General features: G+C 68.4%; 60 protein-coding genes and 3 pseudogenes (1 of these 63 running past the window's edge). 34 read left to right on the plus strand and 29 right to left on the minus strand.

The window, feature by feature from the left end; translation table 11 throughout:
- The 4 genes from FNH04_RS00420 to FNH04_RS00435 all read right to left on the minus strand — a co-directional run.
- Positions 1–1360 (minus strand): SCO6881 family protein (locus FNH04_RS00420; protein WP_228030922.1); only part of this gene is annotated, 1360 nt, incomplete at its 3' end.
- 32 nt (positions 1361–1392) lie between these two features.
- Complete coding sequence (locus tag FNH04_RS00425) at positions 1393–2085, minus strand: hypothetical protein (protein WP_152779168.1); 693 nt, start codon at positions 2083–2085, stop codon at positions 1393–1395.
- On the minus strand, positions 2085–2393 hold the full coding sequence (locus tag FNH04_RS00430) for a DUF6112 family protein (RefSeq protein ID WP_152779169.1): 309 nt from the start codon (positions 2391–2393) through the stop codon (positions 2085–2087). The genes FNH04_RS00425 and FNH04_RS00430 overlap by 1 nt, the downstream gene beginning before the upstream one ends.
- Before the next feature lie 98 nt (positions 2394–2491).
- Positions 2492–3625, minus strand: coding sequence for a C40 family peptidase (locus FNH04_RS00435; RefSeq protein WP_322722187.1), 1134 nt, complete (start codon positions 3623–3625; stop codon positions 2492–2494).
- Between the two features lie 582 nt (positions 3626–4207).
- Here FNH04_RS00435 and FNH04_RS00440 point away from each other — a divergent pair.
- From FNH04_RS00440 to FNH04_RS00480, 9 genes are all read left to right on the plus strand, one after another.
- A complete protein-coding gene (locus FNH04_RS00440; RefSeq protein WP_152779170.1) occupies positions 4208–4969 on the plus strand; it encodes a DNA-methyltransferase in 762 nt (253 codons plus the stop codon).
- A gap of 121 nt (positions 4970–5090) precedes the next feature.
- Positions 5091–5681, plus strand: a complete 591-nt coding sequence (locus FNH04_RS00445; RefSeq protein WP_322722190.1) for a DUF4913 domain-containing protein — start codon at positions 5091–5093, stop codon at positions 5679–5681.
- Complete coding sequence (locus FNH04_RS00450; RefSeq protein ID WP_194236485.1) at positions 5678–6163, plus strand: hypothetical protein; 486 nt, start codon at positions 5678–5680, stop codon at positions 6161–6163. Before FNH04_RS00445 ends, FNH04_RS00450 begins: the two co-directional genes overlap by 4 nt.
- Positions 6163–6831, plus strand: coding sequence for a DUF3631 domain-containing protein (locus tag FNH04_RS00455; protein ID WP_152779171.1), 669 nt, complete (start codon positions 6163–6165; stop codon positions 6829–6831). The genes FNH04_RS00450 and FNH04_RS00455 overlap by 1 nt, the downstream gene beginning before the upstream one ends.
- Entirely contained in the window at positions 6828–7379 is a 552-nt protein-coding gene (locus tag FNH04_RS48820; protein ID WP_152779172.1) for a GNAT family N-acetyltransferase, read from the plus strand. Before FNH04_RS00455 ends, FNH04_RS48820 begins: the two co-directional genes overlap by 4 nt.
- Positions 7380–7535: 156 nt before the next feature.
- On the plus strand, positions 7536–7970 hold the full coding sequence (locus FNH04_RS00465) for a helix-turn-helix domain-containing protein (protein WP_152779173.1): 435 nt from the start codon (positions 7536–7538) through the stop codon (positions 7968–7970).
- Between the two features lie 12 nt (positions 7971–7982).
- The gene (locus FNH04_RS00470; protein WP_152779174.1) at positions 7983–8675 is read left to right on the plus strand and encodes a hypothetical protein; all 693 of its coding nucleotides are present in this window, start codon (positions 7983–7985) and stop codon (positions 8673–8675) included.
- A gap of 22 nt (positions 8676–8697) precedes the next feature.
- Positions 8698–9051, plus strand: coding sequence for a hypothetical protein (locus tag FNH04_RS00475; RefSeq protein WP_152779175.1), 354 nt, complete (start codon positions 8698–8700; stop codon positions 9049–9051).
- Between the two features lie 30 nt (positions 9052–9081).
- Positions 9082–9855 (plus strand): hypothetical protein, encoded by a 774-nt coding sequence (locus tag FNH04_RS00480; protein ID WP_194236486.1) that lies wholly within the window; start codon positions 9082–9084, stop codon positions 9853–9855.
- Positions 9856–10028: 173 nt separating this feature from the next.
- On the opposite strand, the gene FNH04_RS00485 is transcribed toward FNH04_RS00480, so the two are convergent.
- Positions 10029–10241: a hypothetical protein gene (locus FNH04_RS00485; protein WP_152779176.1), complete on the minus strand. Its 213-nt coding sequence runs from the start codon at positions 10239–10241 to the stop codon at positions 10029–10031.
- A 185-nt stretch (positions 10242–10426) separates the two neighbouring features.
- Between FNH04_RS00485 and FNH04_RS00490 the strand changes: the two genes are divergently transcribed.
- The 11 genes from FNH04_RS00490 (at position 10427) to FNH04_RS00540 (ending at position 18705) form a co-directional block, all read left to right on the plus strand.
- Positions 10427–10849: a hypothetical protein gene (locus tag FNH04_RS00490; protein ID WP_152779177.1), complete on the plus strand. Its 423-nt coding sequence runs from the start codon at positions 10427–10429 to the stop codon at positions 10847–10849.
- 21 nt (positions 10850–10870) lie between these two features.
- Entirely contained in the window at positions 10871–11266 is a 396-nt protein-coding gene (locus FNH04_RS00495; RefSeq protein ID WP_152779178.1) for a hypothetical protein, read from the plus strand.
- Positions 11267–11300: 34 nt separating this feature from the next.
- Positions 11301–12173 (plus strand): winged helix-turn-helix transcriptional regulator, encoded by an 873-nt coding sequence (locus FNH04_RS00500; RefSeq protein WP_194236487.1) that lies wholly within the window; start codon positions 11301–11303, stop codon positions 12171–12173.
- 81 nt (positions 12174–12254) lie between these two features.
- Complete coding sequence (locus tag FNH04_RS00505) at positions 12255–13067, plus strand: DUF317 domain-containing protein (RefSeq protein ID WP_322722194.1); 813 nt, start codon at positions 12255–12257, stop codon at positions 13065–13067.
- Positions 13068–13431: 364 nt separating this feature from the next.
- Positions 13432–14595 carry an MFS transporter gene (locus tag FNH04_RS00510; RefSeq protein ID WP_152779181.1) on the plus strand — a complete coding sequence of 388 codons (1164 nt, stop codon included), beginning with the start codon at positions 13432–13434 and terminating at the stop codon, positions 14593–14595.
- A complete protein-coding gene (locus FNH04_RS00515; RefSeq protein ID WP_228030923.1) occupies positions 14592–15305 on the plus strand; it encodes an HAD family hydrolase in 714 nt (237 codons plus the stop codon). The genes FNH04_RS00510 and FNH04_RS00515 overlap by 4 nt, the downstream gene beginning before the upstream one ends.
- A 29-nt stretch (positions 15306–15334) precedes the next feature.
- Complete coding sequence (locus FNH04_RS00520; protein WP_194236488.1) at positions 15335–16213, plus strand: DUF317 domain-containing protein; 879 nt, start codon at positions 15335–15337, stop codon at positions 16211–16213.
- Between the two features lie 282 nt (positions 16214–16495).
- Positions 16496–17014: a proline dehydrogenase gene (locus FNH04_RS00525; RefSeq protein ID WP_152779183.1), complete on the plus strand. Its 519-nt coding sequence runs from the start codon at positions 16496–16498 to the stop codon at positions 17012–17014.
- A gap of 316 nt (positions 17015–17330) precedes the next feature.
- Complete coding sequence (locus FNH04_RS49230; protein ID WP_386573460.1) at positions 17331–17552, plus strand: DUF317 domain-containing protein; 222 nt, start codon at positions 17331–17333, stop codon at positions 17550–17552.
- Positions 17553–17721: 169 nt separating this feature from the next.
- Positions 17722–17895 (plus strand): hypothetical protein, encoded by a 174-nt coding sequence (locus FNH04_RS47135; RefSeq protein ID WP_228030924.1) that lies wholly within the window; start codon positions 17722–17724, stop codon positions 17893–17895.
- Between the two features lie 60 nt (positions 17896–17955).
- The gene (locus FNH04_RS00540; protein ID WP_194236490.1) at positions 17956–18705 is read left to right on the plus strand and encodes a DUF317 domain-containing protein; all 750 of its coding nucleotides are present in this window, start codon (positions 17956–17958) and stop codon (positions 18703–18705) included.
- Between the two features lie 233 nt (positions 18706–18938).
- On the opposite strand, the gene FNH04_RS00545 is transcribed toward FNH04_RS00540, so the two are convergent.
- The 11 genes from FNH04_RS00545 to FNH04_RS00590 form a co-directional block, all read right to left on the minus strand.
- Positions 18939–19385 carry a hypothetical protein gene (locus tag FNH04_RS00545; protein WP_152779187.1) on the minus strand — a complete coding sequence of 149 codons (447 nt, stop codon included), beginning with the start codon at positions 19383–19385 and terminating at the stop codon, positions 18939–18941.
- 41 nt (positions 19386–19426) lie between these two features.
- On the minus strand, positions 19427–20917 hold the full coding sequence (locus FNH04_RS47140; RefSeq protein ID WP_228030925.1) for a restriction endonuclease fold toxin-2 domain-containing protein: 1491 nt from the start codon (positions 20915–20917) through the stop codon (positions 19427–19429).
- Positions 20918–21553: 636 nt separating this feature from the next.
- Positions 21554–22120 carry a hypothetical protein gene (locus tag FNH04_RS00555; RefSeq protein WP_152779188.1) on the minus strand — a complete coding sequence of 189 codons (567 nt, stop codon included), beginning with the start codon at positions 22118–22120 and terminating at the stop codon, positions 21554–21556.
- Complete coding sequence (locus tag FNH04_RS00560; protein ID WP_194236491.1) at positions 22084–22563, minus strand: hypothetical protein; 480 nt, start codon at positions 22561–22563, stop codon at positions 22084–22086. Before FNH04_RS00560 ends, FNH04_RS00555 begins: the two co-directional genes overlap by 37 nt.
- A gap of 41 nt (positions 22564–22604) precedes the next feature.
- The gene (locus tag FNH04_RS00565) at positions 22605–23528 is read right to left on the minus strand and encodes a hypothetical protein (protein ID WP_152779190.1); all 924 of its coding nucleotides are present in this window, start codon (positions 23526–23528) and stop codon (positions 22605–22607) included.
- Positions 23529–23942: 414 nt separating this feature from the next.
- Entirely contained in the window at positions 23943–24137 is a 195-nt protein-coding gene (locus FNH04_RS00570) for a hypothetical protein (RefSeq protein WP_152779191.1), read from the minus strand.
- 65 nt (positions 24138–24202) lie between these two features.
- A complete protein-coding gene (locus FNH04_RS00575) occupies positions 24203–24721 on the minus strand; it encodes a DUF3293 domain-containing protein (RefSeq protein ID WP_152779192.1) in 519 nt (172 codons plus the stop codon).
- A 300-nt stretch (positions 24722–25021) separates the two neighbouring features.
- Positions 25022–25417 carry a hypothetical protein gene (locus FNH04_RS00580; RefSeq protein ID WP_152779193.1) on the minus strand — a complete coding sequence of 132 codons (396 nt, stop codon included), beginning with the start codon at positions 25415–25417 and terminating at the stop codon, positions 25022–25024.
- A gap of 178 nt (positions 25418–25595) precedes the next feature.
- Positions 25596–26177, minus strand: coding sequence for a transposase family protein (locus tag FNH04_RS00585; RefSeq protein ID WP_322722200.1), 582 nt, complete (start codon positions 26175–26177; stop codon positions 25596–25598).
- Positions 26120–26422 (minus strand): hypothetical protein, encoded by a 303-nt coding sequence (locus tag FNH04_RS47145; RefSeq protein ID WP_228030926.1) that lies wholly within the window; start codon positions 26420–26422, stop codon positions 26120–26122. Before FNH04_RS47145 ends, FNH04_RS00585 begins: the two co-directional genes overlap by 58 nt.
- Before the next feature lie 72 nt (positions 26423–26494).
- Positions 26495–26950: a hypothetical protein gene (locus tag FNH04_RS00590; protein ID WP_152779194.1), complete on the minus strand. Its 456-nt coding sequence runs from the start codon at positions 26948–26950 to the stop codon at positions 26495–26497.
- Positions 26951–27312: 362 nt separating this feature from the next.
- On the opposite strand from FNH04_RS00590, the gene FNH04_RS00595 reads away from it, so the two are divergent.
- Both FNH04_RS00595 and FNH04_RS00605 read left to right on the plus strand, forming a co-directional pair.
- Complete coding sequence (locus FNH04_RS00595) at positions 27313–28791, plus strand: hypothetical protein (RefSeq protein ID WP_228030927.1); 1479 nt, start codon at positions 27313–27315, stop codon at positions 28789–28791.
- Between the two features lie 215 nt (positions 28792–29006).
- Positions 29007–29210, plus strand: coding sequence for a hypothetical protein (locus tag FNH04_RS00605; RefSeq protein WP_194236492.1), 204 nt, complete (start codon positions 29007–29009; stop codon positions 29208–29210).
- A 188-nt stretch (positions 29211–29398) separates the two neighbouring features.
- Here the strand turns inward: FNH04_RS00605 and FNH04_RS00610 are convergent, their stop codons facing one another.
- From FNH04_RS00610 to FNH04_RS00640, 7 genes and pseudogenes are all read right to left on the minus strand, one after another.
- Positions 29399–31126 carry a relaxase/mobilization nuclease domain-containing protein gene (locus tag FNH04_RS00610; protein WP_152779196.1) on the minus strand — a complete coding sequence of 576 codons (1728 nt, stop codon included), beginning with the start codon at positions 31124–31126 and terminating at the stop codon, positions 29399–29401.
- Positions 31123–31731: a plasmid mobilization protein gene (locus FNH04_RS49235; RefSeq protein WP_152779197.1), complete on the minus strand. Its 609-nt coding sequence runs from the start codon at positions 31729–31731 to the stop codon at positions 31123–31125. The genes FNH04_RS00610 and FNH04_RS49235 overlap by 4 nt, the downstream gene beginning before the upstream one ends.
- A 32-nt stretch (positions 31732–31763) precedes the next feature.
- The gene (locus tag FNH04_RS00620; RefSeq protein ID WP_322722203.1) at positions 31764–31985 is read right to left on the minus strand and encodes a hypothetical protein; all 222 of its coding nucleotides are present in this window, start codon (positions 31983–31985) and stop codon (positions 31764–31766) included.
- A 983-nt stretch (positions 31986–32968) separates the two neighbouring features.
- Positions 32969–33404 (minus strand): annotated as a pseudogene (locus FNH04_RS49240) (DUF2637 domain-containing protein); the annotation flags it as partial.
- On the minus strand, positions 33404–34198 hold the full coding sequence (locus tag FNH04_RS00630) for a WhiB family transcriptional regulator (protein WP_152779198.1): 795 nt from the start codon (positions 34196–34198) through the stop codon (positions 33404–33406). The pseudogene FNH04_RS49240 and the gene FNH04_RS00630, both read right to left, overlap by 1 nt.
- Positions 34199–34280: 82 nt before the next feature.
- Complete coding sequence (locus FNH04_RS00635) at positions 34281–34718, minus strand: ATP-binding protein (RefSeq protein WP_322722206.1); 438 nt, start codon at positions 34716–34718, stop codon at positions 34281–34283.
- Positions 34719–34978: 260 nt separating this feature from the next.
- Positions 34979–36040, minus strand: a complete 1062-nt coding sequence (locus FNH04_RS00640) for a hypothetical protein (RefSeq protein WP_152779199.1) — start codon at positions 36038–36040, stop codon at positions 34979–34981.
- 873 nt (positions 36041–36913) lie between these two features.
- Between FNH04_RS00640 and FNH04_RS00645 the strand changes: the two genes are divergently transcribed.
- The gene (locus FNH04_RS00645) at positions 36914–37786 is read left to right on the plus strand and encodes a helix-turn-helix domain-containing protein (RefSeq protein WP_228030929.1); all 873 of its coding nucleotides are present in this window, start codon (positions 36914–36916) and stop codon (positions 37784–37786) included.
- A gap of 41 nt (positions 37787–37827) precedes the next feature.
- Here the strand turns inward: FNH04_RS00645 and FNH04_RS00650 are convergent, their stop codons facing one another.
- From FNH04_RS00650 to FNH04_RS47155, 3 genes are read right to left on the minus strand one after another with little or no spacing between them, the layout of a single operon-like run.
- Positions 37828–39024: an amidohydrolase family protein gene (locus FNH04_RS00650; RefSeq protein ID WP_152779201.1), complete on the minus strand. Its 1197-nt coding sequence runs from the start codon at positions 39022–39024 to the stop codon at positions 37828–37830.
- 26 nt (positions 39025–39050) lie between these two features.
- Complete coding sequence (locus FNH04_RS00655) at positions 39051–40166, minus strand: MAB_1171c family putative transporter (protein ID WP_152779202.1); 1116 nt, start codon at positions 40164–40166, stop codon at positions 39051–39053.
- A gap of 3 nt (positions 40167–40169) precedes the next feature.
- Positions 40170–40523, minus strand: a complete 354-nt coding sequence (locus FNH04_RS47155) for a hypothetical protein (RefSeq protein ID WP_228030930.1) — start codon at positions 40521–40523, stop codon at positions 40170–40172.
- An 875-nt stretch (positions 40524–41398) separates the two neighbouring features.
- Between FNH04_RS47155 and FNH04_RS00665 the strand changes: the two genes are divergently transcribed.
- Together FNH04_RS00665 and FNH04_RS49245 are read left to right on the plus strand one after the other, a co-directional pair.
- Positions 41399–41839: a pyridoxamine 5'-phosphate oxidase family protein gene (locus tag FNH04_RS00665; RefSeq protein ID WP_152779203.1), complete on the plus strand. Its 441-nt coding sequence runs from the start codon at positions 41399–41401 to the stop codon at positions 41837–41839.
- A gap of 409 nt (positions 41840–42248) precedes the next feature.
- Positions 42249–42810, plus strand: a pseudogene (locus tag FNH04_RS49245) (hypothetical protein).
- 224 nt (positions 42811–43034) lie between these two features.
- On the opposite strand, the gene ltrA reads toward FNH04_RS49245, so the two are convergent.
- From ltrA to FNH04_RS00685, 3 genes and pseudogenes are all read right to left on the minus strand, one after another.
- Entirely contained in the window at positions 43035–44486 is a 1452-nt protein-coding gene (ltrA, locus tag FNH04_RS00675) for a group II intron reverse transcriptase/maturase (protein WP_228030933.1), read from the minus strand.
- Between the two features lie 501 nt (positions 44487–44987).
- Positions 44988–45436 (minus strand): annotated as a pseudogene (locus FNH04_RS49250) (transposase).
- 253 nt (positions 45437–45689) lie between these two features.
- Complete coding sequence (locus FNH04_RS00685) at positions 45690–47483, minus strand: helix-turn-helix domain-containing protein (RefSeq protein ID WP_152779204.1); 1794 nt, start codon at positions 47481–47483, stop codon at positions 45690–45692.
- 215 nt (positions 47484–47698) lie between these two features.
- Between FNH04_RS00685 and FNH04_RS00690 the strand changes: the two genes are divergently transcribed.
- The 9 genes in view from FNH04_RS00690 to FNH04_RS00730 are tightly spaced (at most 52 nt apart) and all read left to right on the plus strand, a layout consistent with a single transcriptional unit that may run on beyond the window.
- Positions 47699–48190, plus strand: coding sequence for a general stress protein (locus tag FNH04_RS00690; RefSeq protein WP_152779205.1), 492 nt, complete (start codon positions 47699–47701; stop codon positions 48188–48190).
- 52 nt (positions 48191–48242) lie between these two features.
- Positions 48243–50159: a molecular chaperone DnaK gene (gene dnaK / locus FNH04_RS00695; protein WP_152779206.1), complete on the plus strand. Its 1917-nt coding sequence runs from the start codon at positions 48243–48245 to the stop codon at positions 50157–50159.
- A 9-nt stretch (positions 50160–50168) separates the two neighbouring features.
- Positions 50169–50786: a nucleotide exchange factor GrpE gene (gene grpE, locus FNH04_RS00700; RefSeq protein WP_152779207.1), complete on the plus strand. Its 618-nt coding sequence runs from the start codon at positions 50169–50171 to the stop codon at positions 50784–50786.
- A gap of 6 nt (positions 50787–50792) precedes the next feature.
- A complete protein-coding gene (locus FNH04_RS00705; RefSeq protein ID WP_152779208.1) occupies positions 50793–51746 on the plus strand; it encodes a DnaJ C-terminal domain-containing protein in 954 nt (317 codons plus the stop codon).
- A complete protein-coding gene (locus FNH04_RS00710) occupies positions 51743–52150 on the plus strand; it encodes a chaperone modulator CbpM (RefSeq protein ID WP_152779209.1) in 408 nt (135 codons plus the stop codon). Before FNH04_RS00705 ends, FNH04_RS00710 begins: the two co-directional genes overlap by 4 nt.
- The gene (gene clpB, locus FNH04_RS00715) at positions 52141–54780 is read left to right on the plus strand and encodes an ATP-dependent chaperone ClpB (RefSeq protein ID WP_152779210.1); all 2640 of its coding nucleotides are present in this window, start codon (positions 52141–52143) and stop codon (positions 54778–54780) included. Before FNH04_RS00710 ends, clpB begins: the two co-directional genes overlap by 10 nt.
- On the plus strand, positions 54777–55235 hold the full coding sequence (gene trxA / locus FNH04_RS00720; RefSeq protein ID WP_322722217.1) for a thioredoxin: 459 nt from the start codon (positions 54777–54779) through the stop codon (positions 55233–55235). Before clpB ends, trxA begins: the two co-directional genes overlap by 4 nt.
- A gap of 5 nt (positions 55236–55240) precedes the next feature.
- Positions 55241–55504 (plus strand): UBP-type zinc finger domain-containing protein, encoded by a 264-nt coding sequence (locus FNH04_RS00725; RefSeq protein ID WP_152779211.1) that lies wholly within the window; start codon positions 55241–55243, stop codon positions 55502–55504.
- Positions 55504–55958: the beginning of an FAD-dependent oxidoreductase gene (locus FNH04_RS00730; protein ID WP_228030935.1), read on the plus strand. 1360 nt of this gene lie beyond the right edge of the window; 455 of the gene's 1815 nt are visible here — the first part of the coding sequence; the start codon lies at positions 55504–55506; its stop codon lies off the right edge, out of view. Before FNH04_RS00725 ends, FNH04_RS00730 begins: the two co-directional genes overlap by 1 nt.

Here is a 55958-nt window from a genome sequence, read left to right on the forward strand (position 1 = left end):
GTCCGGTGCTGGTGGGCTGCTGGATGACGGTGCCGCCCTGCGGCGGGGGCACGGTCGGGGCGGGCCCGGGGCTGATGGCCCAGGTGCCGGCGGCGGCCGAGCCCTGGCCGGCAGTCTGCTCGGCGGGGTCAGTGGTGTCCGGCCTGGTGATCAACGGCTGTCCGCCATCTACGCCTTCCTGACTTCCCGAACCTGTGCCGGGATAGCGGAAGCTGGTTGGTGGCTGCGCCGTGGTCGTCGGCGTCTGCGCGGCCTTTTCCTCCTGTTCGCCGTCGGAGCCGGTGCTGGTTGGATCAGTGGAGATCACACCGTTGGTGCCTTGGCCCGGAACCGAGGCCGGGCCCTGCGGGGAAGCCGCGCCTGCTCCGGCGGCCGCGCCACCCGTGCCTCCGGTGGCGGCCATGGCAGCAGCCTTGCGGGAAGTGTTCTGCGCATGCCGGGCTGCGAGCTGCATACCCGCGCCGCCAGCGCGGTGCAAGGTCTCGGCATCGCTGCCCTCCGCGGCCCAGTGCACGAACTTGAAGCACGCGTAGGGGCAGAGCAGGACCAGGATCATGATGACGATGCCTGCCATGACGTCCGAGAGGGCGGCGAGCCCGTCGGAGGACTCGGTCTTGCCCATGGCGGAGACGCCGAGCATAAAGACGATGGTCATCAGCAGCTTGCTGACCACGAGCGTGGCGGTGGCCTCGATCCAGCCGCGCCGCCAGCGGCGGGCGACCTCCCAGCCTCCGCCGGCGCCGGCGAACACGGCCAAGGTGACCATGACCAGGATGCCGACTTTGCGGACCATCATGACGCACCAGTAGAGGAAAGCGCCGATGGCCGATCCGATGGCGGCGAAGGTCGGTACCAGCCAGCCCAGTCCGGACGTCGAACCGATTTGGCTGACCCTGACCATGCGCCGTACGGCGTCCGAGATCGAGGAGTTGGCAGCCTTGAACAGTCCCGCGCTGAGCGCGTCGACGACCTCGATGGCGACGGTGGTCAGCGCGATCGCGGAGAAAGCGAACAGGACACCGATCATGGTGCCGGTGAACGCCTGGGCCAGGGCCTGACCGTCGCGTTTGAAGGCCGCGCGGACGAGCTGGAGGCAGAACGTGCCCACGATCACCACCAGGCCGATGGGCAGAACCAGCTCATAGTTGTCGCGGAACCATCCGGCGTTCAGGTCGACGCGGGTGGTGGTATCGACCGCCTCGGCGGCCAAGTCGGCTGCAGCGGCGGCCAGTTCGCCGGTGGACTTGGCGATCCAGTTGCCGATGCCTTCCGTGATGGCCGCGCCAGGGTCGCTGACGAAGTCGATGGTGTCGGCGGTGTCGCAGATGGTGCTGGCAACGGGGAAGTCGCAAAACCCCATAGTGAGTTCCCTCCCTTCTGCTGGGTGCGGGGTTACGGGTAGACGCGCGGGGCGATGGCGGCCAGGGCGCAGTCGGTCTTCGGACGGCACTGGACAGCCAGGGTGACGGAGCGGGATTCAGCCCCTCCGCCGCCCTTGTGCCAGGCGATCTTCTGCTTGCCAATGACGGTGACGACGTAGATGTACGCCTCGGTGATCGCGGCAGGGTCCTGGGCCAGCGCGGATTTGAACGCCTGCGGGTAGTGCCCCGCGGCGACGGTGGCGGTGGCGTACTGCTTCTGGTCTCGCATCCGCGACCACAGGACCGGGTCGGGGATCTGGGCGCTGACCGAGGGGAAGTCGTTGTACTTCTCCTCGTGCGTCATCCACGTCTTCAGCCCGGCGAGCTGCTCCTGCTGGGTGGGGGTGTTGCGGGTGTCGTACGTCCACAGCACCTTGGCCGCCGCCTTGGCGAAGACGACCGGGTCGCTGGTCGACGGCGGGGACGCCACCGCGTTGTCCTTCACGGCGCTCTCGCTGGGCGAGGGGTCGACCGCGGGCAGGGACGGGCTGACCGATGCCGCGGTGCTGGCCGTGGTGGGCTGACTGCTGCGGCCGGTGACGTAGGCGACGATGCCGGCGATCGCGGTCAGGACAGCAACGACGACAGTGGCGACGGCAACGCGCCAGCCGGTCGACCGGCTGGTCGTGCGGCGGTGCCTGGGGCCGGTCGGGAACCGTTCCATCAGTGGACCTGCGACCCCAGGTTGGAGAAGAACATCACGATCCCGTTGGCGGCGCCGAGGCCGAGGGCGGCACCGGCGGAGACGACGGCGCCCTGCTTGCCCTTGCTCTCCGCGGAGTGGCCGCCGGTGAAGTGGCCCCAGGCCCAGACGCCGAGGGAGACAGCAAGGGCTCCGACCACGGCGATGATGGCGAAGAGGTTGATCGAGGAGATGACGTTCTTCAGGACGGACAGGCCTGGTAGGCCGCCGCCCCTAGGCGAGATTCCTGGGTCGAAGGCCAGGTACTGCACGGTGTCGAGCAGGTGCAAAGGGGGACTCCTTGCGGGCACGCCGAGTCGGCGTGCGGGAAGACGAGAGGAACGAGGGGACGAGGATTTGACCTCGTTGAACAGGCCTTTGGACGGCGTCAGTTAACGATGCGGCGGGCAGCGAGGACCCGTGGCTTCCAATCCGCGAGGGGGACCACGCGGACGACATCGCCGGTGTGCGGCGCGTGCAGTACGAGTCCGCGCCCGATGTACATCCCGACGTGTTCCGGGGCGCTGGCGCTTCCCTCAGTGAACAGCAGATCGCCGGGCTTGAGGGCGTTGACCGAGACCTTCTTACCCTCGTTGACCTGCGTGTATGTGGTGCGGGACAGCTTGACCTTGGCGGAGGCGTAGCTCTGCTGCATCAGCGAGGAGCAGTCGCAGCGCTTCATCGGGTCGGGGCCGTCGGCATCGGTGCAGTCGCCGCCCCACTGATAGGGGGTATTCAGTTGGGTCAGGCCCCAGCGGATGGCGAGTTGGACCTTCTTCGGCGCGCCTTTGGGGATCTCGTAGCCCTGGGGCAGGGCGCCGGCGGGGATGGTGCCGAAGTCGGTGGTGTCGTCGTCGCAACCGGTCTGCAGAGAGACGGCGTTGGATTCATCATCGTCGTTAGTCGTCTCGAACGCGCTTCCCTGAGGCAGGACCTTGGCGATCGCCTTCTGTAGGGCGCGGGCGATGTTCTCCCACTTGGCGTACGCGCCGGGGTAGCCGCTCTTCTGGACGGCCTGGGCTGCCTGGGTGATCGTCATCTGCTGCCAGCCATCCACCTTCAGCAACGCCTTGTAGAACTTCCGGGACGCGTACACCGGATCGCGGACCTGTTCGGCCGTGCCCCACCCCTGGGAAGGCCGTTGCTGGAACAGGCCGAGCGAGTCGCGGTCGCCGTAGGCGAGGTTGCGCAGGCGGGATTCCTGCAGCGCGGTGGCGAGGGCGACGATCTGGCCGCGAGTGGGGACCTTCATGGCGATGCCTGCCGCGACGATCGTCTTGGCATTGGGTATCTGCTCGTCTGGGAGGTCCAGGCCGACGACCGCGATGTCAGCGTCTGCCTTCTTGCCGTTGAGGATATTCGCGACGGCGTCGGCGACGGCGTCCGCATCGACGGAGGTGCTGGCGGTCGAGCACGCTTCCTGTTGGGCGGCGCCGCTGGTGGCGGCCGCGACGGCGGCGGTACCGGCGAGCAGCAGGGGACTGAGGACCACAGCGCCCACCGTTGTGGCGGCGACCTTCACTGCCGCCTGCCGACAGCGGAGTTATCCACGGATGCGGGGTGGGGAGCCGGGTTTCGGCATGGGTGAGCCATGTCAGTGCTCCAGAGAGGTTGAGTGAAGCCGCCCGGGGTGCCCTCGTGAAAGGTCCGGTGCTGGTTCGGCGAGTTGGCATCCACACTTGCAGGGGCGGGGATCGTTTGTGGTACGGCATTGCAGAGTTGCAGCTCTGCAGGACCGGACGGTTCTTCATTTCGACGGCTCCTGACTGCATGAAGGAATTCCGTCTTCTTCCCGGGGATCAGTGCGGCTTGACGAAGAATGACGCTGCGACCTGCATCGACGTCGTTCCGTCGGGGTGTGGGGAGGACTGTAGGCCAAGACCCTGCCGTTACGTTCCGAATAAATGATCAAGGCTTGATTTCGGGGTTTCCGAGGCCGGAACATCATTCGGAACCCGACGGCTGGGTTTTGTTGTACGGTCCTGCTCCCTCGGTCGAGCACAACAGCCCGCAAACCCCTTTTCGAAGCGCACTGTCGCGTTGCGAAGCGCCGAATGGGGAGCCAATCGACCGAAGTGAATCCCCCGCCATTGGAAGGCTTTTTATGCCCTTTTCCCTGCATCAGGGTGATGCGCTGACGGTGCTCGCCTCACTTCCCGATGACTGCGTGGACGCCGTCATCACCGATCCGCCGTACAACAGCGGCGGACGGACGGCGACGGAGCGCACCTCGCGTACGGCGCGGCAGAAGTACACGAGTGCTGCAGCCGAGCACCAGCTCGCCGACTTCCCCGGCGAGAACATGGACCAGCGGTCGTTCACGTTCTGGCTCACGCAGATCCTTACCGAGGCGTACCGGCTGACGAAGACCTCGGGTGCGCTCGTACTGTTCACCGACTGGCGTCAGGCCCCGGCGATGAGCGACGCGCTACAGGCGGCCGGCTGGCTGTGGCGCGGGACGATGGCCTGGCACAAGCCGGCCACCCGCCCGCAGAAGGGCAGGTTCAAGCAGGAGTGCGAGTTCATCCACTGGGCGTCTAAGGGCCCGGTGGACGCCACCCGAAACCCCGTCTACCTTCCGGGCCTCTACAGCGCTTCGCAGCCGCGCAAGGACCGCCAGCACATCACGCAGAAGCCAGTGTCGGTAATGCGGGAGCTCGTCAAGATCGCGCCACCGGGCGGCACGATCCTCGACTTCTGCATGGGCTCTGGCTCCACCGGCGTCGCTGCACTGATGGAGGGCTACGACTTCATCGGCGTCGAGAAGACAGCGCACTACACCCAGATCGCCTCCGACCGGCTCACCGAGGTGCTCGCCAAGAGCACCAGCCAGGACGACTACGTGCTGGCCGGCCCCGAAGAGTGACCCGGTGGCTGCCCGTTCCACGTCCGCCGCCGCGCCACGACCTGCACCGGAGTGCGGCACGCCGCCCCCCTCGTCCCCTCGGTACTCCCCCTGTTCGCCCTGTGCACCGTCTGGAGTCCGCGTGCCTGAAGCCGCCGACCATCCCTTCGAGATACCCGAGCCGACCCGCGTCCCCGACCACGATCTGGCCGACCTGTCCGCGAGCGTGCGCAGGCTGCTCGACCAGTCCAGTGCACAGGCTGACCTGCTGGACCGTCTGAGCGTCGATCCCGCGCTGCCCCGGCTCCCCATGCCGCCCGGGCTCGGATCCCAGGGGGCCGAGTCACCGTTCATCCTGGCGATGGAGGGAGAGGCGTATGAGGCCGAACTCGATGCCCTCACCGACTGGGTGGACGATCTCCTGCTGCCGGTCTACGGCCGCGAGGTCACCTCCAGTGCCCCCTGGTGTCCGTGGTGGGACCAGCACCCCGAGGCCGTGGCCCGGCTGCACGCTCTGTGGCTGGCCTGGCAGCAGCACATCGATCCGGAGGCGGGGCCAGCAGGACCTGCCGTGTGGCACCGTGACCACCTCGACCACACGCTGGCCCAGCTCCGCAGCACCAGCGGGCCGTTCGCCGCCTGCACCACGGATCCCGAGCGGCCCTCGCACCGGCTGCTGCACGGCCCGAAGCCGGCCTCCGAGCCGGCGCCGCGGGCCGGTGGCGAGGAGTGACCTCGCCGAAGGCCCGGTTCGCGTTCGCCGCCAATCCACGGGCGCTCGAGGACCTCCGCCAGGCGCCCGCGCACATCCAGGATCTCGTCCTGCTGCACCTGCAGGACCTCGTCCACGGCGAGCAGCGCGGACCCCTGCTGCACCACTGGTTCGGCCAGGACCTCTCCGACTGCCGCAAACTCTACGTCGATCCCCAGGCCGCCTGGCGCATCGTCTACCAGGAACGGCGAGCGCCGACGAACTCCGCGCACCGACGGGAGATCTTCCTCATCGCGGTCGGCCCGCGGCTGCATAACGAGGTCTACAACACTGCCGTACACCGGCTCGGCCGCGAACGCACCGCCCAGGCCCCGCTCGCCCAGGCCGCCCTCGCTCGGTCGCCCCGCTTCCTCGCGCGGACCTCACAGTCGGCATCTGCCGCAGCCGCACGCCCGGCTGCCCCGCTCCCCCTAGACTCCTTCTCCCGAAAGGCACCCCGCTAGTGACGACCCCACTGCGCCTCGCCGACCCGGACGACGTGTGCGGCGAGGACCGGCTGCTGCGCCTGGCCGTGACCGCCCTCGTCAAGGAGCAACGGCGTCTCGACGACGCGTACTGCACCGCTGTGACCGAGTTCGTGGCCGCCAGCAGTCTCGGAGAGGAACAGCGCGAGCACTCGGTCATGCTCATCCAGCTCATCGGCGAGCAGCGCGAGAGCGTCCAAAAGGTCACGGGCGATCTGGTGGACCACTACTGTGACGTCCGGCTCTGGAGCCCGCGCCGCTCAGAAGCCGAGGGGGAGCACCGGCCTGCGGTATGGGAAGCACCGGCGGCCTCATTCCTCGATCCGGACGGCATCGTCGCCTCCTGCCGGGACGTGTTCACCGCTCACGGCGACCCGAGCGCCCTGTCGACCGCAGTGTTGGTCCGCGCGCTGCGCGCGACCACCGGCCCGGCGTGGGGAACATGGCAGCGCGACGACCTGACCGCCCGCGGGCTGTCCAACCTGCTGGCGCCGTATGGGCTCCGGCCGGGCAATGTCCGGCTGCCCGACGGCTCCCGCCGCAAGGGGTACCGCCGCAGCGCCTTCACTGAGGCCCTGCGACCTCACTGCCCGGACCTCTCGGCCGGCCCCATGCCCGCCACCCGCAATCCGAGGGCCGCAGCGTGAGCCACTCGTCTGCCCTCGCCTTGGACACTCTGCGGCTGCACAGCACCCTGTACACCGGACAGTGGATGCGCACGGACATCGCGGGCCGGACGGGCGTGACGACCCGTCTGGCTGGCGTCGAGGACTGGCTACTGATCGACGGCTTCCACCGCCGCTGTTCCCCTGAAGCCCTGCTCCATCGCTGGGGCCGCGGCACCGTTCGGCAGCGGGACTGGATGCGGCTGTGCCTCTCCGCCGTCTCCTTCCTCACCGAGCTGCCTGCCGACGGCGAAGCGGTCGCGCTCACGTCGATCGGCCCGGTCTCCGACGCCCCCGATGTCGTTGACATCGGCATCCAGGTCTCCGATGCCTGGCAGCGGCAGGGGCTGGGGACTGCTCTGGTCTGTCAGGGCGCCCGCCTCGCCCGGTCGTCCGGAGCACGTCTCCTGACTGCACAGGTCCAGGCCTCCAACCAACCGATGCTGAAGGTCCTGCGCTCCCTGGACGCCGACTTCACTGCTCCAGAGCACGGCCAGGTCACCGCCCGCATCGATCTGAGCAGCGTGTGAGCCCCAGCTGCTCCCCCTCCCCGTTCCATCGAGCGTCACCGCGGCCACGCACTTGAACCAGGAAGACCCACTGTGCCCACCTCCCTTCCAACGCCGTCTTCGCCCCAGCTCGCCGACCCCGCGAAGCCTGCCGAAAACCACAACGCTCCCGCCTCGATGAATGCCGCCGACCAGACCCAGCCCAGCGCACCGTGGCTGAGCGCCGAAGAAGTCGCCGCGGCACGGATCCAGTTCGAGCGTGAGATCCGGGGATGGAGCACCAACCGGCTGTCCGACGAGATGAACGCCGCTGGCTACGTCATGAACCCGTCGGCAGTGTGGCGGATCGAGAAGGGCACCCCACGACGGCGTATCCACCTGGAGGAGGCCATCGGCTTCGCAGCGGTCTTCGGCCTCCCGCTCGAGGAGCTCTACAAGCTGGGCGGCTCGGGGGCGTACGAGCGGGCTGCCGAGCTCACCGACGCCGTCCAGACCCGCCGCCGGGCAGCCGACGAAGCAGCCAAACTCCTCGACGTCGCAGAAAGACAGCTCACGGCTTACCTCAACGCCCATCCCGAGGTTGGCAACCCATGCGCCGGGCAGGGGGCATAGGGGGCCGCCACCGTGACGGCACGTGGGAGCACCTCAAAGACGCTCGCTGCTCTTGCTGAGCGTATTCGATACGCCACCGGCACCGACTGGGACCAGCTGTGGGACCGCGCGGACCCAGGCGACCCGGCGATCAGCAGCGTCGTCGACGCCTATCGCAACCTGTTTCGTGCCGAGCAAGCCGTCACGTTCCACCGCGAATCGCTCAATGGGCTGTCCAGTGGTCGCTACGAGATCGACCAGGCTTTCGTACCCCGACTCCAGCGTGCCCTCCGGGCTTTGGTTGAGGCGGTGGAGGAGCGTCTCCGGTGCCGGGATGAACTGCTCAACGTTCTGGAACCGCTGGAACATGCGGCCGACCAGCAACGCCAGGCACAGAACGTCGCGGCTTCTGCGGCGGACCTCCCCGCCTTGATCGCCATCGCGCACGGTGGCGCCACTCTGCGCGAGAACCTGCTCAGCCACCGCATCTCGGTCGTCACATCCTCCGGCAGGCGGATCCCGTGGTCCGCCTACCAGCGGTTGGAGGCCGCCGGATTCGTCACCCGCGACACCTCCCATCCGCTGCACGCCGGCCAGCCGGTCTCCCTCACCCCCTCTGGCCGTACCGCCCTGACCCAGGCCCGCGCCGACACCGTCATTGCTGCCCCAGCACCAGCCCACCGCACTGGCGCCTTCCCCTCTGCAGTACCGCCGCATCGCCGCTGACCTTCACGAAAGCACCCTGCCCATGACTGCACCTTCGACCGATCGGTTCAGCCCTGCCCTCGCCCACCTCACCCAGCGCATCCAGGACACCTTCGGCTCGAGCCCCGAGGACCCCACCCTCCTCGAGGACGACCCCATGACGGCATTGATCGGCCGCAAGTACGCCGACGTGCTCGACTCGGTCGCCGAGGTTGAGGCCTCCCGTGCTCACCTCCGCGACCTCGTGGCCCGGTTCACCGGCGATGACCCAAAGGAGATACGGCACATCGCCTGCGTCGCCGACCGCCTCGCGGGCGAGACTTCACGGCGCAACTATCACCTGCAGACCGCCCAGGCTGCCGCCACGGACCGTGCTGCCGTCAAGGGACACCGGTGACGTACACCGCCTGCTACCGCGGGGAAGCCGATGCTCGGATATGACGTCAACTTCCGGATCGACGGGTACCGCGCGGCCGACTCCACCGTGGAGGAAGCGTTCTGGATACACATCGCGCTGGACGAGGACTGCCTGCATCCGCTCGCCGAGCACCATGATCCGGACGGTGGTCACAGCTACTTTCTCCTGCACAACAGTGCCGCAACGTGGGGCCACCCTGGCGACCCGCAGCTCGTCCCACTGCACCTGATCCGCGACATCGACAGCCGGACCTTCCGTTTTGAGGCTGTCGAACTGCCGCTGCCGTCGATGGCCCAGTCCTGGCTGATCGCCCGCGGCTGTCCGAAGGGGGCCATTAGTCTCCCACCGGGGATGGGCAGCACGTCGGCTGACGCTCTGACGCGCGAGCTGGAGGAGCAGCTCATGGACGGCGGAGACCATTACGCCCTGCTGGCTCACTACACCAACGACACCGTCGCCCGGCCGGAGACGACCGTCCTGTTGCGGTCCCTCGACGAGCGGGACCCGCAGCCGTTCCGGATCTTCGTTGAAGAGGCGGACCTGGAGACGCGGACCCACACACTGCGCGAAGGCGCCTTCGCGACGTACGCCGACGCCCTCGACTGGCTGGGCAGCCGGGAAACACCGCTGCCCGCGCCGCACGCCGACGCGTCGCGCGGTTCCTTCGTCCCCCGTGCAAAGACCGCGCGGCCCACCAGCAGCCATATGCCAGCCGGCCCGTCGGCGCGACCTCACATCCCGCCACCTGGTCCGCCGTCTGGAGCGGCCGGACCACGCCGATAGCCCAGAGAAATCGCCACCTCGCCCGACCAGAAGTGGAGCCATGTGCTGCTTCTTGCCCTTCCGCACACGGGAGTTGACCGATGACCGATGACCAGCTGTCCCTGCTCACTCACCGCATCGAGCAGAGCTTCGGCCACACGATCAACGAAATGCGACAGGAGGTCTCAACCGCCTCACATCCAGGCGACGTTCGAGACCTGATCGTGCACTGGTACGACCACGTCGCCCATGCAACGGAGGTGGTAAAGCACCATCGGGCCGCGCACCTGGCGCACGTCGCCGCCGATGATGCCGCGGGAATACGGACCACCGCCGATGCCCTCGCCGGCGCCATCAGGTCGCGTGACGCCCGTGCTCAGACCCTGACCTATCTGATCAAGCGGCACGCCTCGGCTCCCCACGCTCCCGATTTCGAGCCCGCTCGGCGAGCCGCTGAGGCCGCATCCCGCAGCACCTTCCCAGTGCTCAGGCCCCTGCCGGAGCACGCTACTCCGCCGCGTGCCGCCCTCTCCCCTACCCGCGGCCGGAGCCGCTAGAGAGTCCGGTGCCCGCCTCCCTGAAACCCACCAGCATGGACAGGGCCATCCAAGACGCCTTCGGTCAGCCCCTCGACGCTCTGCACGCCCAAGCCACCCACGACACCACCCGTCCCGCGCTCCGCCAGGCACTGGAGATGCGGTCCTTCCTGGCGGTCGTCGAGGAGCAGTACGACCAAGTCCGCGCACGGATCCACCAGACCACTGCGCCCGGCACCGCACCGAACCCCGAAGACCTCGCCTTCGCCATCCAGTGGCTGTTGGCCATCCATCACGCACACACCACCTACACCGGCGCAATCACATCCTTGCTGCGCACCATGCCGCCCCATCAGGCCACGCCCGTCCTCAGCCCACGCGGCCTGGACAAACCTCCGCGCAGTGCACGCACCACCGAGCCGCTGCCTGCGCTCTCCGCCCTTGAGGCCCCCTCCCCGCGCACCGCCCATATCCGCTAGTCACGAGGCAGGAAGTACGGCTTGGAAGTCCACACCAGCGAGTTGCAGAAACGGATCGAAGCCGCGCACGGCCACACGCTCGCCGAGCTGAAACAGCAGGCAGAAGCCGCGCCGCAGGACGCGGGGATGCTCGGAGCCCTGCTCACCGTCCACGACGACCTCAGGTTCGCTGAGTACACCGTTGGGTTCCAGCTGCAGCGGCTGCGCCAGCTCGTAGATCCGGAGCGCCAGGGCGGCGACTTCGACGTCAGCCACATGGCCGACTGCATCCAGCGCCTCGCCCAGGCCCACAGCGCGCGCAAGGCCCACACCGCCGCGCTGACGGCACTGCTTGATGCGACACGACCCACGTCCGCCACCACCCCGGCCGCCGCCGGACCGACCTCTCCCGCAGCCGAGTCCGGCCGATCGCGTTGACCCGTCCCCCCGTACGAACAAGGGAAGTTTCTCCATGGCAGTTGCCGCGTCCGTACCCGCCTCCGAAGCCACCGAAATCGGGCACGTCCATGAAGCGGTGGGCGTGCTCGCCCCCCGTTGGAGCGTGTGGGTCCTGCAGACTCTTCAGCACCACGGCACGCCGATGCGTTTCGCCGAGATCCAGCAGAAGCTGCCGATCGTCTACCCCACCTCGCTCACCCAGCGCCTTCAGCGGCTCACGGACGACGGGCTCCTCACACTGGAACCTCAAGAAGCCGGTCGCACCGTGTACGCCCTCACCGAGCAGTCCTCCCAGCTCACCCCCGTCTACGCGGCACTCGCTGACTGGGCGCGGGTGAACCTCGAAGACGTGGGGCCGACCGCGCACGCGCAGCAGGCTGAAGACGCACTCACCCTGCTATCCGGCAAGTACACCACCGACGTGTTGTGGGCCCTGCGGAAGCACGGCGAGCTGCGCTCGGGAGAGCTGTGGCGCCTCATTTGCCCCGAAGTCTCACAGATGAACATCTCGCACCGGCTGCGTCAGCTCCGCGAGGACGGCCTGGTGGCCCGCACAGGTGAGGGCACCCGGTCGCCGTACCACCTGACCCCGGCAGCTGCCGGGCTCGGATCCGTCTACGAGGCGATATCCGCCTGGTCAACCGGACGGGCGATCGCCACGGGCAGCACCCGTGCCGTGTGGGGCTCGCCCACCACCAACCATCAGGCCACCGGTTCGGTCGCGGCAGCGGCGATCGCGGCCAGCCCGCGAGTGAGTGCCTCGGTCACAGTGGCACGGGTAGAGCCGACGTGGCGACGCGCCGACCTCTTCTCACACGCCGCCCCCATACAGCCGCGTTCCGCCGACACCCTGGCTGGACCCCACCACAGCGGGCGCACACGATGAGCACCGAGCGTTCCGGCATGGAGCTGGGTACGACGACCATCACCGAGGCGCTCGGCCTCACGCCGACGCAGCTGCGGAGGCGTGTTGACCGCTGACCAGCCGACAGCACTCGACTCTCACACGCTCGTACACGTCTCACCTGGTTACCTCGCCGGTCCCAGGGACCCGGGCGAAGCGACCTTGGTCGCCTGGCCGTTCCTCGCAACGGGCGACTGGATCAGGCACTGTCCTCCCCGCGGCTACATCCTCACCAGCAGCCCGTGCCAGAGGATCAGGGCCGGCTTCCTCCCCGACGGGACCGGCCGGGGAATGTGGAGGACCGCTGCGTACGACGATCCCTTCGCTGCCTCGTACTGGACTGCCGTGCTCGACTACGGCATCCCGGAGGAGATCCTCGGCGCCTTCCACCAGGTTTTGGCCAACAGCTACAACGACGGCGACAGCTTCCTCTCCGGTGACACGTCCACCGCCCCCGGGTATCTGCCGTTGCTGAACAGCGGCTGGAACCACGACGTGAGCACCAGCGGGAAGCAGACCTTCACCGCGCCGGACCACATTGCCCAGCTCACCCATAGCTGCGGAGCTAGCCCGAGCCCTGACTACTTCTCCTGGCGGATCAACTCCGGGCGACACGACGGCCACTGGGAGGCAGCCTTCACCTGCCGCACGCCGCCCCGACTGATCGGCGCCTTCACTGCCGCGATGGTCAGCAGCGAACCCTTGACGCGCACGATCGGGCAACTGCCGCCCGCCCACCTCCCGTACGTAACCCTCGCCCCGATCGCCACCGACACCGACCACGCCAGCGCCCGGAGGGGCCGTTCCACGCGGACCGCGTCCTGCCTGCCCGCGCTACCTGTGCCCACCGTCACGCCACCTCACCGACACCGGTGAGCAGCGGCCGCGACCGCAATGCGCGCCCCGGACCGGCCGTCACAGGCGCTATTCCGCCGCATTTACGCGCCGCGCGCAGCCGACGCCCTGGCCAGGACCCGTCGTGGCGGCCGCCGTCAGCCAGCTGAGCAGGCGCGGCGTCATGCAAGAACGTGCCGACCTGCCCATCGTGCCCTGTCCCCTCCCTGCTTTCTCGCTCACGGAGTCACGTGCTCATCCCATTCTCCGAATCCCCGATGTCCCGTATCAGACACAATTCGTGTTCTTCCATCGTTCTGGCTCACGCGCAGGAGCCGTACCGCAACATCGACATCCAGGTCCTCCAGACTCCGCATGCGGACGTGGCTGACACGGGCCTTGTCACATGAGAGGCACCGTCGCGACCGACGCGATACGCAGCCGTCGCCTGTTGATGGGCTATTTCGCCGGGCTCGGCGTGGTGATGGCCGTCTGGGGCGCCAGGATGCCAGCCGTCCAGCAGGCTGCGGAACTGAGCACTGCAGCTCTCGCGCTGGTGCTGCTCGCCGCCGCCATCGGCATGGTGCTTGGGCTTCAGGTCGGCGGACGTCTCGCCCAACCCTCCCGACACCCCATACTGCTGACCAGCGGCACCGTCGGCCTCGCTGTCGCTCTCGCAGCTCTGGGTCTGTGCCGCAGCCAGGGCATCCTCCTCGTCGGGGCGCTCGTCTTCGGCGCCGCACACGGTGTCCTGGACGTGGCTGCCAACTCGGCGGCCGTACGCTGCCAAGACGCCTACGGGCGCCCGATCATGGCCGCCTTCCACGCCGCCTACAGCCTCGGTGCCCTGGCTGGCGCCTCTCTCGCCGCCGCTACCGCCCATACCTCGCACACCTCGCTGTTCGCCATAGTCGGCGCCGTAGCCGTGGGCGGAGCCCTAGCCGCAGCTCCGGGGTCCCGGTGTCTGGGAGTGCGCACCCTCGCCCCCCGCCACACCCCTTCCTTGCACCACGTCGACGATCAAAGCGGCTTGCCCCGGCCAAGGTTGTGGTTGCTGGGCGCGCTGGCGGCCTCGTGCCTGCTCGGAGAGGGAGCCGCCGCTGACTGGGCAGCAGTCCACCTGCACAGCCTCGATGCCTCGGCGGCGACGAGCGCGGCGGCGTTCGCCCTCTACAGCGCGGCCATGGCCGGCGGGCGGCTCGCCGGCGACCGACTCACCGCTCGCTTCGGCGCCGCAGCCGTCGTGCGCACCGGCGCTGTCCTGGCCGCGACCGGCCTCACCATGGGCCTAGTCCTCCCCGGCGTTGAGCCAGCGCTGCTCGGTTGGGCTGCGTTCGGACTGGGCTTGTCCGTCACCGTCCCGTCCCTGATCACGGCCGCAGGAACTGGCGGTCCGCGAGCAGTCGCCACCGTCGCGGTCACCGGCTACCTCGGCCTGCTCGCGGGTCCCGCCCTGGTCGGCGCCCTCGCCAGCATCACCACCCTGCCCACCTCGCTGCTGCTGCCCGCCCTCCTCGCAGCCGCCGTCGCCGCCCTGTCCCACCAAGCCTTGGAGAACTCCACCCCTTGACCGTCAAAGCCCTTCACTCAACCGGCCTGGAAGCAGCGATCGTTGACTACAACGGCGTACTGGGCCTGCAACCTACGACAGACATGTGGGCCCGCCTCGCTAACCTCGCCGGGTGGCCCGACGGACACCTCGACTCCTTCCAGCACGCCTTCTGGCAGGCCCGCGAGGCGTACGACGCCGGGGCACTGAGCGATCTGGCCTTCTGGGCGCAGGTTCTCGGCAGCCATCCCGGCCCCCGGCTGTTGCGTGAGCTGCGCGCGGTCGACACCGCCATGTGGACCCGGATCGACGCCCGCGTGCTGGCCATCCTGTACCGCGCCCACCGAACGGGCCTGCCAATGGTGCTGCTGTCCAACGCGCCCCACGCCTTGAGCAACGTCCTCGACGCCACCAACTGGCGGCGCAAGCTGATGACCGAGGCGCTCTACTCGGCCCGTCTCGGCCTGTGCAAGCCCGATCCCGCCATCTATGAACACGCCCTGGCAGCCACCGGCTCCACCGATCCCACACGCGTCCTGTTCATCGACGACCGCGCGGACAACTGCCACGCTGCCGCCCGCCTGGGCCTACGCACGTTGCACTACATCGGCCAACCCGCCGACCTGGAACAGCACCTGCTGCCGACTCGCCCGGCCAGCGTCTCCCGTCCGGCACCACCGTCTCCGCCGCGTGCCGCGGTGCCCCTCGCCGGCTCGCGCAGCCGCCGATGAACGGTCCGTTCGATCGCTCCCGGACCGCCATGCCCGCTCGTCCCCCGTCAGACGCCGAGCTCCCTGACGGGGACATCCTCGTATCCCCCCGCTACCTCGCTTGCTCCACGGCCATCGGCGACCCCGCGCTCCAGCCCATGCTCGACCTGGGCTGGGAACTCCGCCACGACGACCTTGGAAATGCCTACGTCTCCTCCCCGGACCAGCGCATCCGCGTCGGATACATGCCCGAAGGCGAGGACAACGCCCTCTGGCGGATCACCGCGTACCAGGATGTCTTCGCCTCTCCACGCTGGGCCTGCACCTTCAGCGACATGGCCCCGACAGAGTTCGTAACCGCCGTCACCACGGTCCTGGCGAAGGTGCACACCGACGGCCCCGAGCACTACTTGCGTAACTACCCGTGGCAGACCTACAAATCCGTCGCCCCTTTGGTCTCCGCAAACTGGTCCCGACAAGCGGCGCTCCAGCAGGTCTCTTTCACCGCGCCCGACAACCTCGCTGGCCTCGTCTACGACCGGCGAGCACTCGGCCACGAGCGCGAACTGACCACGAACGACACCCGTTGGTACCTCTGGGGCGGACCGAAGGGGTACTACCGCTGGTACGGCACCTTCTCCACCCACACCCCCGCCCACATCGTCACCGCGGCCACCACCGCCGTGGTCGATCCCACCCCCGTCGCCCGCTGGAACGCCGAGGTCTACGGACCACTGCGGGCACACGCGGAGATCACCCCGATCGCACCGCGGCCCGCACCAACCCCGACCCCCCTCGACATACATCGCGCCCACGTCGCGCACGCCCGCACCATCCCGAACGCCGCCAGCACGCTGCGCTGGTCCACAACCAGCCCACCGCGCCGAAGATCACCCGCGCCGCCCGAGCAGCGGATCCGAACACGCTGACCGGCCGTTCCTCTCGCTGGGACCGCTGCTTCGCGGTCAGGCCGCTGACGAACAACGCCCCGCTAATCCAGCGGGGCGTTGTCGTCTGTCGCCGGACTGACGCCAGCCCGCGTCCGGAGGGGTTGAGAAATCTGTGCACGAACCAGTTCCCCGGCCGGTGCACCGAAACCCTCACGGCCCGGGCCTGGCCACCGGCGTGGGAGACCACCGTCCCATGCACCACAAGAAAGGGAACGAAGCCCCGGCGCATCGGATGATTGAGAAAAGCGGAAGACTTGGCACATGGACGCAGGACTCGCCGCGCTGCTGGGCGCCGCTGTCGGCTCCGTCGCCACTCTTGGTGCCGCGATCGTGAGCGGCCGGGCACAGGCACGGGCACAGCATGATCACTGGCGCCGTCAGCACCGCCGCGACGCATACGCCAACTACCTCAGTGCTCTCCATGATCGCGACATCGCTATGGACGCAATCCTCGACGCATTACGTTCGGACGACCCCGACCTACCTGACGTCGACGAGAAGATGCGCCGCTTCGTCACCCTGGCCCGCGAGGTCCACCGCGCCGCCGAAGTCGTCATCCTCGAAGGGCCGGATTCCATCGCGCAAGTCGCCTCGCGAGTCACCCACGCCTCCAGCAACCTCTCCCGAGTTATGCGGCGGATGGCCGAGAACGCTCACGCGGGAGACACCACCCGCAAAGCCGAGGACACCGCACTTGCCGCTGAACGCGAGCACATCCTCTACCGAGCAGTCAAGGACTTCCGCCTCGCAGCCCGCAGTGTCATCGGCAATACGAAGTGACACAACCAACCCTGACCGGCATGGCCACGGGAAGGCTGAGGCAAGCCTCGACCTCATCGACGGCTGCCACGGCTGCCTTGCCGACACCGGACTCACGCGCACACACCGCCCGACGAACCTCGAAGAGATCAGTAGCCAACTCGCAGTTCGCCTACAGCAGACTCCAACAGCCTCTCTCCCAGTGGAAGTCACGGCCCACTCCAAGTCAAAGTCGACCCCTTCCGAGAAACCCCACGTCGCAAAGGGAGTCGCCGATGAACACGGCCCCGTCCCAAACGGGCTTCACCACCACCATCGAGGAGCTGCGGATCCTCGAGTGACTGATCAGAGGCGGCCAATTCCGGAGGACGGTCGCGTCTATGTGGGCTGGTTTCCCACCGGACGTCCGGACGCGGACCGCGAGGCTTGGGTGATCGCGGTGAGCGGCACCGCATCACAGGCCAGCTGGTCTACCTCCTTCACGTCCGAGACGCCGACCGAACTCATCGTTTCCTTCATCGGCACGCTCATCGCCACGCCCAGCCGCCCCGCCGCATAACTGGGCTCATAGCCCTCAGCAGTCGTTCCACCAGGAAGGGGAGACGATGTCCGCTACTCCAACCAGTCGGGTCGAAACCGTCCAGGATCTCATCGAGCTGCTCTCGAGCTGCGCCCCAAACGCAGCACCTCGTCTGGCTACGTGCCCGAACTTCCCGTTCGCACACTTCATGGGTGGTATCACCCAGGGTGTGGACGAAGACGGCCACCTCGCCGTCTTCCTCGGCGAATCCGGACAGCAGGGCTATCTGCCTCATAACGTCGCCGTCTCGCTGGGGTGGGCACCTTCGCCCACCCCGCCCACGCGGCGCCGACGCACCGTACGGGCGACACGGCTGCGCTAGGCGACGCTCTCCGCACCGCGTCGCATGGCCCGAAGGAGGCCCTACCTGTCCCCCGCACCCATGGACCGCTCGCCGGACTCCCCCTCATTCGGCGAGTCCGGCGGCGAGCACGCACCAAGACCTGTCCGGTACCGGGTCTCCCCGCGATACCTCGCCGGGAACGACGGCGAACTGGCCGAACAGGTACGCAGGACACTGATCGGCAACCAGTGGACCTGCTGGACCACACGCCACCAAGAACTACATCTCTTCGACGCGGAACAGCTCCGCCTGGCGGAACATCTCCCGCTCACACCGCAGCTCCTTCTGGACGACGACCCCGTCGTGTGGCAGTTCTCCGCACGCGTCCACCGTGAGGCGCTGCCCTCGTGGAACACCTACTTCACGGCGAACACGCCACACGAGCTGGTCACGGCATTCGCTACCGCGCTCGCCACAGAGCCCGACGTCACCACCCCTACCGGGTGCTACGAAGCACGATCAGCCCTGGGTCCGCTCAGCCGTGCCGGATGGGCTCCCGATCCGACGGATCCCGCACGCACGTACTACGCGCCACAGCTCCTGGCGTGCGTCACCTTCCGCCGGCTCCCACCCGAGATCGAGGACAGCAACCCACTGCCCTCAGCCCCCGGCTGGCTGGCCTGGGCAGAACCCCCGGACGGAGCTCTGCGACAGTGGGCGGCAGCCTTCAGCCCGTCCACCCCTGCCTCCCTGGTCACCCGGTTCTGTTCCGCGCTTGCCGACCCCACGCCCGTATGCCGTGTCAGGCTGCCGCCCGGGACAAGCGAGCACTTGACGGTCTCGCTGTAACAGGGCCGCATCTCCGCACCGTTTAGGGGCCGCGCCACGAAGGGCTTGCTCAGCGGAGCCACCCTTGCCCCGCACGTCAGCGGATCGCCGGGTCACGGATCTGCCGTGGCCCGGCCTCGGGTTGTCCGTCCTTGGTTACGCGGTAGGTCGACCAGGGTGCCGCCCCGGTCGGCCTGTGTCGAAGCGACAGCAGGCAGAGGCCAGGACCTGCCGCTCCTTCGTGCGCCATTCGATCAGTCGAGGTCGCCCGTCTCTACGAGATGGTCCATGAACGCGGCGGCGATCCGGGGGCGTGTCGCGTCCGGAACGGGAGCATCGGGCAATTCGGCCTCCAGGCCCCACTCCGTGTTGAACATGACAGGCGCGCCTTGTGGCACCACGTCGGTCCTGAGCCACACGGCGAACCTGGCTGCCGAGCCGATGGTGCAGTCCTTGACGGACACGCCTTCGGGCGACAGGAGGGCCATGCCCTCCAGTTGTTCGTCGTCCAGAGTGATGCCGAAGTGCATCGAGGAGCCGCTGACCGGCCCGTCGGAGCCGTCGTCGACACGGATGAATTCGTCCGGGTTCCGCTCTCGCAGCTTGGCTTCCAGCCCCTCATACGTCAGGGCCCAGCTCTGCCCGTCCGGCGGGGTGAAGACGTACATGGTGCGGAGTTCTGCGATCTCTTCCGGTTCCATCGTGGCGTGGTGCTTCCTGTGCGCTGGAATGGGGGCGGCGGTCAGGGAACGTAGCGGGCGTGGCCTTTGACGCCGTAGGCGGCCATCATGATGCGCCAGTACTGGACTGATTCCTGGTTGTTCGTGACGGTTTCGACGCCTCGCATCTCGGTGTTCCGCGGGTCGTTGAGTGCGGCAGCGTACTTCTTGAGCTCGTCGCGGTCCGACCGGTAGAGGAAGTCCTTCTTCCCCGACTCGTGGTTCTCACGGAGCTCTTCGAGGGAGCGGTAGCAGCGCTGGTCCGGCTTGTTGACGTACTTCGCCTCGATCGCCATGCCGTCGCTGTCGCGGAATCCATCCACCATCAGGGTGCTGTTCGCACTGTGCCCGGGCGGGATGGGGACTTCGTACTCGGGATAGCCGGCCACGCGCTTCTGGTAGGCCACCTCGGCCGGCCTGCCGCCCGAGACGTCGCCCTGACGCAGGGAGTTCAACCAGGTCTGGAAGTTCTTCTGCTCGCCAGGTGCGAGAGGGGGAAAGCGGGGGTCGGGTGGTGCGGCCGGAGGTATCGGCTGGACACGCGGGCCCTTGGCTGGCCGGTAGGCGACCGGTACCAGGGTCGGAACGCGGATGAGAGGGGCCAGGAACGGAGGCAGGCCGGGTATGAGGCTGCCGTTGTCCGGCTGCGGCATCTTCACCTTGGATTTGGAGCTGTCCAGCGCGTGCGGGATCTTGCCGAGCGCGGCGATCCGCATGTCGCCCGCGATGAGCTCGTGCAGACCGCCGTCGTGGCCGTCCCCTCCGAATCTCGGCTGCTCCCAGGGCAGGAGGAACTCGCCGGTGATCGGATTCGCGTCCATGGGCAGCCGCCGTTTGGCTGTTTCGACGTGATCGGCGTAGGCGTCGCAGGCGTTGGCGATCATCTTGCAGGCGGTGGGCAGGTTCGCCATCAGGGTCTCGTCCTCGCCCACCTCGCCGGGCGGCGGATTCTTGCCGACGAACCTCCTGAAGAACCCCTCGACAGCGCCGGCGGTCTCACCGACCTGGCCAAGGTTGGCGGTCTTCCAGGCAGTGTCAGAATCCCAGTAGGCGTCTTCGAGGATCTTGGCCGCGCTCCGCCAGGTCTTGGCCACGGCACGGAGCTTGTCCGGCTGCCCGAGGAAGCGCTCGTTGAAGAGGTACTGGTCAAGACCGCTGGTCTCGCCGACGACCTCGGGAAGGTCTTCCGCGTTGTGGCTGGCACGCGGTGTGCAGTCAGGACCTGATGGCTGTGAACCGATTCCCGGACCTTGCGGACTCTCCCCAAGGAGCTCTGCCGCGATCTTGCTTTCCTGCTTCAGGAATTCTTCGGACGACTTCAGCAGCGCGCCCGCGCCACTTGCCATCACCTGATGGGCGAAGCCGGCCTTGTCGAAGACCGTTGCCACAGCTTCCTTGTACACAGTGGCGAAGGCCCGCCCCGCCGCGCCGTCACCTGCCATGCCACCGTTCTCACTGAGCTCCGTGAAGAGCAGACTCAACATGTCGAAGATCAGGTCACGCAGCCGCACCATGGACCAGGACGCGTTGACGAAGTTCGCGGTCTGATGCTGAAGATCCAACGTTCCTCCCCCATGGAGCCCTGACACACGCTCAGGGAACCGTACACGGTTGCGAATGGACATCATGAGGAGGCTGATGAGTCCCGCGGCACGTGATTCGCTTAATTGTCAAGAGCTGTGGACCTGTGACTGGTGATAAGCGCTTGTCCGGCGGAGCAGCACGCCCCAGGGACGGAGCCGTGAGGATCTCGAACCACTGCGGCAGGCCAGCCGCTAGCCTCCCGGTGTGATCTCCGCATTTCGCGGCACGGCCGAGGTCGCGTCCGGGCTGCTGTCTTCGCCGATGCTGGCCGAACGCTGGGAGCAGCCGAGCGCGCTGGCTCAGTTCCAGGTCAGCGGTCTCGCCGGGCATCTTGCCCGAGCGGTCTTCACCGTCGAGCGTTGGCTGGCCGAGCTGCCACCGGCGTGCGGGACATCGATGCTGTCGCCTATTTCCTGTCTGGCACTGGTCCGGCGCCGCAGTTTGAGGATGCGGTGCCACGCCGGATCCGTGAGCTGGGCGAGCAGGAGGCGGCCGGTGGGCCTGCCGCCCTGGCCGAGGAGAGGCCCGCGCCGCAGCCCGCTGCACCACCATGGGACTCGGCCACGTCATCGGCCGGTGACCCCCTCGGCGATGTACTCCTCGATGCGCCTGCGCACCGGCGACTCGTCTCCGTACCGGTCGCCAAGGGCGCGGAGGAACCTCAGTCCCTCCTCGCCGTCCGGTTCGAAGTCGGCAAACGCCTCGACGTCTTCGTAGTCCCCGAGGTCCCCCTCGAGACCGACCTCGGGAATGTCGTCGAGACCGCCGATCAGGGCGTGGACGACGTTGGCCGCGAACGGGGAGGCGCCCACCTGCTCGACAGCGAAACCAACCAGGTCTCCCCTCGACAGCGTGAGGTCCCTGTCCCAGTTCTCCTCGGAGAAGTCTTCCCAGTACGCGTTGAGGCCCGGCCGTATCTCCCCGACGGTTCGGCTTCCCTGGCCGCTCGAGATGCCGCCGCCATCGAAGTCGTAGGACACTCCGAGGAAGCCACGGTTCAGCCGGACCTCCTCGTCGCCCACGGGGATGACCACCCAGTCGCCGTCGACCGTGGCGGCAAGGTGCGGAATGCTGTTGATGTCGAGGAGCAGCGGTGTCAGGTCGTCGTGTCTGCGGATGAAGTCCTCGTCCACTCGTGGTCGTCCCAGTCCTCTCCGTAGAGGTCCTCCCAGGTGTTGTTCCCGGGGCTGGAGGTGAAGCGGACGGCGTCCGCCACGGTGTGCGGGGCGGAGGTGGTGATGTCCACGGCAGCGGTGGGCGGGAAGGTGAGCAGGTCCGGGACCGCGGCGAGGGCGAGGGCCAGCGGATCGCTCCCCGGCTCCGGGGTGCCGAGCACGGTCACCGCATCCTCGGCAGCCCCCTGGTCCCTCAGCAGTTGAAGCACCCCGTCACGCAGACACAGCGCGTACTCCGCCTCCTCGCCCTCGACGGGTGACACCGAGACCGTCAGGAACGACTCGAGCGGCATGGTGGAGACCGCGTGCCGCCAGCCCTTCCCGAACAGGGCGGGCCCGTCGTAGGTGGCCACGAGCCTGTAGGCGTCGTCGTCCTCCCCCAGGACCTGCGGCGGTTGCACGGGGAGGATCCCTGGCCGGGGACCGGCGTAGTGCCGGATGATCAGTTCGCGGGGGTCCGGTCTGGCACTCGCGTAGAAGGCGAGGGCGTGCCCTCGTACGAGCAACCGGTCGTTCCAGCGCAGTTCCGCGGGATCCCGGTCGTACACGGTTGCCAGAAGGAACTGCCGTGCCCGGCGGGCGTTGAGGTGCTGCACGGGTGGCCAGGACACGTTCGCGTCCACCCGCAGCGGCGGGAGAGCATCCCCGTCCCCGCTTCCATGCCGTCCTCGTGCTCGAAGCAGTGGTCCGACTCGTCGATGTCCCCCTGGTCCTCATGGTCCTCCTGCGACCGGTCAAGAACGGTCTGCACCGGGTGGGGGTTGGGGAACACCGACACCAGCGAAGCCGATCTGAAGCGGGCGCTGAAGAGCTTGGTGCTTGGCCGCTCGAAGCGGTCCACGGGGCGGGCCAGCAGGCGGCCGTCCGCCGTCCGGTAGAAGGCCACGTTGACGTCCTTCTCCAGCCATTCGTCGAGTTCGTAGGTCGAGCCCAGGTCACCTTCCGGGGTGATCTCAGCTGTCTCGAACAGGGCCTCAGCCTCGCTCCAGTCGACCGGCTCCAGGCCCTCCACGGCCGCGGCCGCCGCACGGATCCGCTCGTTCTGTTGTTCGAAGACCGAGTCGGGGATGGTGACACCGACGGCGTAGCAGCCGTCACCGACGACTCGCCAGGCTGATGTGAGTTCGTAGGAGGCGTCCAGGAGCACGTCCTCGGCGGCGTTGCAGACGAGGGCGTCGAGCTCCGAGTCCTCCACCGGCTCCGATGCCTCCCCTGGACCCCTGCCGGAAGGCAGCGGCACGCGGAACACCTGAATGGTGTCCCCGTTGCCGGGCTGCTCCGACATCACCACGATCGAGTAGGTGCCGGAGTTCCGGTCGCGCTCGACGCGGGCGTATGGGGAGCTGATGATGTCTTCGAGGTGCATGGGGTCTTCTTTCTTGTCGGGCGTCCTCGGGCGGGGCGGACCGGGGCGGACGGCGCTCCTCTTCCGCACCCGCAGATAGGGCTGGACGCGCCTTCGCACCGGATCGGCCGAGGCGGGCCTTCCCCGCGGCCAGCGGCCCCCGCAGTCGGGGCAGGCATACAGTGACGGCTCCGGATCCACCTCGTGGACGATGACGTGCAGGACCCGGTTCGGCTCCAGTGACGCGGCACAGTGCGGACATCGCGGGGGTGGGGCCATGACGGCGCTCCTCAGGTTCTCTGGCCGGCGGCGGAGGACGTGGACGGCCCAGGTGCGGGCACGACGGTGGCGGAATAGGGCTCGAGGCGGCCTCCAGTACGCTGTTCCCACGCCCGTCGGCGATCGTCGAGGTGCTCCACGCGATAGGCGAGCCTGCTACTCCGCTGAGCGACCTCCCCGGGGGGTCACCCGGCCGATGTGGCATTGCCGCAGCCACCTGACGGGGTCGAAGCGCTGGTTCGTGCCGGTGAGGGCGTCGGCCAGGTCGAAGGCAAGGATGCGCCGGGCGCGCTCGTCGACGTCGCTGTCGGCAATGGCGGCGGCGAGTGTTTCGTAGTCTCCACGGTTCATGGGCGTGGCTCCTTCAGGGGTGCGAGGTCGTCGTACTGGCGTGTGCGCCTGATCGTTGGGGTTGCTTACGCGGCAGGCGGCCGGGAGAACCGGTGGGACGGTGGCATGAGGACGGCGGCGTGCCAGGCGGTGATGACCGTGTCGTGGGCCGCGTCGACGCAGGCCAGCAGTCGCCACGAGGCCGGTGACCAGGCGAACACGGCGTCCTGGCCGAACCGTCGGCCCAGAGTGCAGGCTTGGGCGTCGTCCATTCCGACGACGGCTGCGCTGATTTCCGCGTGGGTACCGGCCGGGTCACCTCCGACGGCCGGCCACCACTGCAGGCGGCGAAGACCGATGCTGTGCAGCAACTCGTGCTGCGCCCGGAGGTTGGCCTGTGTCGAGGCCTTGCGTCCGCGGGGATTGAAGGCGGTGACAATGTGGATCGTGCCCGCACCGTCGAGCGGGTATGGCAGTCTCGACACGCCGCCGTCGAAGGGACCCGCGGTGACGCGGACGCTGTGCGCGGGGAAGGCGATGTCCACGACGGCGCGCAGATAGTGCGGCCACTGGGCGGGCTTGGCGGAACGATAAACGGCAGGCACAGGAGTCTCCTTCGGAAGGGGACCCCCTTACCTGCCGGCAGGGAGATCTGTTCGCCCGCTGACGCGGGAAGGTGGCAAACCAGCAGGTGACGCCACCTGCTGGCGGGATGTTGCCACACGGCTGCGTTGAAAGTCCAGTGGTTGTCCAAGCAGGTACACAGAGCGCGAAGCCGAGTGCTGGCGCCCAGGACCAGGGGCACCAGATGGGCGCCGGTGATCGCCCGCCAGCGGGCCTGGGCGGACTCGACGAGCTTGAACACCATCGCTGCCCCAACCCGCCACCCGCCCTATCGTCCGGGGCTACAAGTAGATGCCCTTGAATGTCCCGTCGAAGCCCAGGGACTGGACGACCGACTCGGCACTGGAGTGATACTCAACCGCCGGTCCCCTCTTGGTCTCCTCAAACCAGGCTGGCGTGAGTTCAGGTTCGCGCCACTCATGTCCGCAACGGCAGCGGACATGCACGACACGCTGCGACAAGAGGATCAGCCAGTCCTCGCGGGCACCACAGTCTTGGCAGATCACCGTGATGCCTGTAATCACCAACGGATCCCGATGGGGGAACGCTTGGCCGACGATCTCGTCCGGCGAAGGAACACGGAGACTCTCGGGAACCCACATACTCTCGGCGGCCTCAGCAGCCGACTGTTCCTTCTCGGCCTCACCGCCGCCGCTGTGCCGGTTCACAGCGCTCACCCCATATCTCTCTGCAGATGAACGCCATAATCCGAGCCGAACCATCCGCAGGTCTACTCTCGAACCGCTTTGCATAGAGAAGTTTTCATCCTGACTTCGCAGGTCACGGGGCTGGTGTGCGCCTGCGGTGATGTACTCGCGCCGGTCAGGGGTGTGATCTTCTTCGGGAGATCGTCTGTCACCGGTGGATTTCGGTGTTCGCGAGGACGAGCAGGGCCCGCAGGAGGGTGGTGGTGTGCCAGGCGTTCATGCGGATCTTGGTCAGGAAGCGCCAGGGCTTCAGGTTCGCGAATCCGTGCTCGACGGCAGCGCGTTCGCGGTTGAGCAGGCGGTTCGCTTCCTTCTCCGCAGCGGTGAGGCGGTGGTTGCGGGTGGCCTTGCGGCCGGTGATGACCACCGGGTCATCGGGCTCGTCGTCCAGGCCGACGAAGCCGAGGTTGGCCAGGGCTCCGAGCCCTGCCTCACGCACATGGCTGGTGATCTTGTTGTGGCGGGCCGCGGTGATCTCGCTGGAGCGGCCGGGCTTGGCCGCGGAGATCCAGATCAGGTTGCCCTTCTCGTCGGTCAGCGCGAGAAACAGCAGGCCATGGGCTTTGTGCTTGCCGGAGAAGTTCTTCCGGTTGTCCGTCCCGGTGCGACGGCGCGTACGGACGAGGGTGCCGTCCAGCAGGACCACGACTCCGCCGCTGCGGGCGATCTTCTTCAGCGCCCGGTCCAGTCGCGGGGCGCGGGCGGACAGCAGGGTGAGGACTTCCAGCACCCAGCGGCGCAGGAGGCGGAGACGTGGTTGCCGCCGGCCATGTCGGCCAGGCGCTGGTCGTGGCGGAGTACGTCGAGCACGACAACCGCCTGGGCGCCCGGGGTGAGCTTGCGCCACCGGGTGCCCAGCTGGTTGCGTCGGCGGCGTATCAGGCCGGCGACGAGATCGATGGTCCGCTTCGACAGCGGGAGGCGGACCTGGTAGACAAATTCCTGAGGGCCTTCGGCGGGCTGGTTTTTCGTCACAGATTCACCAACTCCCGCTGGGAGCCGTCTTGTTACGGTCGGAATCGGCCAGCCCGCCACTGCCCTGACCGGTCAGCGCGTCAGATAGCGTCCCGCCCCGGTCCGCGAGATCCAGCCCCGGTCGGCGAGCTTGCGCAGCTGCCCGCGGACCGGCTCCACCTTCGCCGGTGTCGTGTCCCTGCCCAGTGCGACCGCGACGTCCTTGGCCATCACCGGACCGTCCGAACTGACCACGATCTCCATGATCCGCCGGTACTCCGGGGTGAGGACCTCCACCCCCATGCCCTCGACACGGTCCGGCACCAGCCGCATCCCACCCGCACCCGGACCAGCCACCACCGGCTCCGGCTCGATGATGCCGGACGGCTGCCGCCCGCCGTCGGTCGCCTCGGCCCACTGCCCGAAGACGACCTCGGCGGCCTCCAGCCGAGCCACCTCCACCTCGATCCCCGCCAGTTCCTTGCGCAGCAGTTCAGCCCGCTCGGCCAGGTGCATCCGCCGCTCGACCGTCCACGTCAGCACGTCCACGATGCAGATCCCTCCCGCGCAGAAGCTACGCGGCAAGCCGAGGCCCGCACCCGGGAAGCGCAGAAGACGCCCCTGACGGACGATCACGTGCTACCGATCTCCGCTCTGACCAGCACGAGCACCCCATCGAGACGGCACGCCAGCCCCGCTGACCAGCAGGAATCAGGGTGACAGGGCCTCAGTGGGCCACCCCGACCTCGCGTGACGACTGACAGGTCGCGAGACCTCCGAGGCGCGCGCATACTGGGGGTACGGAAGGACGTTGTCGCGGGGTGGGCCGTAGGCGACCGGGGGCTTTGTCACAAATCGCGAAGGACAGGTTCTCCATGTCCTGGAATCACAATGTGCCCAGTGCCGGTCAGGTGAAGGCCGCGGCAGGCACCAGCCCGACGAGCTGGTACACGGCCAACGACGACGTGCAGCACATCGCTTATGTGGGTACCGATCAGGCGATCCACGAGGCCTTCTTCCGGTTCGCGCCGGGAGGGTTCCGCTGGGAGCACAACATCCCCAGCACCGGACAGATCAACGCCGCGAGCCGCACGAGCCCCACGAGTTGGTACACGGCCAACGACGACGTGCAGCACATCGCCTATGTAGGCACGGATCAGCAGATCCACGAGGCCTTCTTCCGGTTCGCGCCGGGAGGGTTCCGCTGGGAGCACAACATCCCCAGCGCCGGACACGTGAAGGTGGCGGCAGGCACCAGCCCGACCAGCTGGGTCACTCCAGCGGACAACGTGCAGCACATCGCCTACGTCGGTGCCGACCAGCAGATCCACGAGGCCTTCTTCCGGTTCACGCCGGGAGGGTTCCGCTGGGAGCACAACATCCCCAGCGCCGGACACGTGAAGGTGGCGGCAGGCACGAGCCCCACGAGCTGGTACACGGCCAACGACGACGTGCAGCACATCGCTTATGTGGGTACCGATCAGCAGATCCACGAGGCCTTCTTTCGGTTCGCGCCGGGAGGGTTCCGCTGGGAGCACAACATCCCCAGCGCCGGACAGGAAAAGGCCGCGGCAGGCACCAGCCCGACCAGCTGGGTCACGCGTTCCGACAACGTGCAGCACATCGCGTACATCGGCCTGGACCAGCAGATCCACGAGGCCTTCTTTCAGTTCGCGCCGGGAGGGTTCCGCTGGGAGCACAACATCCCCAGCGCCGAACACGTGAAGGTGGCGGCGGGCACCAGCCCCACCAGCTGGGTCACGCGTTCCGACAACGTGCAGCACATCGCCTACGTCGGTACCGACCACCAGATCCAGGAAGCCTTCTTCAGACTGCCGGGCGAGGACCTCAGCCTCGACTACTTCACGTTCGCGGGTGACATCTCGGCGGCGAATCGTGAGAAGTTGATAGACCGACACAAATTCGCGCTGTCGCGCGTCTCAGGGTGCAACAACCTGTCGCCGGAAGAGCGACGGCGTCTGCGCCAGACGTACAACCGGCCCATCTACCACACGACCCTCAACAACCCGAATGCGAACGGGAGTGCGCGCGTCGGCGGCTCGCAGCTGAACGTCAACTTCGGGGTTCTCTTCCCGCAGGGCGACGAGGAAATCTCCCAAACGCTCATCCACGAGATGATGCACTGCGCGGGCTTCACTCACCCCACACGGCGCGACCCTCCCCCGGGAAGCAGCTGCGCCGAACCCAACCCCGTCGTCTTCGACTGCCCCAACGACAATGGCATGTACTACGGCACGCCTCCCCTTCGGGCGGAGTTCTGCATCGCTGGCGATCAAAGTGACGTGATCTCCAGGCTGGAGAGCAAGGCCGGCGAGGAGAGTTGCGTGATCGATGAGGACGGTGTGGCCACGATTCACACCACGATCTGACGTCGTGAGCACGGGTCTTGGACAAGGTCGCTTCCATGGCCGTCAGACGGTTACCCCTCGTCAGACAGCACAGAACACGTTCGTACCCATGGGCGGCCCCTGCCCGGCTCCTGGATCTCGGATCGTGTCTGTATGGGGCACATCGAACCCAGCCTCGTCCTGATCGGGATATCGGCGGGCCGGACCTCGGTCTCGGGCGCCCGGCCACCGCGATAGTGGGCGAGGGTGGAGAAAGCCAGCCGTCCGCTGCGGAGAAGGAAGCGAACCGCCTGCTCAACCGCGAACGCGCTGCCGTCGAGCACGGATTCGCGAACCTGAAGTCCTGGCGCTTCCTGACCAAGATCCGCATGAACGTCTGGCACACCACCACCCTCCTGCGGGCCCTGCTCGTCCTCGCGAACACCGAAATCCACCGGTGACAGACGATCTCCCGAAGAAGATCACACCCCTGACCGGCGCGAGTACATCACCGCAGGCGCACACCAGCCCCGTGACCTGCGAAGTCAGGATGAAAACTTCTCATAGACGGTTGCCACTGCCCGGCAAGCAGGCCAGCCAGGGATAGTGCGCCTGTGTTTCTCCCATCTCGCTGTGCGCCCGCCACCGTTCAGCGTCCTGGCATCTCCGCCGGTCGGGACGCCGCGGCAGAATGACCGGATACAGCGGTTGCCTTCGTACGGCCTGTAGCCGATTGGTCAGCGGGAGGCGGCGCGGGCAGGTTTGCCATGCGCCGCATGCGCCATACCAGGACGTCGCTGACGGACGTCGCGGTGTTCAACTCTCTTCCCGCGGCTGCTTCTTGGAGAAGAGTCATGCTGTCGCGTCCTGCGCGCTCGGCTTCATCAAGGGTCGCTGCAAGGGCATACCAGCCGGGCTCCTGCAGGATGGACTCGGCCACCTCTGGCAGCGCCGCATTGACAGCCCGGGCGTGCCGGGTCTGGGCAGTCCTCGCGAGGCGACGTCCCCTGTCCCGCAGTGTGGACATCGGTGTCGCCGCCGTCGTGCGATAAGCAGCACGCAGATGGGCGGCTGCTTGACGGGCTGCAGCCGCTTGTTGGGCGTGATGGTGCTGGGCGTGCCAGCGCGCGACCGCGATGGTCAGGAAGACGAGGGTGTCCAGAACCATGGCAGTCGCCGCGCCGTCCTCGCCTCGGCCAAGTGCGGGACCGGCGAAGATCAGTTCGCGAGCGGCGTGACGCAGGGCACGGGCCTCGCGGTGCTGAGCGCGGATGTGGGAACGCCCAGCTCGTTCGTACGTTGCTGCTGCCGCTCGCAGATCGGCGCGCGTGGTCACGGCGGAGGTCTTGGCGAGGGCATCGAGGATCTCGCCCGCCGCTGCGATCTGGGCAGCTGCGGCGCCGTCGTCGCCCTGGTCGACGACCCCGATCGCGTCCCAGGCGACGGACGCTGCGTTACGCCGAGCGTGGGACGGGGCTGCGGACGCAGTGTGCGCCACTCCCTCATCATCGTGGCCCGTCCCGGGTGTCGTTGCTCGTGGCCCCTCCGTGAGGCGTGCGCGGATGCGCGGGAGGGATAGATCGGGAGCGAGCCTCGAGCCCGAGTACCAGATCGGTTCACCGTCTTTGTTCCGGTCTCCGGGGAGTGCCACGTTGTAGCCGAGCAAATCCCCGGAGGGGGCGACGCGAGGTTTCACCAACAGGCCATACGCCGTGAGCCGGTCGAAGAACTCCGCCTCGGATACGGCGCCGGCGACAGCGCGCCGTACGGTCTCGCGCAGTTCCTCCCGTGGAGTCTGGGTACGGCCATGGCGTTCTGCCTTGTAGCGTTCGGCGCTCGTGGGGCGCTGGGCTGCGGTGCCGTCGCCCGCGTTGACCCGGGTGAGGCCGTAGTCGGCTTCGATAAGGCGGCATTCAGCCTGGGCTCGCTTCCCGGAACGGAAGTCGTCGGGGCGTCCTCCGTCCTCGCGGACGAGCGTGGCGATGATGTGAATGTGGTCGTCAGCGTGACGCACAGCGGCCCATCGGCAGCCGACGTCGCCGCCGCCCGGGTCGATGCCGGTGGCAGCAACGATGCGGCGAGCGATGTCGGCCCAGTCGTCGTCGGTCAGGTTGCGGTCCCCGGGGTCCGCGCGTACGGAGCAGTGCCAGACGTGCTTCTTGGGGCGGCGATGCTCGGCGAGGGCTTGAACAGGCTGGTCGAGGAGGAGTTGGAGCTCTTTCAGGGTTGCCTTGGGGTCGCGGCCGGGGTCGGGGGCAAGGCCGTCGAAGGAAGCGACCAGGTGGGGGTCGATGTGCTCTTCGCGCTTTCCGGGACCGTAGAGATACGAGAGCAAGCCGATGGTCCGGCTGCCTGGGTCGTGGACCTTGGGAATCATGCGGGTGGTGTCGTCTGCTGGTCGAGGAGGCGAGTCGCTGCTTGTCCGACGCGGTCGGCGGCCGTGCGCACGGCACGGATGGCGGCGTCGATATGTGGAGCGTCGCCTCCGGAGTTGAGGATCTTGGCTACCTGATTGAGGTTGCTGCCCGCCCAGCCGAGTTGGCGGCGAGCGGCGAAGAGTTCAGTGATCACTTCGCGCTCGGAGGCGACCTCGGCAGCGGTGCGCTCAAGGTCGTGGGCGGCGGAAAGCGCAGCGCGCGCTAGGAAGCCGGCGACGGAGAGGCCGCACGCTGCGGCAGCAGCCCTCACAGTGGCGAACTCTTCTTCGTTGAAACGCGTGTTGGGCTGGTGCCGGCGCTTGCGCTCGGCACTCTGGCGAGGACGTTGACGAGAACGTCGTGGGGGCTCAGTCGTCTGCTGACGGCTCAAGTCATCACGTCGAGCGTTCCCCCCGTCTGGCTGCGGTCCGCCCCCGGTAGCAGCCTCTCCGACCTGCGCCCTCTGGTGCAGGTCAGGTCTCGGCGCCCCTGCGTCGAGGTCGGCGGAAGCTACGCTTCCGCCCCAACTTGCTCTGCTCTGGATCGAGTTGGACGTCTCTGACATGCCGGGGTGGTTCGGGGTTGCGTTCGCCTCTCTCACAGGGTTACGTCCGTGGCGTCTCGGAGTTGCTGCTGGAAATCTGCCACCAGTTCAAGGACCTCGTGCGGACCCTGGAGGAAGCGGATCGGCGTGCGCGGGCAGATCTGGGCAAGCCAGCTGCCGTTTGAAGCCTCGGCGGCCACGTGCAGCAGGTTGTAGCGGAGTAGAACGTCCATCCAGGCTCGGGCTTCGGTGTCGGTGATACGGCGTGTGTGCACGGTTGACTCCACAGCGGTGTCGGACTCCGGTGGGTACGCGGGTGCGGTGCGTGCCCACCGGAGCTGCGATCGGGTTGCGTGGGGTTAGGCAGTCGGTTTCATGGTCTGCCGTTCCTGCTTCAGGCGCTGGAGGATCGGTCCGAGACGTTCGTTGCTGACCTGCACCTTGTCCGAAGGCTCCTTGACCGCGTTGTTGTGCCGATCCAGTGCTGCGCGGAGCAGGGTCCGCTTCAGGACCGGTTCGTTCTTGACGATGTCTCGCACGGCCGCGAGCAGAGCCTCGAACTCGTCGTCCTTCTCGGGCTCCCGGTCTTTGTCCGGTCCGCGGTCCGCGGTCTCATGCGGACCGGTCCGCGGGTCTTCCTCATCCGGTTCGCGCTCCACAGGCCTTTCTCGCTTCCGGACGGTCCGCTCGCTATCGGTCCGCTGGTCCGCACTATCTAGGCCAACAGCAGGGTGGTGACCTTCTCGGCCCGCTGATCGCTGCGGACCGATCCGCTGGTTGCCTTCCTCCGATCCGCGGTCCGCAGTTCGTGGTCCGGATCGATCGAGGTGACCACGGGCTGTGTTATCCGATTCCGTCGGCTTGTCCAGCGGAAGTCCGGTCCGCTGGGCACCGTCGTTCGTCCCAGTGTCGGAGGGCATGGGAGGCTGTGACACCCCGTCGGTCCAACGCGGTCGTTCCAGTACCTGAGGCCCGGTCCGCCGCTGCGGAGCGCTTCTGCGGACGGTCTGCAGACCGTCTCCCGAGCCGTCCGCCGTGGCGGACCGGTCCGCACTGTCGGTCGCGAAGCTGTGGACCGGCTCCAGCTCCGGTCCGCTATCAGCGCCCTCGTCAGGACCGGGGCGCGGGCCGATCCGCGCCCCGATGAGCGCCTGGTCCGCCGTGGACCGGTCCGCAAGTTCGGTCAGCGGGCTGCGGACCGGTCCCGACCCGTCTCCCCGGTGTGCGGACCAGTGCGAGAGTTCGGTCCGCTGGTCCGGACGAGGATGGCGGGCAATGAGGATGTAGAGGTGGACGGCGCCAGCGAGGGCAAGCGGGGCGATGGTGGACAGCAGGCCGACGGTGGCGTCGCCCAGTCGCAGTCCGCTCGCCGTCGTCTGATCGAGCTGGTTGAGCCGTATTGCGTGCAGTGCGTTGGCCCAGATGCTTGCGGCGGTGGCGGTGCCGAACAGGGTCCACACATACAAGCGAGCGCGCAGGGGTGCAGTACGGGTGAGGATGAGGGCGCGTACGCCGTAGGCGATGAAACCGTCGATGACGGCGGGGAAAAGGTAGGTGAGCAGGCCTCGGACGTGGATGGCGACGGCCATCTGCTGCAGAGCGTCGTACGACAGGGCGCAGCCGGCGCCGCCGAGGGTGACGATCGCCGCGCGGTCCCACGCGCCGAGGGCGGTGCTGGTGGAGGCGACCGTCATCAGGCGGCAGCCTTCAGGTTCCTGGGGTCCTGAGATGCGCCGTTCTCAGGGACGGACACGGTGGTGGTCGGCGGAGCCGGGTTGAGTCGCTCGTGCAGCTTGGCATACGCCCTGTCTGCGGCGCGCTGCTCGGCCTCCGAGAGCAGGTCGGCGGCGTGTGTGAGGCTCTTGCCGAGAATTCGGGCGACCTCCGTGTACGGCACCTGCGCGGCGTAGGCGGCGTCGAGGTATGCCAGCCGGTCAGACTTGTTCTTGAATTCGGTGGGCGTACCGTCGAGGGCGGTCTGCACGAGGGCAGCGTCGACAGGCGCCTCGACGGCCCGGCGGCGGTCCTTGCGCGCGTCGCGCAGCAGTTGCTTGGCATACTTGAGGGTGACGCGCAGAATGGCGGCGAACTCGTCGGCAGTCAGGTGCTTCTCCAGAGCCATGTGCGCGAGGTCCTCGCGTTCGGCGGCACTGAGGTGGACGTTTCGTCCACCGAGCGCGGCTTCGACGCGCGCCCGGTCACGCCGGTAGCGCAGCCCGATGTGCAGGGGGAGGCGTTCCTCGCGGGTGAGTCCGCCGCGGATGCCGTGCCGGGCGTCGGTCTCCAGGGCGTTGTCGAGGCAGATGCGCCGTACGGGGCACCAGCTGCATATCTCCTTGGCTTCGCGGATCTCCTCGAAGTCGCTGGGGTTGGGGAAGAACAGGCGGTCGGCGAGGTCGGGGTCCGTGTTGCGGCACGCGGTCCGGTCGTGCCACGTGTAGTCACCGATGCTGGCGAACTCGGGGGCGGGGGGCTGGGTGTGGTGCATCGGGATCTCCGATCATCCCTGTGCGCAGGTCAGCGCAGGGGCGAGTGAGGTCGTTCTGGAAGCTGGGGGTGCGGCGCGGAGCTCAGGCGGTGCGGTTACGGCGGCGGTCGGGCCCGTTGAAAGTGACCTGTTCGGCCATGCCGGCGATGCGGGAGGCGACGCGGTCACCAAGCTTCATGCGCAGGTCGCCGACGGTGAGGTTGCTGGTCATCACGGTCGGCAGCTCGAAGTTGTAGCGGTGGTTGATGAGCCGGTAGGTGAGCTCTTCGGTCCACTCCGTGGCACGGGCGGCGCCGAGGTCGTCGAGGACGAGCAGCGGCGTGCGCATCAGGTGGCGCAGCATCCACTCGGGGTCGGTGCCGGGGCGGGGGCGCATGTCGGCGTACAGGTCGGCGGCAGTGACCGCCTGCCAGTGAACGCCTGTCCCACCGCCGAGCAGCGACCGGATCGCTCCGTACGCCTGCCGGGTCTTCCCCGTGCCGGTGGGGCCGATCAGCAGCAGTGATGGTCCTGTAGCCACTTGCCGTCGGGCTCCCGTACTGGGGGCGGTGGCTTGCTGGGCGACGGCTCGGCACCAGGTCGCGACTCGTGGGTGGTCCGCGACCGCGTGGCGGAAGCGCGTCGGGATCCGAGCATGCGCTGCTTCTAGCGCGGGGATCGGCTCCGGCGTGTCCGCGATGGGCGCGGTCGGGTCGATACCTCGTTCGGCGAGCTTGGCGTGGAGGCGGGCCACGCTCGGGTGGAGACCTGCACGCTCTGGGTCGTCGAGATGGAAGCGCTTCACAGGGCCCCCTCGTACGCAGCGGCATCCGAGGGGTTGCTCCACGGCTGGTAGGCGCCGGATCGCCGTGCCCCGGCGGGGTCGGCGTTCATGACCTCGTTCACCACGCTGGCCAGAGTTGAGGGATTGAGCCCCTTGGCCCGGAGGCGATCCAGGGCTGCGCGCAGGTGAGCGGGTTCGATCCCCTCACCCAGGAGCAGGTTGATCTCGCGACCGAGGTGTCCGAGGAACCGCTCCGGCGGGCGGCAGGGGCAGGAGGCGATGTACTCGCCGATCAGAGTTCGGGCCGAGACGGTGTCCGGCGGGGGCGCTGTGCGCCCCGTAGGTACTGATCCAGGATCCAAGGTCCTAGATCCAGACGCCGAGGGCTCGTCGAGTCCTTGATGAGTGTTCGGCGAGGACTCGGCAGAGCGAACGTCGGTTGCGCCCTCTGTTGCCTGCTCATCGCGCGAAGTGGCTTGCGTCCTGGCGCTGAGAGCTGGTTTGTCGGCTGTGGCATGGGTGGGTTTCCGGCCGATGTCACCGTTCAAGAGGGCTCGTGGCGAGTTCAGCGAGTCCTCGGTGAGCTCTCGCTGACAGTTCGATGCGTCCCCGATGCCAAGGCTGAGAGCACTCTCCGAGCGTTCGGCAGCACCGGGATGGTAAGCGGAGCTCTCTGCCGCGGGCTGGGCGCTGCGCGCGCAGTCACTCTTGCACTCGCCGCAGCGCTGTTTCGCCTGGTGGACTGGGCAGCGTGGTAGCCGGGAGGCGCTGGGCCTGTCTATCTTCTGATGCTTGGCCCAGTTCACTATGTGTAGGTACGCGCGTCCGTCGCAGCCGGTGTAGCGGCAGACCATCCCCTCGGCGGCGAGTTGCTGAAGGTCCTCCTCAACTCTGAGGGGTGTGTGATCGGGGTCGAGGGCCCACAGCCGTCCGGCAATGATCGCGGGGTGGTCGCGGTGCCGGCCGACGTCATCCGCCTGAGTGAGCAAGCCGAGGAAGGTCCACCGGGCCGTCAGGGACACGGCGGCCATCGACTCCGACACGAAGGCTTCCGGCTTGATCGTTCTGATTCGTGCCATGTCAGCGACCTCCGCCTGCGCCGAGCCGAGTGGCGCGCACATCTCGTCGGTCAACGGCCGCGGCGACGTGGGGACAGGCGCGGACGATCCATAGGGTGACGGCCCGGGCAAGGATCCCCCCGAGCCGGACGGGACGGCTGATGCGCTCCTGAGCGTCGCTGTACGCCGTGTTCTGCCTTTCGCAACCAGCAAGAGGCATGCGAGAATCTCCGTTCGAGCAGAACCGTTCCTGGGTGCCCTCGCGAAAGGTCCGGATCGGTTCGGTGAGTTGGTCTCCACGCCCTTGCAGGGGCGGGAGCGCCATTACTGTCCGGCGTCTGGGAGTTGCAGCTCTCAGGCGCCGACGGTTTTGTGCGGGCACAGGCCCGGATCAGATGGCGGGGCTCGCCTCACGCCCTTCTCCTCTCGCTCGACCGAGTGGGCGTCTCGTGCAGGAGCAGCAACATACGCAGCACACCCGAAGAAGATCCAGTGATGTCCCTGCATGTCAGGGGACGGTTGGAAGTCGGTACTGCCGTGTCATTGACTCCAACCTCCTGATGAGACTCTGGGATCAGGCACCGGCAGTGCGGCGCCAGGACACCGGCGGCCGCCTGCGGAGCCGCTGCCCTTCGACTGGCACAGGGGCACGCAATGCCCCGCATGCTCGAGCCTCGGACACCGGATGACACGCCGGGGCACCTGCAGGTGTGGCCCCTCCCCCGCCACGCGGGCCCGGAGAGGTCGAATCCGAAGGGCAGACCGTGCACGAAGCCCCGGTTTTTCGCTAAGCTGAAGCTATTCCCGCCTGAAAGAAAAGTCAACAGACTGCATCCACTCCAGCTTGCGCAAAAAAGAGGACTGATGCCTGCGCGCCACTTTGACCGAAGCCGTATGCGTGCAGTGCGGCGAGCCGCCGAGATCTACCAGGCTGCGGTGGGTGCAGCTCTGGGCGTGTCCGACTCTGCGGTGGCCAGTTGGGAGAACGGTGCACAGACGCCCGACCCGGAGAAGCTGCCAGCACTGGCGCGCGCACTCGGCCGCGACGTGGACGACCTGTTCCCGCGGTCCGGGCCTCCCGATCTGACAGACCTGCGGTGTGATGCCGGCTACTACCAGTACGAGACTGCTGCGCTTATCGGCACTAAAAGCGCCGGACCTGTAGCCGCGGCCGAACGCGGGGAGCGGCCGCTCAAGGACAAGTACGTTCCTGCCCTGGCGGCCGCGTACGGAGTGAGCGTGGAGGAGCTACGCCGAGCGGAAGCACGGTCGACGGCCAAGGCGCAAGGGGAGGCGGTGGATGAACCCGCGCCAGCAGGACAGGGCAGTACCGCAGCTCCTGGAGCGCATCCCGAATCCCTGGCCGCGAAGATAACTTTCGTCCTCGACAGCTCGTACCCCGCCCCGCAAGGTCCGCCCTCGGATGCTGAGATAGCCAACGCGGTGAACGCCCATGCCGGGGCACAGGTCATCACCGAGGAGGGCTTCCGGGACCTCCGTACAGGCGTTGCCAAAACCGCGCCCCCGATCGTCCTGGACGCCGTGGCGGCCACCCTGGGGGTATCACGGATGTACCTCGAGCCGAATGACGAGGTGGCCGCTCAGGTCTATGAGGGTCTTCAAGTGCTGGCCGCAGCCAGAAGAGGGTCCGTGAACCAGGTCAGAGCCCGCGGTCTGGGCTCGCAAGGCCTGTCATCAAAGGCGATGGCCCTCATTAACGAACTAGTGACGGAGCTGGAAGAGAAGGAAGCGGACGGGAGCTCGTAGCTCCCGTCCGCCGCCCCAATGCCTCGGACCAACAGGCACGGTTACCGCTGCTTAGCCGCCCGGCTTGGCTCGTACGGTTGCCCTGCGGCAACCACAGCCCGGACCGCCTGCAGCGGCCCAAGGTCAGTAAGGGGGTCACCGTCAACAACCAGCAGGTCGGCACGGAATCCGGGAGCGAGCCGACCAGTCGTCTCGCCCAGCCCAAGTGCGCTCGCCGCCGCCGTGGTGGCCATGTCGAGAATCCGACTGTTGGGCAGGCCGAGGTGGGCGTAGAACGACAGCGCGGGCACCAGCCCGTCGAAGCCCGCGCGCTGGACTCCCGCGTCGGTTCCGGCGATGAGCTTGACGCCAGCCTCGGCCATCTGCCGTACGAGATCGAACATGGCTGCGGCCCGCTCCTCGCCAAAGAAACGGGGCAGCATCTGCCAGTGCGGGCTGACGGCCGGGCAAACAGCGATGCCCTCATCGATGATCCGCTTCAGTACGTCCTGCCGCAGGTCGAAGCCGTCGCTCGTCATCCACGTGCAGTGCTCGATCGTGTCGACGCCCGCTTCCACGGCCGCGGTGATGCCGTCCGTACCGTGTGCGTGAACGGCCACCGGCACGCCGGCCTGGTGCGCCTCGTCCACCAGGGCCTGGAGCTCGTCCGGAGTGAACTGGCTCTGCCAGCTCTTCGGTCCGTCCTTGGTCAGGCCGCCGCCGGTCACCATGGCCTTGATCACGCCGGCACCCGCCGCGATGTTGCGCCGCACCAGATCACGGACCTCAGCCACGCCGGACACCTCACCGCCAAGGAAGTGACAGTGACCGCCGGGCGGCGTCGCGGGAGTGCCCGCGCACACGATCCTCGGGCCTGGTGCGATGCCCTGGGCGATCTCCTCATCGAGGCGAAGGGCGAGGCCATTGCGATCACCGAGGTCGCGCACGGTCGTCACACCACTGGCCAGGAGCTGTTCCGCTCGGTGCCGCATGTCCGTGAGCAGGGACTCGTCGCTCGCCTCGGACAGGGTGGTCACCGGGTCCGCGCCGCCGTCGAACGTGAGGTGGACGTGGGCGTCGATCAGCCCGGGCACCACCGTCGCCTCGGGGAACGCGAGGTGCGCCACGTCCGTGCCGGCCTGCTCCACGAGCTGCCTACGCGGCCCCACTGCCGTGATCGAGTCCCCTTCGATGAGGACCGCGCCGTCCTCCAGATATCTCCCGGAACCGACAAACACTCGGCCCGCAGTGATCAGCATCTGCTCTCTCCTTGGATCTTCGGTGATTAGGCGGACAAGCGCAGCGCGTCCGACACGGCGATCAGCTGACGGACATCCGCCTCCCGGTCGGCTTCCTTCGGCACCGCCAGCGGCACCGCAGATCGGGGAGCGAGAGCCCTCTTCCCGACGGTGTGCACGTTGCGCCGGAGGCGCTGGGCCAGCACGGCCGGGGGAAGATCGAGCACTTCAATGTCCTCACCCGCATCGGCCAGATACGGGCTGATATCCACCAGCCCGTCACGACACTCCACTATCCGCCGGTGGTAGCGGCGGTGCACGCCACGTGCCCGCCACCGGTCCCACAGTCGCTGGGAGGCAGGTCGCAGCACGATCTCGGGACACGCCTCGGAAAGCAGCTGCCACAAGGGAGTCAGCCGACGGTAGTCCCGGCGGCGGCGCAGCCACAGTCGCACCGCCGTGATCCTCGCCCGGGCCCCTGGGTAGGTGACGCCGACGACGAAGAGCAGGATGGACACTACGAGCAGGAAGGCCACGCTTGCCATGACTGGCTGCGGCACGATTCCGCCGCCCCATCGGATGGCGACGAAAACCGCGCGGACGGCACAGGCCAACGCCATCGCTCCGAGGCCGGCCGCGGCCATCCACAGGCCGGTTGCGTGCGGGCGGCGCGACATGCGGGCGTAGCGGCCGGTCCACCATCCGGCGACAGCGAGCGCGTACATCAGGTACAGGCCGGCGCCGCCGTAGAAGAAAGCGATCTGCGAGATCGTCATGTCAGCTGTGCTGAAGGAGCCGGCGAACACCTCGTGCGGCACCGACAGCGCCGCAACAGTGATCGCCACCGCGACCAGGGCCACGACGACAGCTTCCCGTCTGGCGCGGCGGCGGGCGGCCTGCCCGTCGGCCGAATACAGGTAGAAGCACATCAGGAAGTAGACCGTCAGCAGAAGCAGCACGTTCTGAATCAGCTTCGCTGTGCCGTGCCCGGCCACGGTGTCGACGCCCGATGCACCGCCGGGCATGGCCAGCGGGTAGGACGTGGTTGCGCTGAGCAGGCACAGCGTGACGGAACGAAGCGGCGCGTCGTGCGGGGCTCTCGACCACTGGTACAGCTTCCAGGCGACGGCAGCCGCAAGGCCCAAGAGGATCAGTCCAGTCATGGATTAGAGCCATCCTCGCCGGTCACCGAGAGCCGACTGGATCCGCCGCAGTGCGGGGTCGTCCGCCAGCGGGGGAACTTCATCGAGAACCGACGACCACTCCAGGACGATCGTGGCTGCGAGCTCGACCTCGCATTCCTCCCCGTCGTCGTACGAACAGCGCCGGGCCACGCGACGGATCAACGCGGGATCGAGAACCGGGATCAGGCTGGCCCATCCCTCGACGAAGTCATCAGGGGTCTCCTGCTCCTCCTCGGCCTGCTCGTCCCCGGCCACGAGGATGTGGAAGACCTCGTGCAGGATGATCTGGTCCTGATGCAGGCGGGTGGTCTCCTGCTGGTAGAGGATCACGTCCATCTGTGGCGTGTCGACCCACAGCCCGGACGGCCCCGGCTTCTCTAGCGGGAAGGCCCGTAGAACAATCGGACGCCCCCGCCTCTCACTGAGTGCTCGGCACAGCTCCTTGACGTCCAGGGGAGGCTGTACGCCAAGGTCCTGGAGTTCTCGCCGCAAGCGGCGGTGCAGGTCTCGTTCCACCGTCCGTTTTTCAGCGGAACGCCACCGCCCCAACCGCCGACGGCTCACAGAGCCTTGCGTCGGCGCCACTTTGGATTCCGCTGCGCTGCGGTCACGTCTCTCCGACCACATCAGTGATCCCCTTCGCACAAGCCGTTGATCGCGCCGACACAAAGTCGGGCGCCGATCACGCCCGTGTCGACAGTGTCCAGTCCCCCCTGCATGGCGCAACCACCGGCGGTCACAGGCGTCGAGGGCGGTGCGTCACAGGTCGCGAACAGCCAGGCCGTAACCGCAGGACGCGCGCCCAGTACGCCTCCCAAGGCGGCGAAAGATCGCTAGTGCGAACAGCAAGAACGCAATCTCATACGCCTTCGGCATGCATCGGGAACGGCACCGGACACTACGCGAAGCTCGAACCAGCGCAAGGCCGGAATCGCTCCTCACAACCCACAGGAACCGAGTGCGAGTTGACGCAAATCAGGACACTCCACTCTGGATCATGGCTTTAAATTGGGCTTCGCATGCGGACCATGAACACGACAATCGCACCGATGAGCCCCCATCTCCGTTATGAATCTGAGACTAACCCCTTACCTCATAGCAGACATTAGGCACTCTAATTAGCAATACGACCTTGCTCCGGAAGTTGAGCCTGATGTGGAAGCGGTCACTTCGAGCCAACCGAAGCATCTCTCGGCGATACCCTCCGGGCTATGCCTAGCGACATATCCAGCCACACAGACAGTTACTTGAAGTTCTGGGACGAGCACCATCTGTGCACGTTGACCACGATGCGTTCCGACGGCAGCCCGCATGTGGTGCCCGTGGGCGTCACCCTCGACACTGACGCGGGGATAGCTCGCGTTATCACACGCAAATCAAGCAAGAAGGTTGCCAACATCCAGGCGTCACGTCCCGGCGAAGCCCGCGTCGCCGTCTGTCAGGTCGACGGCGGGCGCTGGGCCACATTGGAGGGCACGGCCTCAATCCGCACAGACGCAGTTGCTGTTGACGACGCCGTGGCTCGCTACGCTAGGAGGTACGGACGGACACCGGCTCCGGACCCTGAGCGTGTAGTCATCGAGATCACGGTCGAGCGTGCCATGGGCTTCGTTGAGCTCCCCAAGGGCGTGAGGGGCCAAGCCGCAGCCTAACGGGATGTCGCGGGCCTCCTCTGGTGCCGATGCGACCGAGGCACGGTGATCCCACTGTCTGGCGCTATCACCCGTCGCATAGCAGAGCCCCGCCCTCTTGCGTGTCCTGCTGGGCCACCGCCCATGGTGACCTGCACTGGGTCAACCCCTCGCGCCTGCGGATCCTGGACTGAGAGGCTGGCGCCTGGCCCGATCAGCTTCGACGCCGCGATGCTCTACACCTACTCGCTGCTGCAGCCGAACGTCGCTGCCCATGTCTGCACCGTCTTCCCTATCCTGAGCAGCCTGGCTGGCTTAGAAGCTGTTGTCTTTCCGGACGCGCGGGCTGCGTTTCGGCTGGTGGGGCATAGGGTCGGCGATCTGGTGGGAGTGACGGCTTGTCATGTCGTTGCTTCTGTGGGGGTCGTGGATGCCGTCAGTGGTCGGGCTGCTGGAACAGTGCGAGTTGGGTGCTCGCCGTCGAGTGGATGAGCTGCGGGAGGAGGCCGACCGGATCCAGGCCGAGCTGGCCGTGGCCGAGAGGGAATGGAAGGAGTGGGCGATTGCCCGCTCACGGGTCAGCGAGGTACTGGCCCCGGCGGACGAGGGCGGGCAGGACTCCGCCGGGGCCGAGTGGCAGGCCGGAGGGCGGGCAGGACTCCGCCGGGGCCGAGTGGCAGGCCGGAACGACGCAGGAGGCGGCGAAGCCGAAGTCGCAGGTGTCCATGTGGCGCGAGGGGCTGGATTGGTCGGTGCTGTCGGTGGACTACCAGCGCATTCTGCAGGTGGGGGCCGACCGGGCCCGGCTCGGTCAGGGGCCGGTGACCTGTCAGGAGATGGCCGCTGCGTTCGGCATGGACGTGGTGCCGGCGCGGGTGGAAGCACTGCGGTCGAAGGCGAAGCGCCTGGTGGCGCGGGGCTGGCTGGCCGAGCCGGCTGCAGGCCGGTTCACGCCCGCGCCGGGCGTGAACCCGCCAGGCGGCGGGTCATGACCATGGTCATCGACCAGTAGATCATCGCCTCGGCGCTGGTGGTGCGGCGTTCGACGTCGCAGGCCAGGCGGCGGGTGCGCATCAGGTGGGCGAAGAGGGAGAGTCGGCCCGAGGCGCGGTGGCCGGGTCTCCCCGGCTCCGTTTCCTCGGGCCGCTCACCGAACCGGACGTGCGACTCTCACCGCATCCGGCTCTCCACAGGTCGCTGCCGCTGGATCGATGACCTATGCGGCCCATGGTGTCGGGATGTTCAATCCCCGCCAGCGGTAGCGGGTGACCGTAACCGAGGCGATGTTGAACAGTCCGACACCTTCGAGGACGATCTGCCGCCAGCCCATGGGGCCCTTGAACTGTCGGCGCAGGGCGGTCCACGTCATGCGTCGCCGATACGTGATCATGTTGACCACCCGCCACCACACGAACGACCGCAAGGTGTTGAACGTGTGCTTGGCGACGGCGTGCTTGAAGTAGTTGGCCCAGCCGCGAAGGATTTGGTTGATCCTCGACAGCACGGCGGCGAACGGGACCTGCGACCTCCTGTGGGTCAGCGCCCTGATCTTCCGCTTCAGTTCGCGGACCGGCTTGTCCGCGATGAACGTGTAGACGTAGTGCTTGTCCGTTCCCCGCTTGCGCATCCACTTGATGTGGAAGCCGAGGAAGTCGAACCCGTCGGCCATGTGCACCACACGCGTCTTGGACTGCGACAGGCGCAGTCCAAGCGGGGCGAGGGCCTCACCGATGTCCGTCTTCAGCGCCTCGACGTGGTGGCGTTCGCCCCTGACGAGCACGACGAAGTCGTCCGCGTAACGCACGATTCGCCAGTTCGGCAGGTTCTTGGCCACCCGCGTGAAACGGCGCGAGTCGCTGGACATCGTTCCGCCGGGCTTCCACGGCCCCATCACGTGCTCGTCGAGCGCGGACAGGGCGATGTTGGCCAGCAGCGGAGAGAGGATCCCGCCTTGCGGGGTGCCGGTCTCGGACGGTTCCATCGCCCCGGTCTCCCGGAGGATTCCGGCCTTCAGGAACGCCTTGACCAGGGCGAGGACGCTCTTGTCCTTGACTCGGGAGCGCACCCGGTCCATCAGGGCCGTGTGGTCGATCGAGTCGAAGCACGCCTCGATGTCCGCGTCCAGGACCTGGCGGTAGCCTTGAGTGCCCCAGAAGTGGATCTCGGCGATCGCGTCGTGTGCCCTCCGGTTGGGGCGGAACCCGTAGGAGACCGGCGCGAAGTCGGCCTCGAAGATGGGTTCCAGCACCAGTTTCAATGCCGCCTGGACCACGCGATCGGCCACGGTCGGGATGCCCAGACCCCTCAGGTTCCCGCCGTGCTTGGGGATCATCCGTTCGCGTACCGGCAGCGGGCGGAACGTCCGCTGCCGCAGCTGCTCGCGCAGCTGGTCCAGGAACACCTCCACGCCCACCCGCTCGGTGATGGACCGGACCGTGGCCCGATCCACGCCGGCGGTGCGGGCACCGGTGTTGCCGGCGACCCGGTCCCACGCCACGGCGAGGAACCTTCGGTCGCATACCAGGTGGTACAGATCATCGAAGCGGCAGCCGGGATCGGCCACCGCCCAGCGGTGCAGCTTGGTCTGCATCTCCCGTACCCGCAGCGGCCGCGTCACCGGCGCGTCGTGCTGCGCGGCCGGAGTCTCCACCCCGGCATCTTCGAGCATTGCAGTCCCCTTCCACTCACAACCTGCTGCCGCCCTTCGCCATGTGCACGGCTTTCCCGTGCTCGGACTACTACGGCGGCTCCGCCCCGTCCCGGTCCGGTCGGCCGACGGTGGGCCCAGCCCGGATGTCCGCGCTGGATGCGCGGCCCGCGGCAGGACCGGGACGGTTCCCGTGTTCACTTGTGATCGCTTGTCGGAGGAGGCGCCCGGCTATACCCCGGCGGCATCGCCACGGTTACGCCGCAGACCTTCACCGTGGCCTTGCGCGGCGGCGAACGAGACCACCGCGCAAGTCGCCCGCCCGAGCATGAGGCAGGCGCGCACCGCACCCAGCCCAGATCCGCCAGGTTCGAGCTGGTGGGAATTCGTTACGAGGCTTCACACACCGGTTTCTCGCGTACACCTCTCCGTCTTGCTCGCCGGACCCACGGCCATCTGGCAGTACCGGCCCCGCCCCGGCTTTGTCAGGGCTGCTTCCCGCCCTCCCCGGCACCTCCCGGATCAGACTGCCCTCAGCTTCAACCCCACTGCTGCGACAGCGGGTTGGTGCAGGTCTTTCACCTCCACTCGATCAACAAGCGCCTCACGGCGCACACGTTCGACGATCCACCGCTTGGGCAGCACCACGAAGCCGCGCTTGTCGTCGCTGCGTTTGACGATGGCCAGCACAAGCCCGAGGGCGGCCAGGCAATGCTCGACAAGGCTGCCGGTGTAGCCGCCGTCGGCCCAGACCAGCGCAAGGCGGTGGTGTGCCTCGGCCACGCGCGCGAGCAGCACCTGCGCGGCAGTACGGTCGCGGCATCGGCGCTGGTGACCATCACGCCCAGCAGCAGGCCGAGGGTGTCGACGACGACGTGCCGCTTGCGCCCGTTGATCTGCTTGCCGCCGTCGTAGCCCCGGCTGTCGGCGCCGATGACAGCGTCCGCCTTGACGGACTGCGAGTCGATCACCCCGGCCGACGGCTCCGCAAGCCCCTACATCGCGATCAGGCGCCTCCTTGAGGAAGACGTGGGCAACCTCGGCTCACGCATCGACGCCGTCGGCGGCCAGCCGTCCCTGAGGAGTGAAGCCAACCGAGCCTGAAGGCGGCACGCGCCGACAGTGGGCAGGCACTCCCGCCAACGGATCGGGCCCCTCACCTGCTGGCACCATGATCGAGCGGCACCGGCTCACAGGCACACTCACCTCCCTTTCTGCGCGGCCTCAGCCGGGTCCGCCCAAGATGATCTTCCACACTCGGGTCGCCACCTGGAGGTTGAGCCGGTCCTCTACGTTCGCGAGGTCGTTGCCGGTGATCTCGCGTATGCGCTGGAGCCGATAGCGCAGGGTGCTGCGGTGGATCGCGAGAGATTCGGCGGTCTCGTCGTAGTTGCCGCCGAAGTCGAAGTACCGGGACAGGGTCTCCACCATGGCCGTGTGGTGCCGTGAGTCGTAGTCGATGAGCTGCCCGAGCCACTCCTGGACGAAGGTCTCCAGTTCCCGGTAATCGTTGCCGGGTCCCAGAATGCGGTAGAAGCCCAGCTCGTCGAAGAACGTCGTGCCGTAGCTCTCGCGGGAGTGGCGGCGCACCTTCAGGGCACGCAGCGCCTCCTGGTAGCCGTGGGGGATGCCGTCCGGGGAGTCGCAGGGGGCGCTCACCCCGATCGTCCCGGACCGTGTCCCGGTCTCCCGGCCGAGCGCCTCGTGCAGTGCGCGGTCGTGCGGCCTGTCGTCGGTGACCAGGACCACGTGGTCGGAGCGTCGGGTCAGCAGCGAGCGCATGCCCGCGGCGGAAGCCGCCCGGCCCACGGTCTGCGCGAAGAAGTCGTCCGAGGCCCGGTTCGGCCACTGCACCACGACGACATAGTGGGTGCGGTGCAGGTCGTGTCCGACCGCCTCGGACCGGGCGTAGGCGCTCGCCTCGTCCGTCCCGGCGAGGAGGTCGTCGACCAGCTCGCGGTGCAGCCTCAGCTCCACTTCGGCCAGATTACGCAGATGGGCCAGCTCCAGGGCAAGCGAGGTGGCGGCGTGTTCCAGCGCGAACACGGTGTGCTCGTCGGCCTCCTCCCGGGCGTCGACCAGGGCCAGCACGCCCAGGCTCTCGCCGTGCGGGCGGACCAGGGCGATCAGCCGGTCCTTGATCCGCACCGGCCCGGCCTCCCGGGCGAGGGCGTGCAGCATTTCGTCCTGGCGCACGGGGTCCGGTTCCGGATAGGGGTCGGGGCAGCTGGGGCCGCTCCAGGACCTCAGTCGGCCGAAGCGGTCCTCGACCAGCGCGGGGAGTCCAGTGAGTCTGTGCAGTGCTCGGGTGATGGCTTCCTCGCTGCCGCCCGAGACAGCGACGTCGGACATGACCGCGTGAACGGCCCGCTCGTATCCCAGCTCGGCCAGGGCGTAGATCAGCTGCCGCTGGAGGGCTGCCCGTTCTCGCCTCAGCCGGTGCAGTTCCAGCGTGTCCTCGCGTCGGCGGCGGTGTGCGAAGGCGACTGACAGAGCGGCAGCGGTGTACCGGACGAGCGTGGCGAGCAGGGAGTGCTCGGCTTCGGTGGGCGGGGAGTGGGACGTCACCACGACGTAACCACGGAGTCCGTCAGGGCCGCGCAGGCCGAGGGCTCGGCCCCAGGGCCGGCCGGGTACGGTCACGGGGCCGTCTCGTCCGGCCAGCTCCTGCACTCTCCGGTCGACGGCCGAGGGATGGGTTTGCCCTTCCCGCGGGCTGGGGACCAGGGCGCCGTCCGCCGTAAGGTATCCGGCCTCGGCGCTGTACGGCCCGGCGGCTGCTATGTGGTCCATGGCCAGGCGCAGGATCTCGCCTTCGTCCTGGGTGTCGAACAGGGCGTGGGAGAGCGCCATCAGTGCGTGGGAGGCGTGGTCGGCCGGGGCTGGAGCGGGTGGGCGGGGCCTTCTCCGCGCGGCCGTGGGATGCCGCCCGGCGCTGCCCCGCGGAAGGCTGCCCTTCCGGTCGGAGGCGCGGCGGTGCAGGCGGCGGTAGAGGCTGTGGGCCCGGCTGTCGGCCATGGGATCACTCCGTTCTCCCCGAGCCTCACGAGGTGAACCGACGTCCGTGTACCCCTCTCGGATCGGCTCACCCGAGATGCTCGGACTGTTCGTGTCGTGCTCGCGGGGCGAGCGGACGGGACAGCTTTTGACCCCTCGGGCGCAGGCGCGAAGCCGCTGGGCCCGCGACCCTTGGGCTTGTCCGGTTCACCGCGCCGTGGCAGGGAGGACTGACGATGACCGAGCAGGCCCGTAGGACCGTTGCCACGTACGAGACGTACCAGGAAGCCGAACGCGCCGTCGACCACCTCTCGGACCAGGGGTTTCCCGTGGAGAGGGTGGCCATCATCGGACAGGACGTCCGCCTCGTCGAGCAGGTCATCGGCCGTATGGACTACGGCAGGGCCGCCCTGCACGGAGCGGCGAGCGGAGCCCTTCCCGGTGCGCTGATCGGCTGGCTCTTCGGCCTGGTGGACTGGGTGGACCCGCTCGTCTCCGCCCTGCTCGTCGCCCTCTACGGCCTGATTTTCGGAGCGATCGTGGGGGCGCTGTTCGGCCTGCTGCTGTACGCCCTGCAGGGCGGCCGCCGGGACTTCGCCTCCGTCCGCTCGATGCAGCCCAGCCGGTACGACGTCGTCGTGGACGAAACGGTCGCCAACGAGGCCGTACGGCTGCTCGGCGGGCTGCAGACCACCGGCGCCGACGGCCACCGTCCCGCCCCTACCTGAACGATCGGATCCGCAGTGCCGGCGCATGCCGCCGCACCGGGAGGAGTTCCTCATGGCTAAGGCAGTGGGCATCGACCTGGGCACCACGAACTCGGTGATCGCCGTGTGGGAGGGCGGCGAACCTTCCGTCGTGCCCAACAGCGAGGGCAGCCGTACGACGCCGTCCGTGGTGGCCTTCACCGACACCGGAGAACGTCTGGTGGGCCAGCTGGCCCGGCGCCAGGCGATCCTCAATCCCAAGGGCACCATCTACTCGGCCAAGCGGTTCATCGGCCGGCACTTCGACGAGGTCCCGGGCGAGGCCAGGGCCGTGGCGTACGACGTCGTCGAGGGTCCGGGCGGCGTCGCCCGCTTCAAGGTGCGCGACAAGCTCTATGCGCCCGAGGAGATCAGCGCCCAGGTGCTGCGCAAACTCGCCGACGACGCCTCCAAGCAGCTGGGGGAACGGGTCACGGAGGCGGTCATCACCGTGCCCGCGTACTTCAACGACGCCCAGCGCACCGCCACCAAGGACGCCGGCCGGATCGCGGGACTGGAGGTGCTGCGGATCATCAACGAGCCGACCGCGGCCGCCCTCGCGTACGGCATGGACAAGAAGCAGCACGAGACGGTGCTGGTCTTCGACCTCGGCGGCGGCACCTTCGATGTGAGCATCCTCGACGTCGGCGACGGCGTGGTGGAGGTGCGCTCCACCGCGGGCGACAGTCACCTGGGTGGTGACGACTTCGACCGGCGTCTGGTGGATTACCTCGCGGACGACTTCCAGAAGGAGAACGGCATCGATCTGCGCAAGGATCCGCAGGCCCTGCAACGCCTGTTCGAGGCGGCTGAGAAGGCCAAGACCGAGCTGAGTTCGGTGACGCAGACGCAGGTCAGCCTGCCGTTCATCACCGCCGATGCCTCGGGCCCCAAGCACCTCACCGACTCGGTCATGCGATCCACGTTCGAGCAGATCACCAGCGACCTGGTGGAGCGGTGCCTGGGGCCGGTCCAGCAGGCCATGGCCGACGCCAAGGTCGGCGAGAGCGACATCGACGAGGTCATCCTCGTCGGCGGTTCCACCCGCATCCCCGCCGTCCAGGCCCTCGTGCGCCGGCTGACCGGCGGCAAGGAACCCAACATGAGCGTCAACCCCGACGAGGTCGTGGCCCTGGGCGCCGCGATCCAGGCCGGGGTACTCAAGGGCGAGGTCAAGGACGTCCTGCTGCTCGATGTCACGCCCCTGTCGCTGGGTGTCGAGACACGCGGCGGCGTGATGACGAAGATCATCGAGCGGAACACCACCATCCCCGTGCGCCGCACCGAGACCTTCTCCACCGCCGAGGACAACCAGCCCGCCGTCGACATCGTCGTCCTCCAGGGCGAGCGCGAACGGGCCGCCGACAACCGGGTGCTCGGCCGCTTCCAGCTCACCGACATCCGCCCGGCGCCGCGTGGCGAACCGCAGATCGAGGTCACCTTCGACATCGACGCCAACGGCATCCTCAACGTCAAAGCCCGAGACCGGGACACCGGCAAGGAACAGGGCATCACCATCACCGAGAGCTCCAACCTCGACCGCGGCGAGGTCGAACGCATGGTCCAGGAGGCCGAGCGCAACCGGGGCCAGGACCAGGCGCTGCGCGAGGCCGTCGACGCCCGCAATGAGCTCGACGCCGTCGCGTACCAGGTCGAGAGGCGCCTCGCCGAGCTGGGCGACGCCGCACCCGCGCACGAGAAGGCACGCGCCGAGATGCTGGTGTCGGATGCCCGGGCGGCGGTCAAGGAGGAGGCAGGCGTGGAGCGGGTGCGGCCCCTGACCTCCGAACTCCAGCAGGTGCTGGCAGGGCTGGTGGCCCATCAGGGCGCCGCCGCCACGGGCGGTCCCGGTCAGGACACCACCGGGGGCGGCGCGACCGGCGGCGGGCCGAGCGGCGGTGGCGGTGGCGGTGACGACGAGGTCATCGACGCCGAGTTCGAAAAGGACTGAGGAACCGCCATGCCGATCCACCCCAGGGAACCCGACCCGGCCGTGCCGGACCAGGCCGACCCGGCTCAGGAGGGCGCCGTACGCCCTCCCCGCGGGGATCTTCCGCGCTCGGGCCGGCCGACCGGGCCGGGGCCTGCCACGGACGAGGAACCCGGCCCCGACGCGGCCGGCGGCCCCGCACCGTCCGAGGACGAGCACACGGCCGCGATCCAGGAGCTGGAGGACCGCTGGCGGCGCGCGCTCGCCGACCTCGACAACCTCCGCAAGCGCCACGCCAGGGAACTGGAGCGGGAGCAGATGGTCGAGCGGTCCCGCACAGCCGCGGCCTTCCTGCCCGTCGTGGACAACCTCGAACTCGCCCTGACCCATGCGGGATCCGACCCCGGCGCGATCGTGGAGGGCGTCCGGGCGGTCCGCGACCAGGCGGTGAACGTCCTCGAACTGCTCGGCTACCCGCGGCACGCGGATACCGGAGTCGCCTTCGACCCGGCCCGGCACGAGGTGGTCGGCGTCGTCCAGGACCCCGATGCCGCACCGGGCACCGTCGTCGAGGTGCTGCGCCCGGGCTACGGGGACGGCGAACGGCAGCTCAGGCCCGCCGCCGTGACTGTCGCGAAGCGGGAGTGACCGGTCATGGCACGGGACTTCTACGAGGTGCTGGGCGTGTCGCGGACCGCGAGCCAGGACGAGATCCAGCAGGCGTATCGCAAGCTGGCCCGCACGTACCACCCCGACGTCAACAAGGATCCAGGGGCGGAGGAACGCTTCAAGGACCTCAACGAGGCCTACAGCGTCCTGTCGGACCCGAAGACGCGGGCCCGTTACGACCGCTTCGGCGAGGACTTCCGCAAGATCCCCGAGGACTTCGACGAACGGGTCACGGCCGGAGCGGGCGGCGGCTTCCGCGCTCGCAGGACCGCGGGCGCGGGCGGCCCCCGTGTCCGGTACACCACCGGCTTCGGCGACGACGTCGCAGCGGAGGGTGTCGACATCGAGGACCTGCTCGGCTCGCTCTTCGGAGCAGGCGCCGCCCCCGGCGGCGTACCGGGAGCCGACCAGGAGGCCGAGCTGCCGCTCACCGTCGAGGAGGCGTACAGGGGCGGTCGCCGCACCGTCACGCTCGCCGGGCCCACCGGGCAGCCGCGGCGGTACGAGGTCGACGTGCCGCCGGGCGTCACCGACGGGCAGCGCATCCGCCTGGCGGGCGAGGGCGCCCGCGGCAGCGGTGACGCCCCGGCGGGCGACCTGTACCTGCGGGTGCGCATCCGGCCCCACCCCAGGTTCCGGCTGGACGGCCGTGACGTCCACGTCCAGGTCCCGGTCACCCCCTGGGAGGCGGCCCTGGGGGCGACCGTGCCGGTGCCCACTCCCAGCGGCGGCACGGCCAAGGTCACCGTGCCCGCGGGCTCCAGCAGCGGCCGGCGGCTGCGGCTGCGCGGCGAGGGCATGCCGAACCCGCGTGGGCCGAACGGCGACCTGTACGCCGAGCTCCGCGTCATGGTGCCGCCCACCCTCGGCGACCGGGAGCGCGAGCTGTTCGAAGAGCTCGCCGCCGTCTCCTCGTACGACCCCAGGAGGACGCGATGAACGACCGACCCACGGGGGCAGCGAGCGGCGGCGGGACTACCCGGGCGGACGTGGGCGACCACCCCGTACGGGCGGGCGCCGACGGCACGGCCGTGCGCTACGCGCTCGTCACCGTGCCCAGGCTCTCCCTGGACACCGTGGCCCGCCGCTCGGGCCTCCACCCCGACCTGGTCCGACGGTTCGTCGCCCTCGGACTGGTCGACGCCGAGCGCGACGCCGCGGGGCACCTGGTGTTCGCCCCCACCGCCCCGGCGGTCCTCGCCCGCGTCCAGCGGCTGCGCTCCGGACTCTGCCTCAACTACGCATCCATCGGTCTGGTGCTCGACCTGCTCGACCGCATCAGCCTGCTCGAAGCCGCACTGCGCGACCGCGGCAGGAGGAGTGAACCACCCCCATGGACATGAACCGTCTCACCCAGAAGTCGCAGGAAGCCCTCCAGGAGGCGCAGAGCGCCGCCGTGAACATGGGGCAGACCGAGGTCGACGGTGAGCACCTGCTGCTCGCGTTGCTCGACCAGGAAGAGGGCCTGATCCCGCGGCTGCTGCGGCAGGCGGGCGCCGAGCCCGAGCAACTCCGGGCGGCCGTGCGCGACGAGCTGTCCCGCCGACCCAGGGTCACCGGGCCCGGCGCGGCACCCGGCCAGGTCTTCATCACCCAGCGGCTCGCGCGCCTGCTGGACGCGGCCGAGCGGGAGGCCAAACGGCTCAAGGACGAGTACGTCTCCGTGGAGCACCTCCTGCTCGCCCTGGCGGAGGAGGGCTCCGCGACCGCCGCCGGGCGCCTGCTCAAGGAGGCCGGCATCACGCGGGACTCGTTCCTGGGCGCGCTCACCCAGGTCCGCGGCAACCAGCGCGTCACCTCGGCCAACCCCGAAGTGGCGTACGAGGCGTTGGAGAAGTACGGCCGGGACCTGGTCGCCGAGGCCAGGGAGGGCAAACTCGACCCGGTCGTCGGCCGGGACGCCGAGATCCGCCGCGTCACCCAGATCCTCAGCCGCAAGTCCAAGAACAACCCCGTCCTCATCGGTGACCCCGGCGTCGGCAAGACCGCCATCGTCGAGGGTCTCGCCCAGCGCATCGTGCGCGGCGACGTGCCGGAGGGCCTGCGCGACAAGACGGTGTTCGCCCTTGACATGGGCTCGCTGGTGGCCGGAGCCAAGTACCGGGGCGAGTTCGAGGAACGTCTCAAGGCCGTACTGAGCGAGGTCAAGGCCGCCGAGGGACGCATCCTGCTCTTCGTCGACGAACTGCACACCGTCGTCGGCGCCGGCGCAGCCGAGGGCGCCATGGACGCGGGCAACATGCTCAAGCCCATGCTGGCCCGCGGCGAACTGCACATGATCGGTGCCACGACCCTCGACGAGTACCGGAAGCGCATCGAGAAGGACGCCGCCCTGGAGCGCCGCTTCCAGCAGGTCCTGGTCGACGAGCCGAGCGTGGAGGACACCATCTCCATCCTGCGCGGACTGCGCGAGCGCCTGGAAATCTTCCACGGCGTGAAGATCCAGGACACCGCGCTGGTCGCGGCGGCGACGCTCTCCCACCGCTACATCACCGACCGCTTCCTGCCCGACAAGGCCATCGACCTCGTCGACGAAGCCTGCGCCCGGCTGCGCACCGAGATCGACTCCATGCCCGCCGAACTCGACGAGATCACCCGCCGCGTCACCCGCCTGGAGATCGAGGAAGCCGCCCTGTCCAAGGAGACCGACCCCGCCAGCAAGGCCCGCCTGGAGGAACTGCGCAAGGAACTCGCCGACCTGCGCGCCGAGGCCGACGCCAAACACGCCCAGTGGGAGGCCGAACGGCAGGCGATTCGCCGCGTGCAGGAACTGCGCGAGGAACTGGAGCAGGTCCGCCACGAGGCGGAGGAGGCCGAACGCGCCTACGACCTCAACCGCGCCGCCGAACTCCGCTACGGCCGCCTCCAGGACCTGGAGCGCCGGCTCGCCGCGGAGGAGGAGCAACTGGCCGCCAAGCAAGGGCAGAACCGGATGCTGCGCGAGGTCGTCACCGAGGAGGAGATCGCCGAGATCGTCGCCGCCTGGACCGGCATCCCCGTCGCCCGCCTCCAGGAGGGCGAGCGCGAGAAGCTGCTGCGCCTGGACGAGATCCTGCGCGAGCGGGTCATCGGCCAGGACGAGGCGGTCAAGCTGGTCGCGGACGCGATCATCCGGGCGCGCTCCGGCATCCGCGACCCGCGCCGGCCCATCGGCTCGTTCATCTTCCTCGGCCCCACCGGCGTCGGAAAGACGGAACTGGCCAAGACCCTCGCGGCGGCCCTGTTCGACTCCGAGGAGAACATGGTCCGCCTCGACATGAGCGAGTACCAGGAGCGGCACACCGTCAGCCGGCTCATGGGCGCGCCGCCCGGATACGTCGGCTACGAGGAGGGCGGCCAGCTCACCGAGGCCGTACGCCGCAAGCCATACTCCGTCGTGCTGTTCGACGAGATCGAGAAGGCGCACACCGATGTCTTCAACACCCTGCTGCAGATCCTCGACGACGGCCGTATCACCGACGCCCAGGGCCGCACCGTCGACTTCCGCAACACCGTGATCATCATGACGTCCAACATCGGCTCGCATTACCTGCTCGACGGCGCCACCGCCGAGGGCGAGATCAAACCGGATGCCCGGGCGCTGGTGATGGGCGAACTGCGCGGCCACTTCCGGCCGGAGTTCCTCAACCGTGTCGACGACATCGTGCTGTTCAAGCCGCTGGGCGAGACCCAGATCGAGCGGATCGTGGAGCTGCAGTTCGACGAACTGCGCCGCAGGCTCGCCGAGCGCCGCATCACCGTCGAACTCACCGACGCCGCCCGGGAGTCCATCGCCCACCAGGGCTACGACCCGGTGTACGGGGCGCGCCCGCTGCGCCGCTACATCTCCCACGAGGTCGAAACACTCATCGGGCGGGCCCTGCTGCGTGGCGACGTCCAGGACGGCGCCACCGTCCAGGTCGACGCCCAGCACGGCGAACTGGTCGTCACCTACGAGCAGCCACAAGACACGCGCGAGGCGAGGGCGGCGTGAGCACCATGGAAGCGACGACCGTCACCTGCCCGAACTGCGGGCGCAAAAACCGCGTCCCCGTGGCCGCGGAGGGCCGCCCCACCTGCGGCAACTGCAAGCAGCCCCTGCCGTGGACGGCGGACGCCGACGAGCAGAACTTCGCCGAGGTCGCCGAGCGGGCCGACGTGCCCGTGGTGGTCGACCTGTGGGCGACCTGGTGCGGCCCGTGCCGCATGGTCAGCCCCGCCCTGGAGAAGGTCGCCGCCGACCTCGCCGGACGGATCAAGCTGGTCAAGGTCGACGTCGACAAGAACCCACGGCTGTCGCAGCGGTTCGAGGTCCAGGCGGTGCCGACGCTGCTGGTCCTGGACAAGGGGAAGACCGTCGCCCGGCAGTCGGGGGCCGCGCCCGCCCCTGTGCTGCGTCAGTGGGTGGAGCAGTCGATCGCGGGCCGGCAGCCGGCCCGGGAAGGGTGACCCTGATGACTCTGCACGCCGACCCCCACCTCGCCCTCGTGCGGCCGGTCACCCCGCGCACTCCCCGGGGGTGCGAGGAGTGTCTGCGCCACGGTTCCCCGTGGGTGCACCTCAGGCTCTGCCTGACCTGCGGGCACGTCGGCTGCTGCGACTCCTCTCCGAACCGGCACGCCCGCAGGCACGCGGCCACTGACGACCACCCGATCGTGCGGTCGTGGGAACCCGGCGAGGACTGGCGCTGGTGCTTCGTCCACGAGGCGTACGTCTGATGTCCGGCAGCGACCCGATGACGTCCGGCGAGGGCCGACGCCCACGCGAGGAGACGGCGCCGCAGGCCGTGGACTCCCGTGTGGACGAGGCGGTCCCCTTCGAGACCCCCGACCTCTACGGCGCCTACCCCCGCCTGTCGGACGACCAGATGGCCCACCTGGCGCAGCACGGCCGGCGGCGCGCGGTTGACGCCGGTGACGTGCTGATCCGGGAGGGGGAGCGGTGCGAGACGTTCTACGTCGTCCTCAGTGGCTCGGTCGCCATCGTCGAGGGCTACGGCACGCCCGACGAACGCCTGCTGCGTGTGCACGGACCGGGCCGTTTCATCGGCGAACTCGGCCTCCTGCACGGGCAGGTGGCCTTCTACACCGCCGTCGCCCGGGAGCCCGGCGACGTCCTCGTCCTCTCCATGGACCAGCTGCGCCACCTGGTGTCCACAGACTCCACCATCGG

The sequence above is a fragment of the Streptomyces phyllanthi genome (assembly GCF_009377205.1).
GTDB classification, from domain to species: Bacteria; Actinomycetota; Actinomycetes; order Streptomycetales; family Streptomycetaceae; genus Streptomyces; species Streptomyces phyllanthi.

What these genes read in the sequence shown, in the direction of transcription:
- FNH04_RS00645 (WP_228030929.1), top strand. Translation starts at nt 36,914, where the DNA reads ATGCGTGCAGTGCGGCGAGCCGCCGAGATCTACCAGGCTGCGGTGGGT.
- ltrA (WP_228030933.1), bottom strand. Translation starts at nt 44,486, where the DNA reads ATGCTCGAAGATGCCGGGGTGGAGACTCCGGCCGCGCAGCACGACGCG.
- FNH04_RS47155 (WP_228030930.1), bottom strand. Translation starts at nt 40,523, where the DNA reads ATGGACGTGATCCTCTACCAGCAGGAGACCACCCGCCTGCATCAGGAC.
- FNH04_RS00425 (WP_152779168.1), bottom strand. Translation starts at nt 2,085, where the DNA reads ATGGAACGGTTCCCGACCGGCCCCAGGCACCGCCGCACGACCAGCCGG.
- grpE (WP_152779207.1), top strand. Translation starts at nt 50,169, where the DNA reads ATGCCGATCCACCCCAGGGAACCCGACCCGGCCGTGCCGGACCAGGCC.
- FNH04_RS00500 (WP_194236487.1), top strand. Translation starts at nt 11,301, where the DNA reads ATGGCAGTTGCCGCGTCCGTACCCGCCTCCGAAGCCACCGAAATCGGG.
- FNH04_RS00465 (WP_152779173.1), top strand. Translation starts at nt 7,536, where the DNA reads ATGAATGCCGCCGACCAGACCCAGCCCAGCGCACCGTGGCTGAGCGCC.
- FNH04_RS47140 (WP_228030925.1), bottom strand. Translation starts at nt 20,917, where the DNA reads ATGGTGCGGCTGCGTGACCTGATCTTCGACATGTTGAGTCTGCTCTTC.
- FNH04_RS00630 (WP_152779198.1), bottom strand. Translation starts at nt 34,198, where the DNA reads ATGCACCACACCCAGCCCCCCGCCCCCGAGTTCGCCAGCATCGGTGAC.
- FNH04_RS00655 (WP_152779202.1), bottom strand. Translation starts at nt 40,166, where the DNA reads ATGACTGGACTGATCCTCTTGGGCCTTGCGGCTGCCGTCGCCTGGAAG.
- FNH04_RS00725 (WP_152779211.1), top strand. Translation starts at nt 55,241, where the DNA reads ATGACTCTGCACGCCGACCCCCACCTCGCCCTCGTGCGGCCGGTCACC.
- FNH04_RS00570 (WP_152779191.1), bottom strand. Translation starts at nt 24,137, where the DNA reads ATGAACCGTGGAGACTACGAAACACTCGCCGCCGCCATTGCCGACAGC.
- dnaK (WP_152779206.1), top strand. Translation starts at nt 48,243, where the DNA reads ATGGCTAAGGCAGTGGGCATCGACCTGGGCACCACGAACTCGGTGATC.
- FNH04_RS00490 (WP_152779177.1), top strand. Translation starts at nt 10,427, where the DNA reads ATGGACAGGGCCATCCAAGACGCCTTCGGTCAGCCCCTCGACGCTCTG.
- FNH04_RS00665 (WP_152779203.1), top strand. Translation starts at nt 41,399, where the DNA reads ATGCCTAGCGACATATCCAGCCACACAGACAGTTACTTGAAGTTCTGG.
- FNH04_RS00520 (WP_194236488.1), top strand. Translation starts at nt 15,335, where the DNA reads ATGCCCGCTCGTCCCCCGTCAGACGCCGAGCTCCCTGACGGGGACATC.
- FNH04_RS00510 (WP_152779181.1), top strand. Translation starts at nt 13,432, where the DNA reads ATGAGAGGCACCGTCGCGACCGACGCGATACGCAGCCGTCGCCTGTTG.
- FNH04_RS49235 (WP_152779197.1), bottom strand. Translation starts at nt 31,731, where the DNA reads ATGTCAGAGACGTCCAACTCGATCCAGAGCAGAGCAAGTTGGGGCGGA.
- FNH04_RS00480 (WP_194236486.1), top strand. Translation starts at nt 9,082, where the DNA reads ATGCTCGGATATGACGTCAACTTCCGGATCGACGGGTACCGCGCGGCC.
- FNH04_RS00705 (WP_152779208.1), top strand. Translation starts at nt 50,793, where the DNA reads ATGGCACGGGACTTCTACGAGGTGCTGGGCGTGTCGCGGACCGCGAGC.
- FNH04_RS47135 (WP_228030924.1), top strand. Translation starts at nt 17,722, where the DNA reads ATGGGTGGTATCACCCAGGGTGTGGACGAAGACGGCCACCTCGCCGTC.
- FNH04_RS00690 (WP_152779205.1), top strand. Translation starts at nt 47,699, where the DNA reads ATGACCGAGCAGGCCCGTAGGACCGTTGCCACGTACGAGACGTACCAG.
- FNH04_RS00545 (WP_152779187.1), bottom strand. Translation starts at nt 19,385, where the DNA reads ATGGAACCGGAAGAGATCGCAGAACTCCGCACCATGTACGTCTTCACC.
- FNH04_RS00640 (WP_152779199.1), bottom strand. Translation starts at nt 36,040, where the DNA reads ATGGCACGAATCAGAACGATCAAGCCGGAAGCCTTCGTGTCGGAGTCG.
- FNH04_RS00540 (WP_194236490.1), top strand. Translation starts at nt 17,956, where the DNA reads ATGGACCGCTCGCCGGACTCCCCCTCATTCGGCGAGTCCGGCGGCGAG.
- FNH04_RS00710 (WP_152779209.1), top strand. Translation starts at nt 51,743, where the DNA reads ATGAACGACCGACCCACGGGGGCAGCGAGCGGCGGCGGGACTACCCGG.
- FNH04_RS00685 (WP_152779204.1), bottom strand. Translation starts at nt 47,483, where the DNA reads ATGGCCGACAGCCGGGCCCACAGCCTCTACCGCCGCCTGCACCGCCGC.
- FNH04_RS00650 (WP_152779201.1), bottom strand. Translation starts at nt 39,024, where the DNA reads ATGCTGATCACTGCGGGCCGAGTGTTTGTCGGTTCCGGGAGATATCTG.
- FNH04_RS00610 (WP_152779196.1), bottom strand. Translation starts at nt 31,126, where the DNA reads ATGATTCCCAAGGTCCACGACCCAGGCAGCCGGACCATCGGCTTGCTC.
- FNH04_RS00525 (WP_152779183.1), top strand. Translation starts at nt 16,496, where the DNA reads ATGGACGCAGGACTCGCCGCGCTGCTGGGCGCCGCTGTCGGCTCCGTC.
- FNH04_RS00440 (WP_152779170.1), top strand. Translation starts at nt 4,208, where the DNA reads ATGCCCTTTTCCCTGCATCAGGGTGATGCGCTGACGGTGCTCGCCTCA.
- FNH04_RS00565 (WP_152779190.1), bottom strand. Translation starts at nt 23,528, where the DNA reads ATGCACCTCGAAGACATCATCAGCTCCCCATACGCCCGCGTCGAGCGC.
- clpB (WP_152779210.1), top strand. Translation starts at nt 52,141, where the DNA reads ATGGACATGAACCGTCTCACCCAGAAGTCGCAGGAAGCCCTCCAGGAG.
- FNH04_RS00475 (WP_152779175.1), top strand. Translation starts at nt 8,698, where the DNA reads ATGACTGCACCTTCGACCGATCGGTTCAGCCCTGCCCTCGCCCACCTC.